44 protein-coding genes are annotated in these 57,671 nt (G+C 34.4%); 26 read left to right on the forward strand and 18 right to left on the reverse strand.

Annotated elements, in window-relative coordinates:
• The 7 genes from ACQY44_RS21095 to ACQY44_RS21125 form a co-directional block, all read right to left on the reverse strand.
• Positions 1–473: COR domain-containing protein (locus tag ACQY44_RS21095; RefSeq protein WP_428232811.1), on the reverse strand; the 473-nt coding region annotated here is incomplete at its 3' end.
• On the reverse strand, positions 458–2,725 hold the full coding sequence (locus ACQY44_RS21100; protein ID WP_428232245.1) for a leucine-rich repeat domain-containing protein: 2,268 nt from the start codon (positions 2,723–2,725) through the stop codon (positions 458–460). The genes ACQY44_RS21095 and ACQY44_RS21100, both read right to left, overlap by 16 nt.
• Before the next feature lie 277 nt (positions 2,726–3,002).
• Positions 3,003–3,557 carry an REP-associated tyrosine transposase gene (locus tag ACQY44_RS21105; RefSeq protein ID WP_428232246.1) on the reverse strand — a complete coding sequence of 185 codons (555 nt, stop codon included), beginning with the start codon at positions 3,555–3,557 and terminating at the stop codon, positions 3,003–3,005.
• Between the two features lie 277 nt (positions 3,558–3,834).
• Entirely contained in the window at positions 3,835–4,446 is a 612-nt protein-coding gene (locus ACQY44_RS21110) for an XAC2610-related protein (RefSeq protein ID WP_428232247.1), read from the reverse strand.
• 493 nt (positions 4,447–4,939) lie between these two features.
• Positions 4,940–6,028 (reverse strand): efflux RND transporter periplasmic adaptor subunit, encoded by a 1,089-nt coding sequence (locus ACQY44_RS21115; RefSeq protein ID WP_428232248.1) that lies wholly within the window; start codon positions 6,026–6,028, stop codon positions 4,940–4,942.
• Positions 6,018–9,302 (reverse strand): efflux RND transporter permease subunit, encoded by a 3,285-nt coding sequence (locus ACQY44_RS21120; RefSeq protein WP_428232249.1) that lies wholly within the window; start codon positions 9,300–9,302, stop codon positions 6,018–6,020. The genes ACQY44_RS21115 and ACQY44_RS21120 overlap by 11 nt, the downstream gene beginning before the upstream one ends.
• Positions 9,303–9,314: 12 nt before the next feature.
• Positions 9,315–10,700: a TolC family protein gene (locus tag ACQY44_RS21125; protein ID WP_428232250.1), complete on the reverse strand. Its 1,386-nt coding sequence runs from the start codon at positions 10,698–10,700 to the stop codon at positions 9,315–9,317.
• A 165-nt stretch (positions 10,701–10,865) separates the two neighbouring features.
• Between ACQY44_RS21125 and ACQY44_RS21130 the strand changes: the two genes are divergently transcribed.
• Together ACQY44_RS21130 and ACQY44_RS21135 are read left to right on the forward strand one after the other, a co-directional pair.
• Positions 10,866–11,909, forward strand: a complete 1,044-nt coding sequence (locus tag ACQY44_RS21130) for a sensor histidine kinase (RefSeq protein WP_428232251.1) — start codon at positions 10,866–10,868, stop codon at positions 11,907–11,909.
• The gene (locus tag ACQY44_RS21135) at positions 11,906–12,604 is read left to right on the forward strand and encodes a LytR/AlgR family response regulator transcription factor (protein ID WP_428232252.1); all 699 of its coding nucleotides are present in this window, start codon (positions 11,906–11,908) and stop codon (positions 12,602–12,604) included. The genes ACQY44_RS21130 and ACQY44_RS21135 overlap by 4 nt, the downstream gene beginning before the upstream one ends.
• A 96-nt stretch (positions 12,605–12,700) precedes the next feature.
• On the opposite strand, the gene ACQY44_RS21140 is transcribed toward ACQY44_RS21135, so the two are convergent.
• The gene (locus tag ACQY44_RS21140; protein ID WP_428232253.1) at positions 12,701–13,420 is read right to left on the reverse strand and encodes a DUF4386 domain-containing protein; all 720 of its coding nucleotides are present in this window, start codon (positions 13,418–13,420) and stop codon (positions 12,701–12,703) included.
• 149 nt (positions 13,421–13,569) lie between these two features.
• On the opposite strand from ACQY44_RS21140, the gene ACQY44_RS21145 reads away from it, so the two are divergent.
• Positions 13,570–14,043, forward strand: coding sequence for a PepSY domain-containing protein (locus ACQY44_RS21145; protein ID WP_428232254.1), 474 nt, complete (start codon positions 13,570–13,572; stop codon positions 14,041–14,043).
• Positions 14,044–14,273: 230 nt separating this feature from the next.
• Here the strand turns inward: ACQY44_RS21145 and ACQY44_RS21150 are convergent, their stop codons facing one another.
• The 6 genes from ACQY44_RS21150 to ACQY44_RS21175 form a co-directional block, all read right to left on the reverse strand.
• On the reverse strand, positions 14,274–15,038 hold the full coding sequence (locus ACQY44_RS21150) for an SDR family oxidoreductase (RefSeq protein WP_428232255.1): 765 nt from the start codon (positions 15,036–15,038) through the stop codon (positions 14,274–14,276).
• Positions 15,039–15,288: 250 nt separating this feature from the next.
• On the reverse strand, positions 15,289–16,014 hold the full coding sequence (locus tag ACQY44_RS21155) for an SDR family oxidoreductase (protein WP_428232256.1): 726 nt from the start codon (positions 16,012–16,014) through the stop codon (positions 15,289–15,291).
• 292 nt (positions 16,015–16,306) lie between these two features.
• Positions 16,307–17,230 (reverse strand): helix-turn-helix domain-containing protein, encoded by a 924-nt coding sequence (locus tag ACQY44_RS21160; RefSeq protein WP_428232257.1) that lies wholly within the window; start codon positions 17,228–17,230, stop codon positions 16,307–16,309.
• Between the two features lie 216 nt (positions 17,231–17,446).
• The gene (locus tag ACQY44_RS21165) at positions 17,447–18,007 is read right to left on the reverse strand and encodes a 2'-5' RNA ligase family protein (RefSeq protein WP_428232258.1); all 561 of its coding nucleotides are present in this window, start codon (positions 18,005–18,007) and stop codon (positions 17,447–17,449) included.
• A gap of 24 nt (positions 18,008–18,031) precedes the next feature.
• Positions 18,032–18,346 carry a hypothetical protein gene (locus tag ACQY44_RS21170; RefSeq protein WP_428232259.1) on the reverse strand — a complete coding sequence of 105 codons (315 nt, stop codon included), beginning with the start codon at positions 18,344–18,346 and terminating at the stop codon, positions 18,032–18,034.
• A 734-nt stretch (positions 18,347–19,080) separates the two neighbouring features.
• A complete protein-coding gene (locus tag ACQY44_RS21175; RefSeq protein ID WP_428232260.1) occupies positions 19,081–20,025 on the reverse strand; it encodes an alpha/beta hydrolase in 945 nt (314 codons plus the stop codon).
• 443 nt (positions 20,026–20,468) lie between these two features.
• On the opposite strand from ACQY44_RS21175, the gene ACQY44_RS21180 reads away from it, so the two are divergent.
• The 8 genes from ACQY44_RS21180 (at position 20,469) to ACQY44_RS21215 (ending at position 30,196) form a co-directional block, all read left to right on the forward strand.
• Positions 20,469–21,941 carry an MFS transporter gene (locus ACQY44_RS21180; protein ID WP_428232261.1) on the forward strand — a complete coding sequence of 491 codons (1,473 nt, stop codon included), beginning with the start codon at positions 20,469–20,471 and terminating at the stop codon, positions 21,939–21,941.
• An 86-nt stretch (positions 21,942–22,027) separates the two neighbouring features.
• Entirely contained in the window at positions 22,028–22,867 is an 840-nt protein-coding gene (kduI, locus tag ACQY44_RS21185) for a 5-dehydro-4-deoxy-D-glucuronate isomerase (RefSeq protein ID WP_428232262.1), read from the forward strand.
• 5 nt (positions 22,868–22,872) lie between these two features.
• Positions 22,873–23,664, forward strand: a complete 792-nt coding sequence (locus ACQY44_RS21190) for a gluconate 5-dehydrogenase (RefSeq protein WP_428232263.1) — start codon at positions 22,873–22,875, stop codon at positions 23,662–23,664.
• A gap of 23 nt (positions 23,665–23,687) precedes the next feature.
• Positions 23,688–25,094 carry a glucuronate isomerase gene (uxaC, locus tag ACQY44_RS21195; protein WP_428232264.1) on the forward strand — a complete coding sequence of 469 codons (1,407 nt, stop codon included), beginning with the start codon at positions 23,688–23,690 and terminating at the stop codon, positions 25,092–25,094.
• An 88-nt stretch (positions 25,095–25,182) separates the two neighbouring features.
• Positions 25,183–26,205 (forward strand): PfkB family carbohydrate kinase, encoded by a 1,023-nt coding sequence (locus tag ACQY44_RS21200; protein WP_428232265.1) that lies wholly within the window; start codon positions 25,183–25,185, stop codon positions 26,203–26,205.
• A gap of 9 nt (positions 26,206–26,214) precedes the next feature.
• Positions 26,215–26,883 carry a bifunctional 4-hydroxy-2-oxoglutarate aldolase/2-dehydro-3-deoxy-phosphogluconate aldolase gene (locus tag ACQY44_RS21205; RefSeq protein WP_428232266.1) on the forward strand — a complete coding sequence of 223 codons (669 nt, stop codon included), beginning with the start codon at positions 26,215–26,217 and terminating at the stop codon, positions 26,881–26,883.
• Positions 26,884–27,107: 224 nt separating this feature from the next.
• A complete protein-coding gene (locus ACQY44_RS21210) occupies positions 27,108–28,571 on the forward strand; it encodes a tagaturonate reductase (RefSeq protein ID WP_428232267.1) in 1,464 nt (487 codons plus the stop codon).
• Between the two features lie 2 nt (positions 28,572–28,573).
• Complete coding sequence (locus tag ACQY44_RS21215; protein ID WP_428232268.1) at positions 28,574–30,196, forward strand: UxaA family hydrolase; 1,623 nt, start codon at positions 28,574–28,576, stop codon at positions 30,194–30,196.
• A 317-nt stretch (positions 30,197–30,513) separates the two neighbouring features.
• Here the strand turns inward: ACQY44_RS21215 and ACQY44_RS21220 are convergent, their stop codons facing one another.
• Positions 30,514–31,542 carry a LacI family DNA-binding transcriptional regulator gene (locus tag ACQY44_RS21220; RefSeq protein WP_428232269.1) on the reverse strand — a complete coding sequence of 343 codons (1,029 nt, stop codon included), beginning with the start codon at positions 31,540–31,542 and terminating at the stop codon, positions 30,514–30,516.
• A gap of 322 nt (positions 31,543–31,864) precedes the next feature.
• Here ACQY44_RS21220 and ACQY44_RS21225 point away from each other — a divergent pair, with 322 nt between their 5' ends.
• The 15 genes from ACQY44_RS21225 (at position 31,865) to ACQY44_RS21295 (ending at position 53,380) form a co-directional block, all read left to right on the forward strand.
• Positions 31,865–33,259, forward strand: coding sequence for a glycoside hydrolase family 28 protein (locus ACQY44_RS21225; protein WP_428232270.1), 1,395 nt, complete (start codon positions 31,865–31,867; stop codon positions 33,257–33,259).
• Positions 33,260–33,294: 35 nt separating this feature from the next.
• Complete coding sequence (locus tag ACQY44_RS21230; RefSeq protein ID WP_428232271.1) at positions 33,295–36,426, forward strand: SusC/RagA family TonB-linked outer membrane protein; 3,132 nt, start codon at positions 33,295–33,297, stop codon at positions 36,424–36,426.
• Positions 36,427–36,437: 11 nt separating this feature from the next.
• Complete coding sequence (locus ACQY44_RS21235) at positions 36,438–38,123, forward strand: RagB/SusD family nutrient uptake outer membrane protein (RefSeq protein ID WP_428232272.1); 1,686 nt, start codon at positions 36,438–36,440, stop codon at positions 38,121–38,123.
• Positions 38,124–38,223: 100 nt separating this feature from the next.
• Entirely contained in the window at positions 38,224–39,156 is a 933-nt protein-coding gene (locus tag ACQY44_RS21240; protein WP_428232273.1) for an alpha/beta hydrolase fold domain-containing protein, read from the forward strand.
• Between the two features lie 11 nt (positions 39,157–39,167).
• Positions 39,168–40,133 (forward strand): DUF4861 family protein, encoded by a 966-nt coding sequence (locus ACQY44_RS21245; RefSeq protein ID WP_428232274.1) that lies wholly within the window; start codon positions 39,168–39,170, stop codon positions 40,131–40,133.
• 223 nt (positions 40,134–40,356) lie between these two features.
• Complete coding sequence (locus ACQY44_RS21250; protein ID WP_428232275.1) at positions 40,357–41,571, forward strand: glycoside hydrolase family 88/105 protein; 1,215 nt, start codon at positions 40,357–40,359, stop codon at positions 41,569–41,571.
• Positions 41,572–41,589: 18 nt separating this feature from the next.
• A complete protein-coding gene (locus tag ACQY44_RS21255) occupies positions 41,590–42,810 on the forward strand; it encodes a glycoside hydrolase family 88/105 protein (protein ID WP_428232276.1) in 1,221 nt (406 codons plus the stop codon).
• Between the two features lie 22 nt (positions 42,811–42,832).
• On the forward strand, positions 42,833–44,059 hold the full coding sequence (locus ACQY44_RS21260) for a glycoside hydrolase family 88/105 protein (protein WP_428232277.1): 1,227 nt from the start codon (positions 42,833–42,835) through the stop codon (positions 44,057–44,059).
• A 321-nt stretch (positions 44,060–44,380) separates the two neighbouring features.
• Positions 44,381–45,979 (forward strand): glycoside hydrolase family 43 protein, encoded by a 1,599-nt coding sequence (locus tag ACQY44_RS21265; protein ID WP_428232278.1) that lies wholly within the window; start codon positions 44,381–44,383, stop codon positions 45,977–45,979.
• A gap of 254 nt (positions 45,980–46,233) precedes the next feature.
• Positions 46,234–48,243, forward strand: a complete 2,010-nt coding sequence (gene pelA / locus ACQY44_RS21270) for a pectate lyase (RefSeq protein ID WP_428232279.1) — start codon at positions 46,234–46,236, stop codon at positions 48,241–48,243.
• 85 nt (positions 48,244–48,328) lie between these two features.
• Positions 48,329–49,672, forward strand: a complete 1,344-nt coding sequence (locus ACQY44_RS21275; protein ID WP_428232280.1) for a glycoside hydrolase family 28 protein — start codon at positions 48,329–48,331, stop codon at positions 49,670–49,672.
• A 176-nt stretch (positions 49,673–49,848) separates the two neighbouring features.
• Positions 49,849–50,592, forward strand: coding sequence for a rhamnogalacturonan acetylesterase (locus ACQY44_RS21280; protein WP_428232281.1), 744 nt, complete (start codon positions 49,849–49,851; stop codon positions 50,590–50,592).
• Positions 50,593–51,328: 736 nt separating this feature from the next.
• Positions 51,329–51,730, forward strand: a complete 402-nt coding sequence (locus ACQY44_RS21285) for a hypothetical protein (RefSeq protein WP_428232282.1) — start codon at positions 51,329–51,331, stop codon at positions 51,728–51,730.
• Between the two features lie 475 nt (positions 51,731–52,205).
• The gene (locus ACQY44_RS21290; RefSeq protein ID WP_428232283.1) at positions 52,206–52,742 is read left to right on the forward strand and encodes a YcxB family protein; all 537 of its coding nucleotides are present in this window, start codon (positions 52,206–52,208) and stop codon (positions 52,740–52,742) included.
• A gap of 188 nt (positions 52,743–52,930) precedes the next feature.
• Positions 52,931–53,380 carry a hypothetical protein gene (locus ACQY44_RS21295; protein ID WP_428232284.1) on the forward strand — a complete coding sequence of 150 codons (450 nt, stop codon included), beginning with the start codon at positions 52,931–52,933 and terminating at the stop codon, positions 53,378–53,380.
• Positions 53,381–53,468: 88 nt separating this feature from the next.
• On the opposite strand, the gene ACQY44_RS21300 is transcribed toward ACQY44_RS21295, so the two are convergent.
• From ACQY44_RS21300 to ACQY44_RS21310, 3 genes are read right to left on the reverse strand one after another with little or no spacing between them, the layout of a single operon-like run.
• The gene (locus tag ACQY44_RS21300; RefSeq protein ID WP_428232285.1) at positions 53,469–54,593 is read right to left on the reverse strand and encodes a glycoside hydrolase family 88/105 protein; all 1,125 of its coding nucleotides are present in this window, start codon (positions 54,591–54,593) and stop codon (positions 53,469–53,471) included.
• Between the two features lie 23 nt (positions 54,594–54,616).
• Positions 54,617–56,578, reverse strand: a complete 1,962-nt coding sequence (locus ACQY44_RS21305; protein ID WP_428232286.1) for a glycosyl hydrolase — start codon at positions 56,576–56,578, stop codon at positions 54,617–54,619.
• The gene (locus ACQY44_RS21310) at positions 56,529–57,416 is read right to left on the reverse strand and encodes a glycosyl hydrolase (protein WP_428232287.1); all 888 of its coding nucleotides are present in this window, start codon (positions 57,414–57,416) and stop codon (positions 56,529–56,531) included. The genes ACQY44_RS21305 and ACQY44_RS21310 overlap by 50 nt, the downstream gene beginning before the upstream one ends.
• Between the last annotated feature and the right edge of the window lie 255 nt (positions 57,417–57,671).

Consider the following 57,671-nt stretch of genomic DNA (forward strand, 5'->3'; position numbering starts at 1 on the left):
TCTCTCCAGAAATGTTTACTATCTGGATTGTTTCCGAAATGACAAATTAATTGGTTCACTATACCAAAAGGAATGAAACTCTCAAACTTTAATATAAAAGTTGGTTTATCCAAACCAAAAGTTAAAATATCATAGTTATTTTTAACTTTTATATCATTTGCCAAAGGTAAAAAACTTGGAATAATGTATTTTTTGTCTTTCTTATTGTGAAATATGACCTTTTGAAGATGAAGTAGTTGTGTTATTTTTATATCGTTGTTTGCAATATTTAAGAAGTTATTTTCACTTATTTCTCCTCGACTCTCTATTAAATCTTTTTTTGTTAAAATCTTTGTGTGAATATATTTTGTAAGCAATGAAGGATTTAACCATGCAACATCTTTTAATTCATCGAAATCTTTATAGTATAAAATTAAGCCTTGACGATGTAATTGATCTAAATCTTCTATTAAAAAATTTAATATATCTTTAATAGTTTCATTACCTCTAGGTTTTCGTTATAGTTTTTTAATATATCTTTAAGCTCAATATACTCTTCAGAAGAATAGTTAAAAATAAAACTTAAAAATTTACCATACCAAATTGGTTGACTAACTTTAAATCTATCTTGTTTCTTTTTTTCTTCAATTTCATAAGCAAGATTTGACTCAAGAAAATCTAAATTAATTTTGTGTATTTTTTTTGAGTCAATTGATTTTTGATTTAAAGCTATAAAAAACTCATTTGATATATTTAATTCTTTAACCCATTCTTTTTTTATAACTCGATGATCTTCATCAGCATGAGTTTGAGCAATTAAAATTATATCATCTTTTAAATTAATGTCATTATAATTATTAAATCTGTTACCATAATGGTATTTTAATTGATTTAACCAGTACTCTTTGGTAAAGTCTCTAGTTAGAATATCTTTTGTTTTATCAGTCCTAATTTGATTTTTATCTGTCTTGACATTCCATAATAGTATGTTGATTGAATCATTTGTCAAAAAAGCCTTATATATACCATGATAATAATCTTGACCTCCGAAATCAAAATAAATTATTTCAGGTAATTTATTTCTAGTTGTTTTGGGGTAATTTTCAATTCTAATAATATGGGTACTATCAGTAATTGAATCTATTTTTCTGTTTTTTTTATTTGCTATTAGATAATTTAACAATGTTGATTTTCCAGCACCATGGTTACCTAATAATAATACTTTAATAGGAAGAATGTAATTTTTATTTTGAGCATTGCGTTTTTTACTTAAATAATTTTCAATCGTAGAAAGATGATTGTCATATTTTGAAAGTTTCCAGTTTTGTTCAGTAACAATAGGATTATTATCAATGATAATTTTTTTAAGTGACATTAAAAGATCTTCCAAATCACTTATTTCTCTTAAATTGTTAGAATGTAAATCTAACATCTCAATAGTTTTTAAATTCTTCAAAAAACTAATATTACTCAAGTTATTATTACTAGCATTTAGTGATTTTAATGTTTCAAAATTTCCTAAATTAATGATTGAATTAATTTTATTATTATTAATATAAATATGCTTAAGCTTTACTACTTTTTTAAGATTATTAACTGTTGTTATTTTATTGTTACTTACATTTAATTCTTCGAGCTCTATTAAATTCCCAATAGCTTTAATTTCTTTTATTCTCCAACTATTTATATTCCTATCATTTTCCCAATCACCACCGATAATTAATTTTTTTAATTTTTTTAATTTTGATATTTGGATTGGTATTTCATAAAGATTATTTCGTATCCCTGAGTTTTTACTAGATATTTTAACCCAATCACTGCCAATGTATTCTGCCCATTCATTACTTAAAATTAGTTCTTCTAGATGTAAACATTTAAATAAATTAGGGATTAAAGTAAGATCTGTAATACCACAAAAACTAAGATCAAGAAAAACTTGCTTATTCTTTAAACATTGTTTTATGCGTGTATTAGCTTTTTCATATATTATTTTGAACCACTCTATAATTGAATAGTCCCCCCTTAAATATATCTCCATTGGTGGATATACAAGAGGGTTGTCAAAAAAATTATAGTTTCGGGTAAATTCTTCATTTTTAATTAAACCATAAATTGGGCTTAAATCGAAAATATAATTGTTAGTAAATATAAATTCATGTAAATGGTTTAGTTTTTTTAAACTAGAAATGTCATTAATTTGATTATTATCAAAGAAAATTCGTTCTAATTCTTTAAGATTTGTCAAGGATAATATATCTACTATAGAATTACTATTAGCTGATAATGTCTTAATTTTTCTAAAGTTTTTGATTACTGAAATATCACTAATTTTATTAAAACTTATATTTAGTATTTTAAGCATTTTAAGCTCGTTTAAAATGGAGATGTTAGATATATCATTTTTGAATAAATGAAGTGTTTCTAAATTTGTTAGTTTTGACAAAGGACTTACATCATTAATGTTATTTTCTCCCAAATTAAGAAACTTTAAATTTGTCAAAGCTTGAAGAGGATTAATATCAGTAATGATATTACTTTCTAAATAAAGAGATTGTAAATGTTTTAAATTCTCCAGAGGTTTTAAATCTGATATTTGCAGATGAGAAAGATTTAAAGCTATAATGTTTCTATCTTTATCAAGACTTACTGATCTGTTTATTTTTAAAAAGTTTTTAGTGAATTCAGTAATATATAATTCAGTTCTAAGATGATCTTGTAATTCTAAAATCTGTATTGTTTTATCCATTTATAGTTTATTTGCATTCACTGAATATCTAAAGAAAACGTATTCAATTAAAAAAATATATATTTATTTTTTATACCATTATTTTCCGATTGATAAATATAGATATTATTTTATGAACACTTTTACGGAAAACCGTAAAGAAAATAATTGCCCCGATCGCGCAGATTTACTCTCAATCGTTAGCGCGGATTTGCAATCCGTGCCCGCAAAGATTGGATACAATGCAAATCAAAAAATTTCGATTGTCGATATGTTTTCCAGAAGGCTATAGTTTTTTTCAAAACAGATCTAACAAAACAACATCTAAATCATTTTCTAAGCCTGAATAATTCCTTGCCGAACTAAAATAATAATCTTCAGCTGAACTAACAGTTTTATCTTTTACAGGATTATTATGGATGTAATCTATTTTTTGCTTAATAAATTTATTACTGTAAATATGTTCTGCATGGTAACCATTTTGCCATACTTTATAAGTCTGATCTTTTTTTAAATGCACACATGCCTTTTGAAAGTATTCAAGCATCCATTCTCTTCTGCTTTCAGGTTCATCTATTATAGTTTGTATTATTTTTTTTGATGTAAATTTTTTAAAATCTCTAATAATATCAGATAATACAAAATCATTCGTTCCTTTGCAAAGCAAATGAATATGGCTGCTCATAATACAATAAGCATAAATTTCTAAACCTTTATTTTCCTGACAATACTTTAAAGCACTTATTAAGATGTTTTTCTGATTTAGTCTTGTAAATATATCTATCCATCCTACAGCAGTTATAGTTATAAAATATGCTTCCTCAGTTGTTGTTGCTTTGTATTTTGTTGACACGTTCTTTTTTCCTACAAAAATAAAAAGTATAGCGGAAATTTTAATCTTTTATTTATGTTTTGAAGAAATTACTTTGTGGGCACGGATTGCAAATCCGCGCTATCGTTGCGGAAATATATCTGTGCGAATGTTTTTTTACAAAGAGAACTAACAAATCTTTGCGGACACAGATTGCAAATCCGCGCTATCATTGCTGAGATAAATCTGTGCGATCGGGAGAGTGTCACTTGTAAACATAATAAAAATCAAAATAAATATAGATTTTGCAGCCAGCTCTTTAAGGAGTTACTAACCTGGATGCTTTATATTTCCATTTTTTTAATGGCTCATTATATTCAAATGTGTTTTCGGATAATTGGTAAGCATTGGCATGAACGTATGTAATTAACCTTTTACTTTTCAGGATGAACTCTGATGGGAAAAATTCCATTTGGGTGGTTAAAAATTTGTCTAATGCAAAATTTTTATTTTTGTCCTGAATGTAAAAATTATAGGTTGGACCTCCATTTCCTCCGGAATCATTTTTTACGGCGAAATCTTCTCTGTTATCAAAATTAAAATCTGCCACTATGATATCTCCAAAATCGTTGTCTATAATTTGAGCATTTTTATTAATTCCGGTTGAATACGATCTTACGGTTTTACAATCCTTAAAAGTTTTTTGAAAAAGGTAACTTGCACCAAAACTAAATTCCTGTTTCTTATTCGTGATTTTGTTGTAGACTATAACTTTTACAGCATTACTATCGATCTCTTCGTTAGCATTTGCTATTTTTCTAAGTTTTATTTCAAAATTAAATTCTTTAGATAAATTTTTGTGTAAACAAGTTTGGCCCAAAACTATTTTTGGGAAAATGATGCAAAGCAATACAATAATACTATTTTTCATTTTAATTCAGATTCTGTTGTATGTAAATAATAAATAACTTGTTCGTGTAGAAAAATTATCTTTCTCAAATGTATTTATTATTTCTTATAAATGATTAAGGATTTTTCTATAAAGTCTGTCGTTTCGGGGAATGCGACTCGAGCGATAGTGTACAGACGAAGTAAATCTTCTCCAGTAACTCCGCAACGAGAATCTAATCTTTGTCGAGCTTCTAGCAGAGACTTTTCTCCCGAAGCTTCGGGATCGAAATGGCAAAAAATGAGTATAAAAACTTTTTGACTTCAGGTTTTTGCGAGATTAAAAAATTCTGCTAATCTCCGCACTATTTTGTGAATCTCTGTGAAACCAAATCTCACAAAAAAAAAGACGATACTTATCAGGTATCGTCCTTAAGGTGAATTTTAATTTACATTCTCCGATCCTTACGGATTCTTGAATGCCGCATTAAGCGTACAGTTTTTGGTAAACTACTAAAATGAAGACTAAACGCAGGTTATTCGTTTATGATATCGCCTTCTTTAGTTTCTTCGCTGGCAATTTTTACCAGTTTATCTTTCAGGTTTAAATCTCCGAAAATTTCAATTTTATCGTCGATTTCTCTTCCTTTTTTTACATTTACTCTTGTTGCTTTGTGGTTGACTACTTTGATTACGAACAAACCTTCGGCAGAACTCACCAGTGCTGATTTAGGAATTACAAACGTGCTGTCTTTTGCGTTAAGCGGTAACAAAACTTCGGCAACCATTCCTGGTAATAAATCACCTTTTGTGTTATGAACGTCCATTTCGACTCTTTCAGAACGTAGTTTTAGGTCTAAAGCTCCTGACATTCTTGTAATTGTCGCTTTGAAGTTTTCGGGTAATGATTTTACATTAAACCCCATTTCGTCGCCTACGTGCAAATATCCTGTGTACAATTCCGGAACAGAAACTGCCAAACGTAATTTGCTTTGTTCCTGAATCGTTAATAAAGGCAAATCAGATCCTTTTCCCGCCGGACCAACAAAGGTTCCTAAATTAACATTTCTGGCGGCAACAACTCCGTCAAAAGGAGCACGGATTTCAAGATACCCTCTCATAATCGACACTTCTTTGTGGGCTGCAACTGCTGCCTGATATTGTGCGTAATCAGAGTTTTTCTTTCCGTTTGCCATTTCTAAATCATTTTTAGAAATAGTACCTTCAACTTTACTGGTTTCATACAAACGGTTGTAGGTGCTTTTGCTAGTTGCATATATGGCTTCCATCGATTTTAGTCTTGATTCGGCTCCGGCCAATTGAGAACTAATTTCCGGTGCTTCAAGAACGATCAATAATTGGCCTTTTTTTACTTTGGTACCAATATCTACTTTTAGCAATTTTACAAAACTACTTACTTTAGCATACAAATCTACTTGTTGAAAACCAGTTAATTCGGCTGGTAAACGCAACTCTGTAGTTAGTTTTTCTTTTTCTAAAGAAATAGTTTCTGTTTTAGGTTCAATTTCGGCAGTAACAGTTTCTTCTTTTTTAGAGTTACAGCTGTTAAGGAAAAATAATGCTGCAAAAAGTACTACGGTCGATATAATATTTTTATTTTTCATTTTTAGGATTTAATGATGATATATAATGGATGCTTTCTTCGTCTTCAGGATCTAAAGAAACAGATTGTGTTGTTGTTTTTTCTTGTGCCCAGGCAAAGATAAGTGGCAGGATTAGCAATACAGCAAAAGTGGAGAATATTAATCCACCAATTACGGCTCTACCTAACGGAGAAACCTGATCGCCACCTTCGCCATGACCAATTGCCATTGGTAACATTCCGGCAATCATGGCAAATGATGTCATGATAATAGGACGAAGACGCAACGCCGCAGCTTCACGAGCCGATTCTAAGGCATTACCATTTCGTTTTCGAAGCTGTTCTGCATTCGTAACCAATAAAACGGCATTCGCAATCGAAACCCCAACCGACATAATAATACCCATGTAGGATTGTAAGTTAAGCGTAGAACCTGTAATTGTAAGCATTAATAATGCTCCTAAAACTACCGCTGGAACCGTTGTTAGAATCACTAACGAAACTTTGAACGACTGGAAATTAGCGGCTAACATTAAGAAGATTACAAATATGGCAACCAATAATCCGACTTGTAAACTGCTTAATGTTTCTACCAATACTTTACTCATACCAATTGGAGTGATGAATAACCCCCGAGGCAATTCTCCCAATGATTTGATTGTTGCATCAACATCTTTTACTGCCGTACCTAAATCGGTCTGGCTAATGTTTGCTGTAACGGTAATGTATGGCATAGCCCCTAAATTGTCGTTTTCACCACTTACAAATCCGGGTGTAATTTTTGCAACATCGCTTAATACCGGACGAAGTGAATTTTTTAATACCGGAATTTCTCCAATATCTGTTTTAGTCTTCATCTGGTTTAGCGGCACCTGAACCTGAACAGCATAAGATAATCCGGCTCTTTCATCTACCCATGTATTTTTCTCGGTATATCTTGATGATGAGGTCGATGCTACTAGCGATCTCGAAATATCATTTAAATCTACTCCTAATTCAGCAGCACGAGTTCTGTCGATATCAATATTCATGGCCGGGTAATGAATAGGCTGACCAATTTGTACGTCTCTGAAATAAGAGATTCTTTTCAGTTTCTCTACAATTTGATTCGCATATAATTCATTTTTCTTTTTGTCTTTTCCGGCAATACGAACTTCGATTGGAGTAGGAGATCCCTGGCTTAAAACTTTATCTGTCAATTCGATAGGCTCAAAAGAAAGTTTTACATCCGGAAGCACTTTTTTAATTCGGTTTCTAAACTCGTCTTTAAAGTTATCCATATCCGTATGATAATCTTTTAAACTCACCTGAAATACTGCTTCATGAGAACCTGCCATGAACAAATAAATTGGGTTAATCGAGAATAGGGAAGGGTGTTGCCCTACATAAACTGAAGAAATTCCGATATGTTCTTTACCGACCATTTTTTGTAATTCTTTCAGAACAATGATCGCTTTTTCTTCGGTACGTTCTAAACGAGTTCCGTCAGGAGCACGCATTCTTAACTGAAACTGACTTGAATTTACTTTTGGAAAAACATCTTTACCAATAAAATTAAGAAGCGTTACAGCCAGCAGCGTAATAACAATTAAATACACTAAAGCAGCTGCTTTTCTATAAGGAAATAAGCGATCCAGCGTTTTCATAAATCGGATTCTGAAACGCTCGAAAGCCCCAATTTTTCCGTCACTGTTAGTATCGTCTTTTTCTACATATCCTTTTTTCTGCGTGATTAGATCTCTTTCAGATTCCGGAGTTATACCGCTATCGTTAAATTCTGCCTCGTCATCTGTAATACCAGGCGCATGATCGTGTTTTTCATGTCCTTTCATCAACCAGTTGGCCATTACGGGCACAAAGGTCTGAGATAGTAAAAACGAAATCACCATTGAGAAACCAATCGCTAAAGCCAATGGCAGGAACAAAGCTCCCGGAATCCCGACCATGGTAAATGCCGGAGCAAATACGGCCAAAATACAAAGTAAGATCAATAATTTAGGCAATGCAATTTCCTGACAGGCGTCCCAGATGGCGAGTGCCTTGGGTTTCCCCATGTCGAGATGCTGGTGAATATTTTCGATCGTTACGGTACTTTCATCCACCAAGATACCAATGGCTAGTGCCAATCCGCTTAGAGACATTAAGTTGATCGTTTGCCCGAATAATTTCAGGAATAAAACTCCGGAAATAATCGAAATAGGAATCGTTAAGATTACAATTAAAGCGGCACGTTTGTCACCAAGGAAAAGTAAAACCATTAATCCGGTTAAAACGGCTCCAATAATTCCTTCAGTAATCAAACTTTTTACAGAGTTGATTACATAAACTGACTGGTCAAATTCGTAAGACAATTTTACGTCTTCCGGTAATGTACTTTGAATTTTAGGCAGTTCCGCTTTTAATTTCTGAACCACATCCCAGGTCGAAGCATCTCCGGCTTTTGCGATACTGATATAAACCGAACGTTTTCCGTTTACCAACGCATAACCTGCCGTAATATCTGCACCATCTTTTACAGTAGCAACATCGCCTAATTTTAAGTTTTGAACGCTTCCTTTAAACAAAGGAATATTCTCAAAATCTTTAACTTCTTTAATCGTATTGTTCGTTGGTGTAATATAGTTTTTATCACCTATTCTTACGTTTCCTGATGGAGCCGTTTGGTTGTTTACACGAATTGCTTCAACAATTTGATCCGGCGTCATATTGTGCGAACGCAATAAATCTGGATCAACGTTAACCTCTATAGTTCTTGGGCTTCCACCAAAAGGCGAAGGCGATAATAAACCGGGAATAGATGTAAACGAAGCACGAACGTAAACGTTGGCTAAATCCTGTAATTCGTTGTTTGATCTAATTTTACTGCTCAAAACCAATTGACCAATTGGCAAAGATGAAGCATCAAAACGAATGATAAACGGAGGTTGTGTTCCCGGAGGAAAAGCCGCCTGAATCCTGTTCGAAAGCGAACTCAATTCGGCCGCAGCCTGCGCCATATTTGTGTTTTCATAATAGGTTAATTTCATAATCATTAACCCCTGAATATTCTTAGTCTCTACCGATTTTACACCATTGGCAAAAGGTAAAATGTTGACATAGTTTTTAGCAAAATAAGCTTCCATCTGGTCTGGAGTATAACCTCCAAAAGGATGTGCAATATAAATTACCGGCAAGTTCATTTTTGGCAGGATATCTACCTTAATATCTTGGATGGCACCAATTCCGAAGAAAAACAGACCCGCAACCAATACTAATATGGAGATGGGTTTGCGGAGTGCAAATCGTATTAAATTCATTAGGATCTATTATTAAAATTCATTTATAAATAAGTCAAAATTGCCAGTAGCAGCTACTTTAAGCAAAAACGACTGCCAAACATTATTGTTGACGATATCACGATCGATTTCGGCACGATTTAACGTATATAACGTTTGTGTTATATCGGTTAAATCAGTTAATCCGTTTTTGTATAAAGTCGATTTTTGCAAATAGGCTTTTTTCGCAGCATCCACCTGAATTGGCGCTTCGGCAAAGTTGTCCAGCGTGATTTTTATTTTATCATCGGCCAATGCCAGTTGCGATTTCAGTTCTCTGTCGGCCTGATTATATTCTTCCTGTAAACCTTGCGAAACATACTTTTGAGCACTTACTTGTTTACTCGCTCTAAACGGAGTGGTCAGGTTCCAGCTAATTCCAATTCCGACCAAGTAATTCGTGCGATCCGGATTTACACCATCCCAATAATTTCTGCTAAAAGAATTTTGATCTGTAACGTAGTCGCTATTAAATCCTGAAGCGCGCGTTTGCAAAACCCCAAAAGCGCTCATCGTTGGATAGTAAAAACGTTTGTACAATTTAACCTGTTGATTGCTGTAATCAATCTTAGTTTTATAGTACTGAAGTAAAGGATGCAAACTGTCTGAAGTTGCAGTTGCTCTAAGAACTTCTTTTGGGATATCGTTTACAAACAAAGTATCTGTAACAAAATCCTGAGGCGCAACACCCATCAGATCAACTAATTTGTTGTTTTGTTCTTTGACGAAATTTTTAGCAAGGTTCAAAGAAATTTTAGCTTTAGAAACTTCGGCTGTAGCCAATGTAGAATCGACTCCGGCCAATAATCCGTTTTTAACTCGGGCAACAGCTGTGTTTTTGAAAACTTCTGCGCGACTTAAATTCTTTTGCTGCGAAATCAATAATCTTTGGCTGGCCAATAAGTTCAGGTAAGCAGCAGAAATTTTGATTTCTTGTTGGAATTCTTCCTGTTTCAGGTCTTTTTCTTTGGCCTGAACATCGATTTTAGCCAAATTGATTTTCTCCTGAATTTTCCCAAAGGTGAAAAAATCCCAGTTCATGTTGACCAAATACAAGGCTCCAAATGCTGAATTCCAGTTCTGGTCTGGCAATGCAGGTCCGGAAGAAGCTGTTCCTAAACCATTAAAACCATACAAAGCACCGTTTTGGCCGTTGATGGTTCCGTAATCCTGTTGTGCCGATAAATTAAGATTGGGCAGATAATCACGCTTGGATTGTTTGAGCGTCTCGCGTGATGCATTCGTGTAATTGCTTTTTGCTTTGATAGAACCGTAGTTTTCTAAACCTGTTTTTATGGCTTCTTTTAAAGACAAGGTTTGTGCATAACTACCACAAGCAAAAATCAAGAAAACTAACAAAGTAATTTTTCTGAAGTACATAAAATTAGTGATATGAAATTGATACAACAAAATTATTTCTCTTGTGCTGATAAATGTCATGTTAAATGATGTACTACGATAATAAATGACCAATTGAATTCGTCATTTTTTGGAAATATAAATTAAATTTTTGTTCGTACTTTGTGGACTATTTAAGTTTTAAAAATGAATAAAAAATTTCATAACATATTGGATAACAAATGGTGGCAGGAAATTGGCGTTGTTATCTTTTCATTTACGATTTATACGTTAAAAAATGACTGGATGTTATTTAGTTCTTTAGCTTCCATTTTAATGGGGGTGTTTTTCTACTTTATTTTGTACATGCACGCTCAATTCAATCGTTTCTTTCTTTTGCCCATCCTATTCAAAACGCAACGTCCTGTAACATATATCTTTTTAACGCTTTTTGGAGTATTTGTCTTCTCTGTAATTTTATACGAAATTACAATGCTGGATATGTTTAGTAATTGTCGCTTGTATCAAAACTCGCATCAAAGAAGCTATGCCTATCAATTGGCCAGTGTTTTAGGAACTTTGGTTTGTATTTTAAGTCCGATAATTGTGTTTAAATTTTATAGGATCTACAGAAAGCAAACGGACGAAACGTTGTTGTTTAATGAAATGCAATTGAACTCTTTAAAAGGGCAATTGAATCCTCATTTTTTGTTTAATACTTTCAATACGCTTTACGGAATAAGTTTAGAATTTCCGGAAAGAACGCCTGATTTGATTATGAAAGTGTCGCAACTAATGCGTTATCAGCTAGAGAGTAACAGTAAAAAATGTGTTTCTCTTGAAGATGAACTGGAGTTTATAAACAGTTACGTACAGCTTGAAAAAGAAAGAGTAGGGTACCGTTGCGAAATTACTTATGATTGCAAAATTGATAACGAAAATGCCTATAAAGTATCGCCAATGCTGTTGATTGCATTTATAGAAAATGCATTTAAACACGGAACTTGTGCGATTGAAAAATGTTATGTAAGAATTATCATTACGGTCGAAAATGGTTTGTTGCATTTGCACGTAGTCAATTCAATTCCGAATAAAAAGACAGATGTAATTTCGACTAAAATTGGTTTGAAAAATACGATAGAGCGGTTGAATTTGATTTATGGTAAAGACTATAAATTAGATATTCAGGACACCAATAAGAATACTTATATTGTAGATTTGAAGTTGCAATTGAAAAAGTTTGTAGAATGAGAGAACCCAAAAAATGTATAATTGTAGATGATGAACCGGCAGCACATTATGTGTTGGCGAATTATATCAAGCAAAATCCGCAATTAGAGTTGGTTTTTCAGGGATATAATGGGATCGAAGCCATGGATTATCTTCGTGAAAATCCAGTTGATTTGATGTTTTTGGATATCAATATGCCTGAGATCTCAGGGATGGAATTGCTAAAGATCATCCCGACACATCCTAAAACCATTTTGACTACAGCTTATTCTGAATATGCACTTGAAAGTTATGATTACGGTGTAATAGATTATCTTCTAAAACCGATCTATTTTCCGAGGTTCTTAAAAGCAATTGATCGTTTTTTTGCTGCCGAAAGTGCAAAAGCAAAAACAGAAGAAGCGGTTATAAATTCTATTAATGTAAAGGTCGATGGTTACTTTATGGATATCGAATTAGATCAGCTTTTATTTGCGCAGAGTTTTGGCAATTATGTGAAATTGCACACCACAAAAAGAACGTATCTGGCCTCGATTACCACCAGTGAATTAGAGAAATGCCTGCCGGAGAAAAACTTCATGCGCATTCATAAATCGTATATCGTGGCGCTGGATAAAATAGAAGGAACAGACAAAGATTTTGTGATTATTAAAAATGAAAAATTACCGGTCGGGATCACCTATAAAAGGGAATTATCCGACCGGATAAAAAAATAAAACCCGAAATAAGATTGCTTACTAATTCAAATTATTTCAAATAAAGCCTACAATGATGTTTCTTGTAGGCTTTTTAGATTCTGGTTGAGTTTTATTTTAAATTATTATTTTTTGTTTCCAGACAGGTAGATTCACACCTTTAAAAATCAGCCACAAACTAAGCGATAATTCTGCAATCAGACAAGGCATTAATAAAACAATACTGGAAAGTTGCGGTACAAGAATTAAAGCGAAACTATTAAACAAATAACAGATTCCGGCGATCGTCATTAAAACGCCGATTGCCTTTGGAAAATAGCCTGATTTAAAAATCATATATCCTTCGAATAAACAAACAAACCCGAAAAAGATCAATCCAATTCCGAAACCGAAATCATGCAGTTTGATCGAAAGATAAGATAAAGTATGGAGTTGATCCGGACTAAAAGATTTTAAATAATCAGCATCTCCCAGAAAAAACAACGCTGCCAAAAGATTTAATTTATTGGCTACCAAAACGGCTGTTTGGATCAAATTGAAGGATAAATTAAGGAAAGCAAGTTTTCTGCTGACAGGTTTTAAAAGGTAATAGAGAATAATCATCACCGGTAAATCACAAATTTGCATAATGAGATCAGCAGTGATCCCAATTTTCCATAGCAATTGAGAATGTATGATGTTATTTGCAGTAGCTGTTGCATCTCCGGAAACAAATAGTTTATTTCGAACAAAAGTCTCTGCAAAGAATCCCATGACAATAATGATGAGATATAATACCCCGGCAATGCGCGCATAATGCTGAGGGGAATTTTCAAAATTCTTAAGGTTAAATTTCATTTTTCCTGACTTTGGTTTACATTAAGACGCCTGATATTGCAGATTGTTACTATTGATTTTAACATTTTTTTACAATTTTATTTTTTCTTTCAAATAAAGTAGTAATTTTAATACGTTAATTCAGGGTTATAAATTTAAAATCAGGGATCATGAAAAATCTTTTCTTTATCATTGCCTTTTTGTACAGTACTTTAATTATAGGGCAAAATGAAATTGAACCTAATAGTGTGGTTACACCGCCTGAAAAGGTTTTGTATACTTTTCAAAAAGAGTATCCTGGTAAAGTACCCGTTTGGGCGATGAAATATGTGGGTGATGACGATGATGAAATTCGCTACGAAGCAAAATTCAAAATGAATCCGACTACAGAAGTATTAGCAGTTTATGATAATTTAGGGGCTCTAAAAGCTTTTGAATCTCAAATTCCACTGGGTAAACTTCCTGCAAGAGCTCAGGCATACTTAAAAAAGAACTATCCCGCCAAAGCGATTAAGGAAATTGCAGTTGTGGTAGATGATAAAAATAAGACAACGTATGAAGTGGGAATACAAAAAGACTCAAAATTTTATGATGTTGTGTTTGACAAGAATGGCGGCTTCGATGTTATCGTCGAAAAAGATTAAACCAGAATACTTACTAATTCAATATATTTCAAAATGACAAACCCGACAAGTTTTTATTAAAACTTGTCGGGTTTTGTTTTTTATAGTGCACCAAACCTAACAGGTTTTAAAACCTTTTAGGTTTAACTTAACGTAAAAAATTGAATTAATTATCACAAATGACAAACCCAACAGGTTTTTAAAACCTGTCGGGTTTAGCTGTACGATCTAATTCAGAATTTATAATTAATTTACAACATCATTCCACCGGAAACTTCGATGCGTTGTGCATTTACCCAGCGTGCCTCTTCGGTACATAAAAAGGCAACAACACCTCCAATATCATCCGGTAAACCAACTCTTCCTAAAGCGGTTACTGAAGCAATTTGTTGGTTCATTTGTTCGTTATCACGAACTACTCCGCCACCAAAATCAGTTTCAATAGCACCCGGAGCCACTACGTTTACCCTAATTTTTCTTGCACCCAATTCTTTTGCCTGATATTTAGTCAGGGTTTCAATAGCCCCTTTCATGGCTGCATAAGCTGCGTAACCGGGAAATGAAAAACGGGCCAATCCTGTAGAAATATTTACAATTCCGCCTCCGTCATTTAAGACATTCAACCCTTTTTGAGTTAAGAAAAATGGCCCTTTAAACTGAATATTAGTCAATTGATCAAATTCGGCTTCAGTTGTTTCGATAAATGAATTGTGAATTCCGATTCCGGCGTTGTTGATCAAAAAGTCGAATTTATCTGTTTGAAAAGTGCTTTTTAGAACGTCTGAAACTTTAGTAAAAAAGCCATCAAAAGTGCCGGACTCTGCAACATTCAATTGAAGTGAAGCGGCTTTTTGCCCGAGGCTTTCAATTTCTTTGACTACTGCATCGGCTTCGTCTTTTTTACTGTTGAAGGTAATGATAACGTCAATTCCTTTTTTTGCAATTGCGATTGCCATATTTTTTCCTAAACCTCTGCTACCACCTGTAACAAGAGCGATTTTTGTGTTTACTGCCATTTTATGATTTGTTTTTGAGTATGTATGTTTAATTATTGCCACAGATTAAAAGATTTAATAGATTTAAAAAAACTGCTAAATCTGCGTAAAAAAAATTAAACACATAGAAACATAGATTTTATAGTTTTAAAAAGAATACAAAAAGAAACACATTTCTTCACATAGCTATGTGTGTTTGTACAAATGAAATGCCTTTTTTAAGTTGTTAAAAGCTATGTTTCTATGTGTTTGAACATTATAGACACGTATATTAATTAGAATGTAATGCGTTAAACGATGCCTTTAATTCAGGAACACTTGCATTTATTCGCGTTGCGCTGGTTCCAAAAGTAAGTTCGTCTTTTCCTTCCTTCAGTTGTTCGAAAATAGATTCGATAAAATCACTTACGCTTGGATGGGCGTCATGCAAACCAACACCTCCTAAATCTGTATTCAATGCCGGTGGAATGATTTCGATTACTTCGATATTTTTTGTTTTTAAGATATGACGAAGTGAAAGTGTAAACGAACGAAAAAATGCTTTTGTAGCAGAATAAACCGGAACTTTTGCAAATGGAGAAAAGGCCAGTCCCGAAGTAACATTCATTACTGTTGTTAGCGAGGGTAACTTGATAAATAATGAAGTTAAATGTAACGGAGCTTCAATATTGGTAGCAAGTTCTGTTTTCATGCTCTCGTAAAAGTCAGCATCCGTAACCGAAACCCATTTCTGAATTCCTGCATTATTTACTAACACATTCAAATCGCTATGATTTTCTGCAATCCATTCGTAAAGTGCTACGCGTTCAGACTCAATTGCCAGGTCGCATACTTTTGTAATAACGGTTGGAAATTTTGCTTTCACTTCATTTAAAACAGATTCACGTCGTCCGCAAATAATTACGGTATTGTTTTCCTGAATCAATCTTTCGGTTAGCCCAAGCCCAATACCGCTTGCGCCACCAGTTATTAGAATTTTGTTGTTGGATAAGTTCATCTTTTTCGATCTTTTAAATTGATTAGACAAAGGTAGGAGTGAAGTAGGATTGGGGAATTGTAAATATCAAACTGATGTTTGCAAAATTCAAATCAGTGTAAAAATTAAATTCTATTTTTTTGAAATTACAAATTACAAATTCAATTCTCATTTATGTCTTCCTGAGCGAAGTCGAAGGATCTTATGCTGACTCAATGCAAAACGTTTTACGGTGCGGGTTCTTCGACTTCGCTCAGGAGGACAAACTTTACGATAACTATTTTTGTAACAATCTTAATTTCAATATAGGTAATTAACTTCTGAAAGCTAATGGCGTATAGGAGGTTTGTTTTTTAAAGAAATTAGAAAAATGTGCCAGTTCTTCAAAACCTAACGAGAAAGCAATTTCAGAGATGTTCCAGTCGGTTTGTTTTAAGAGAATCTTGGCTTCATTGGTTAATCTGCTACTGATTAATTCCGTAGTGGTTTTTCCGGTGTTTTCTTTTAGAACTTTATTCAGGTGATTGACATGAACGGATAAGCGTTCCGCAAAATCTTTGGCTGTTCTAAGTTCCAGTCGTTGATTTGTAGATTCAATAGGAAATTGTCTTTCCAGTAATTCAGCAAATAAAGAAGAAACTCTTGCAGCAGAATTATGTTTAGAATACAAAGCCGTTATAGGTTGTAGTTTTTGTCCAAAATGAATCAGTTCAGCCACATAATTCCGAATCAAATCATATTTATAGATGTAATCAGAATTGATTTCTTTTTGTATTTTGTTGAATATCAATTCTACTTCGACAACTTCTTCATCGGTAAGCTGAAAAATAGGATAGCCGTCAGAACCAAAAATAGGAAGTTCATCCAGATCAATTCCGCTTTTGTTTTTGGATAAAAACTCACTTGTAAATACACAAAATTGACCGGACTGATTCAGATCTTGCGGAAGATAGTTGTAAGGGATTTTTGGCGTAGCAAATAGAAGTCCTTGTTTGTCGATTTCGATTATTTTATCAGCGTATTCGGCACGGTTTTTTCCTTTTATCAAACTGATTTTATAATAAGCGCGTCGGTCATAAGGCATAATTGATTTTCCCTGCAGTCTTTCGAGAAGTTCTTTGATGTCAAATATATTAAAATGACCAATTTCTTTTTTGATGTCGTGGGGTAATAGAGAGCTTGGTTCTACAGAAGAACCATCCGTTATATCTTTGTAAAATGAATCTAATGATTTCATAAGAATGAATTGTAAAATTCAAATATACGAAAAATTAAAGATTGGTTTTTTAATTTCAAGTTTCAAGTTTCAGGTTGCTTTGCTTTGTGATGATGTAACCGCAAAGAACGCAAGGTTTTTTCGCAATGATGGCAAAGAATTATTCACATTTGTGCCATTTTAAATTTGCTAAAGAAACTCTTGTGAACTCTGCGTAAATCTTAGCGATTTTTGTGGTTAAAACAAGCTTCCCTGGACCAATTCGGGTTGAGAATTACTGCCAAAAGGAAAGCTATCAATTACGAAAAACTGTTTTTTGACAGGATCCAGTTCTCTCAAGATGATATTCTGACATAAAAAATCCATATCAATTTTAGTAAAGAGACTATTGGCAATTGTACTATTTTCGGGAGTTAATTTACGGGCAATAGAAATATGCGGATCGCTGCTTTTGGTTAAGTTTGAAAGTTGCAGGGAACCCTGTGTTTTTTTCATAATGGGTTTCAGATTTATTTTAGAATTTTCGTCAGGACCAATAAAAAAGGCACCACTAGAATAAGCACCAAAATGATCTAAATGCACTTTAAAAGGGGTAAATGTATCGCAAACCTTCAAAAGTTTTTGTTTGAATTTATCGATTTGGGATTCTTCAATTTTAAATTCGCAAATCGTAATATGTGCTACGGAGTTCTTGCTGTTAAACCAGCCAATTTGAGAAGCTAAATCTTCCTTCATTGTTTTGATGGCAGCAATTATTTCTTCTGATGGATGAATGACAACTGAATATTTCTTTTCCATTTTAGAACTATTTTTTATCCAAATTTAAAGTTTTCCCTTTAGATACAATCGATGTTCTATTTCTGATTTCAGTAATCCGCTTCCTCCGCCAAAATGCTCAATTACTTCGACGTCAGGCTGATGCTTTAAGCAAAAAGAAGTAAATTCTTTTTCGACATGATCTTCTATTGCTGAGCTTAATAAAACAATATCGATTTTGTTTTCCAGAAAATATTCCTGAGCGAGTTTTTCATCGCTGAAACCTATGGCATTCCAGTTTTCATAGGCATTGACCAGTCGTAATAAAATGGTTAAAATAGATTCGTTTTTTCCGAGTATTAAGAATTCAAATGTTTTCATAATTGTTTTATTTATGAAGTTTTAACCTGAAGGTGCCGTATTAAGCTGCTAAGAAGCTAAAACGTTTAGTTTTTGATTCTTCAGTTTTGATAAAACTTATATTTTATTTACAAATGTATTTATTCTAAAATTAGTTCAACTTAATCTAGAATAAGAAAAAAGTAGTTAAGAATCTTAGTTGTACGTTTTTAAATGTGTTCATCTTTAAATTACACTTTTGACTTAGTCGGTAATAAGAAACAGTCTGTAAAATCTAAGCTTTTAAGGGATTTTTTTTGAACCTCAATAGCAAAGAAGCACAGTGTTTAAGGTAATTTTTAAAAATTTTCTTCCTAAGTTTTTAAGAATTTTACAAACTAAAAAAAATAGAACCTCAGAGGCTTAGCATCTTAGTATTTCTCAAATAAAATACTTTGTTAAAATGAGGAAAGCCGTAATGTTTTGTCTAAAGTAGCTTGTAGTTTTGCGCCGGAGCAATCGGGATAGATGTTTTTTTGCCTCTTAGGCAGCAACATAAATTTGATTGGTTTACTGTTTTTGGAGAAACATTTTTGAGAATTTGACATATTCATTTGATCGTGGGTACCTTTGTATAATTTGAAACGTACAAAAGTCTAATTTTTGCCGGGCTTTTAGATTTGTTTATTTCGATAACAGAATCTAAAAGCCCTTTTTTTATTGGTTTCGCCTTTTGTAGTTTTAGAAATAAATAGCTCTGGATATTATTTTTAATTTCAGTTGCTGTATCCATTAGCCTTAAGCCATTCTTCACAATCTCTTGTCCAGAACTTGCTGGTATCTTTTACCCCTAAACCAAAACCGTGTCCGCCTTTCTCATAAATATGCAACTCCGCCGAAACGCCATTATTTTTAAGTGCTAAATAGTAATTAATACTGTTTTCAGGAAGAACAACGTCATCGTCTGTAGCGTGCACCAAAAAAGTAAGTGGAGTCTGAGCGGTAACTCTTTTCTCGTTCGAAAAGAAATCCAATTCCTTCTGAGAAGGAGTATTGCCCAGTAAATTAGTTTGTGAGCCTTTGTGCGTCACCTCATTTACCATCGTTATTACAGGATAAATCAAAAGTGCAAAATCCGGGCGTGCGCTAATTTTAGAAGTAGTTTCATATACTTTGTCATCATAATGAGTGGCTAATGTCGAAGCCAAATGACCTCCGGCAGAAAATCCCATAATTCCAATCTTGTTGGCATCAATGTTATATTTTGCGGCATTTTGGCGTACGTAACGCAAAGCTTCCTGAGCATCCTGCAAAGGCCCAATAGTTTTGTCTTTCATTATTTTGTCACTTGGCAATCTGTATTTTACCACAAAAGCGGCGATTCCTAAAGTGTTTAGCCATTCAGCCACCTTAGTTCCTTCTTTATCAATAGCTAAATGCTGGTATCCTCCACCGGGGAAAATAAGAACTGCCGCTTGATTGGGTTTGCTGTCCTTTGGCAAAAAAATACTTAAAGTGGGAATCGTAACTAAACTTGTGCTTTGTACTCTTCCATCCTTGATGCTCTCGTTTTCCTTATAGTTCGCCGCTTTAATCTCGCCCGGAATTTTATTCCAAATTGGTAGTATTTGATTTTGAGCATTTATCTGGCTGATGGTTCCTGTAAATAAAGCCAGGAGAATAAATGCTTTTTTCCAATATTGTTTTTTTAATGTTTTCAATTTTATAATGAATTAGTTGAATATTAATTTTTGAGGGACTTTCAAAAATAAGGTTTTTTACTGATTTCTGTGTTGCTCATAAAGTTAAAAGATGGTTTTTGTTTGGGAATTAACATAAGACTAAAAAAAGATCTCAAAGTCTTGATTTCAGTACAATTTTACCCCCTAAAAAGTACAAATTTCGCATGTTGGCATTTAACAAATATATTGTTTAATGTGTAATATTGTACTAGTTTTTTTATTCTATATGTTTATTTATTTGATTAAAATAATTTTTTATACAATTTATTTGGAATATAAAGATTTAAAACTATATTTGTGCAATCGATTACATTATTTTGATTTGTTAGAATTAATACATTGATTTTACGGTCTGTGTGCAGGGTTTTAGGGATCAAAACAGAATTACCAAAAAAATATCAATTTTATAATAAGCCTTTACTATGAATCAACCACCAGATGCAGTTATTATCAGTGAAACCAAAAAATCAACAGGAACTTATCGTTGGAGTATATGTGCATTACTGTTTTTTGCCACCACAATTAATTACTTAGACAGACAAGTACTTTCTTTAACATGGAGCGATTTTATTGCACCCGAATTTCATTGGACAAACAATGATTATGGGAATATTACAGCGCTTTTTTCGATTTTTTATGCCGTTTCATTACTATTTGCAGGAAGATTTGTAGACTGGTTAGATACTAAAAAAGGATTCCTCTGGGCGATCGGAATATGGTCAATAGGAGCTTGTTTGCATGCCTTTTGTGGTATTGCAACGGCAGGAATTATTACAGGAAATTGGTTTGTAGGCTTTGAAGGAGCCAAAGATGCTATTAATCTTGTAAAAGATACCGGACTGGTGATTAATGTAAGTGTTACATTATTCATTTTTGCCCGTTTTGTTCTGGCAGTAGGTGAGGCAGGAAACTTTCCTGCAGCAATTAAAACTACAGCCGAATATTTTCCTAAAAAAGACAGGGCATTTTCGACCAGTATTTTTAATGCGGGTGCAACTGTTGGCGCATTAGCAGCTCCGATATCGATTCCGTTTATTGCGAAATCTTTTGGTTGGGAGATGGCTTTTATTATTATTGGTGCATTAGGTTTTGTCTGGATGGGATTTTGGATTTTTATGTATGACAAACCGGAAAGACATCCAAAAGTGAGTGCTGCTGAATTAGAATACATTCAACAAGATGATGTTGCAGACAGTAAGTTAGTAGGTTATGTACCGGAAACTACTGATAAAGTGTCTTTGCTAGAATGCTTTAAGTACAAACAAACCTGGGCTTTTGCTTTTGGTAAATTTATGACAGATGGTGTGTGGTGGTTCTTTTTGTTCTGGACTCCTGCTTATTTAAGCTCTGTTTACGGAATGGATTCTACTCAGGCTGCTTTACCATTATTTGTACTCTACATGATTACATTGCTTTCTATTATTGGAGGTTGGTTGCCCACTTATTTTGTAGAGAAAAAAGGAATGAACCCTTACGAAGGAAGAATGAGAGCCATGTTGATTTTTGCATTTTTTCCTTTACTGGCCTTAATAGCACAACCTTTAGGATATATAAGTTATTGGATTCCTGTAATTATCATTGGTATTGCAGGTGCCGCGCACCAATCGTGGTCGGCCAATATTTTTACCACAGTTGGGGATATGTTTCCTAAAAAAGCAATTGCAACAATCACAGGTATTGGTGGTTTAGCGGGAGGAGTGGGCTCTACAATCATCAACAAAGGTTCAGGATTACTATTTGACCATGCTAAAGAAACCAATATGTCTTTTATGGGTTTTCATGGGATAGAAGCAGGCTATTTTATCATTTTCTCTATCTGTGCCGTTTGTTACCTAACAGGTTGGTCAGTGATGAAAATGTTGGTTCCTAAATACCGTCCGATAACAGGTTTATAACATTTAGAAAATTTTAATAGTTCAAAAATGTGTTTTTAAAAATAAAAATCTAATTTTGTGCAATCGATTACATTAAATTAAAAATTATGACAAAATATAGTTCAAGATACGCGTCAAGCCCGGAAGCAGTAAAAAAATATGATACTCAGGAATTAAGAAATGAATTCTTGATTGATGATTTGATGCAGGAAAACGAAATCGTATTAACATACTCCCATTATGATAGGTACATTGCTGGTTCAGCGGTACCTGTACAAGGAGATTTAACCTTAGAAAGCATTGATCCGCTTAAAGCGAGCTATTTCTTAGAAAGAAGAGAAATCGGAATCATTAATGTTGGAGGGAATGGTGCTGTTGTTGTTGAAGGAAAAACATATGAATTAGGATTTAAAGATGCTTTGTATATCGGTAGTGGTAACAAAGAAGTAATTTTTAAAAGTGAGGACAGTAAAAATCCTGCTAAATATTATATCAACTCTGCACCCGCTCACACCAGTTATCCAACGGTAAAAGTAAGTTTGGCAGAAGCAAATAAATTAGAATTGGGTACGATGGAAACGGCGAATCACCGTACTGTAAACCAAATGATTATTGGAAGCGTTGTTACGACTTGCCAATTGCAAATGGGAATGACGGAATTAAGACCGGGAAGTGTTTGGAATACCATGCCGGCACACGTACACGATCGTAGAATGGAAGTATACTTCTATCTGGATATTCCGGAAAATCAAGCTGTTTGTCATTTTATGGGACAACCACAAGAAACAAGACATATCTGGATGAACAATCATCAGGCAGTAATTTCTCCACCCTGGTCCATTCACTCAGGTTCAGGAACCAGTAATTATACTTTTATCTGGGGAATGGCAGGAGAGAATTTAGATTACGGTGATATGGATGTTTGCAAAATAACAGAATTAAGATAAGAACCATGACAGACTTATTTGATATAAAAGGAAAAATTGCCCTGATTACAGGAAGTACACACGGACTGGGAATGGCAATGGCAAAAGGATTAGGTCAGGCCGGAGCAACAATTGTGGTAAACGGAAACTCTTCTCAACAAAAAATTGATGATGCTGTGGCAGCGCTTCAAAATGAAGGAATAAAGGCTGTGGGTTATAAATTTAATGTAACCGATGAAAAGGAAGTTATTGCAGCAATTCAGAAAATAGAAAGTGAAGTGGGGCCAATTGCAATTTTGATTAACAATGCCGGAATCATCAAAAGAATTCCTCTAATCGAAATGGAAGTGGCTGATTTTAAAGAAGTAATTGATATCGATCTGGTTTCTCCCTTTATCGTTTCTAAGCATGTTGCTAAAGGAATGATCGAAAGAAGACAGGGGAAAATAATAAACATTTGCTCGATGATGAGCGAATTGGGTCGTAATACTGTTGGTGCTTATGCTGCTGCAAAAGGCGGATTGAAAATGCTGACTAAAAATATGGCAACAGAATGGGCAAAATACAATGTTCAGATCAACGGAATCGGACCTGGTTATTTTGCTACAGAACAAACAAAACCGATACGTGTTGATGGTCATCCTTTTAACGATTTTATCATCAGCCGTACTCCTGCTGCAAAATGGGGAGATCCGGGTGATTTAGCCGGAGCAGCTATATTTTTATCTTCAAAAGCAAGTGATTTTGTTAACGGTCACATTTTGTATGTAGATGGTGGAATCCTGGCTACTATTGGTAAACCATCAAACGAAGCATAATTCTCAATTATATTTAAAAAGACATGAGCGCAAATCAGACATTCATAAACGATAACTTTTTACTTGAAAATAAATTCGCGGAAGAGTTGTATCACAATTACTCCAAAAATCAACCTATAATCGATTACCACAATCATTTGAATCCTCAGTTTATTGCTGAAGACAAAATTTTTGACAACATCACACAGGTTTGGATCAACGGAGATCACTACAAATGGCGTGCAATGCGTACGTTGGGAATCAACGAACAATTTGTAACCGGAAGTGGTTCAGATAAAGATAAGTTCATCAACTGGGCAAAAACGGTTCCGTATACCATGCGTAATCCTTTGTATCACTGGACGCATTTAGAATTAGCCCGTTATTTTGATATTTATGACTTACTGAATGAAAAGACAGCAGAGAAAATCTATATCGAAACCACCGAGAAAATTAATTCTCAGGCATACAGCACACAAAACCTGCTAAAAAAAGTAAACGCTGAATTGGTTTGTACTACAGAAGATCCGATTGATAGTTTAGAGTTTCACCAGAAACTGATAAAAAATCCTATCGGAACTAAAATGAGTACAGCTTTCAGACCTGATAAAGCCATCTTAATTTCTAATGATGGTTATAATGCATATCTGGACACATTAGGGGATGTGTCCGGAGTTGCAATTAATACTTATGCTGATTTATGCAGTGCATTAAAAAACAGAATTGAATTTTTTAATTCAAATGGCTGTAAACTTAGTGATCACGGTTTAGATCAGATTTATTTCGAAGAATTTACAGAAAACGAAGTAAGTGCTATTTTCAAAAAGAAAAGAGAAAACAGAATTATAACGCCTGAAGAAGGATTAAAATTCCAAAGTGCCATCTTATTGTTCTTGTCTGAAACTTATCATCAGTTTGGCTGGGTGCAGCAATTTCACTTAGGAGCATTAAGAAATAACAATGCTCGTATGCACAGGATTTTAGGACCTGATACCGGCTGGGATTCAATTGGAGATTATCCACAGGCTCAGAAATTATCAGGCTTTTTAAACGCTTTAGACAGTAAAGATAAATTGACTAAAACGATTATTTACAACTTAAATCCTGCTGATAACGAAGTGATGGCGACCATGATTGGAAATTTCAATGACGGAAGCGTGAGAGGAAAAGTGCAGTTTGGTTCCGGTTGGTGGTTTTTAGATCAAAAAGACGGAATGACCAAACAATTGAATGCGCTTTCTAACATGGGGTTAATTAGTTGTTTCGTAGGAATGTTAACTGATTCAAGAAGTTTCTTGTCTTTCCCAAGACACGAATATTTCAGACGTATTTTATGTAATCTTTTAGGAGATGAAATCAAACGCGGAGAATTGCCAAACGATATGGAATGGATTGGAAAATTAGTTTCAGACATTTCATACAACAACGCAAAAGAATATTTCAAATTCTAATTAAAAATTAATCACAAAGCCAGCAAAGATTTACGCAAAGTTTTTAAATCTTTTTAATTCTTTTAATCTGTGGCAAAAGAATAGTAATATGAGTAAAGTAGTTGCATTCGGAGAAATTATGTTGCGTCTTTCGACAGAGAGGCATTTGCGTTTTTCGCAGGCAAAAGCATTTGGCGCTTCTTATGGAGGAGGTGAATTTAATGTTTGCGTGTCTTTAGCGAATTATGGTATAGATGCAGAATTTGTAACCAGATTGCCCGAAAATGAAATTGGTGCTTCGGCATTAAAAGAAATGAGAAAAATGAACGTTGAGTCCAAAAACATAGTTTACGGAGGCGAACGTTTAGGAATTTATTTTCTTGAAACAGGTGCAGGAACTAGGGGCAGTAATGTCGTTTACGACCGTGCACACAGTTCTATGGCAACTATTCAAAAAGGAACAATTGACTGGGACAAAGTCCTGGAAGGTGCAACCTGGTTTCATTGGAGCGGCATTACTCCGGCAATTTCCGAAAGTGCTGCCGAGGCTTGTTTAGAAGCCATTCAGGCGGCTCACAGATTAGGAATTGCCATTTCCTGTGATTTAAATTACAGATCAAAATTATGGCAATACGGCAAAACTCCAAGTGAAGTAATGCCTGAAATGTTAAAGTACAGCAATGTTATTTTAGGAGATATTGATACGGCTTATTTTATGTTGGGACTTCCTAAAATGAATCCTAATTATCAGGATGAGAAATCGCTTCCGGTTTTGTATACCAAGTTGTTTGATTTGATTCCACATTTAAAAACCGTAGCTACAACATTACGTTATTCTGTAAGTGCATCGCACCAGAGAATTGGTGGTATTTTGTTTGACGGAAAAGCAATTTATCACGCAGCTGTAAAAGAAGTGACTCCGGTGGTTGACAGAGTAGGTAGTGGAGATGCTTTTATGGGAGGATTGATTTATGGATTGCAGGAATACCAGAATAATAACCAGAAAGCCTTAGATTTTGCAGTAGCCGCTTGTTGTTTAAAACACACCATTGCAGGAGATTATAACCTGGTTACATTAAAAGAAGTTGAAAATATGATAGATGGTGATTCGGCGGGATTAGTATCAAGATAATTAATAGAAATGGCAAGATATTCAAGAATAGAAGTGGCTTTGACAATGAAAGAAAACGGAATGGTTCCGCTCTTTTTTCATTCAGATATCGAAATAAGTAAGAAAATTTTAAAAGCTTGTTACGATGGAGGAGCCCGATTAATGGAATTTACGAGCAGAGGTGATTTTGCTCACGAAGTTTTTGGAGCTTTAAATAAATATGCTTTGGCCGAATTGCCCGGAATGATGTTGGGTGTAGGGTCTGTAACAGATGCCGCTGCAGCTTCATTGTATATGAGTTTAGGCGCAAATTTTATTGTAACTCCGGTTTTTAGGGAAGATATCGCAATTGCCTGTAATCGTCGCAAAGTATTGTGGTCGCCAGGTTGCGGAACACTCACAGAAATTGCAAGAGCAGAAGAATTGGGCTGTGAAATCGTGAAATTATTCCCTGGAGATATTTACGGTCCGGAATTTATAAAAGCGATAAAAGGCCCATGTCCGTGGACCAATATCATGCCAACAGGAGGTGTTTTACCCACCATAGAAAGTTTGACTTCCTGGTTTAGTGCAGGGGCAACCTGCGTAGGCATCGGATCACAATTAATATCAAAAGACATATTGGATAATAAGGATTTTGACGGTTTAAAAACCAAGGTAAGTCATGTTCTTGAGATCATTAAAAATATTAGAAAATAAATAAGGAGTAATCATGCCAATTCCTTATTTAAGATTGCGTTTTTTTTAGATTTTAGAGATTGTAATTGAGCATTACACTTGAAAAATAGCTCTTGTCATTCCTCACAGCAAGTATTATTTTCCTCACACGAGTGTAATGTTTCTTTTACAATGTGAAAAAGTTATCAGAAAAATAAATAAGGTATTTAATGTGATTATTTATAACACTTTGAAGAAATTTTAAAATGAAAAAATTAAATAGAATAAATACAGGATTAGAAAAGTTACATCCAATTAAGGTAGTTCAGTTTGGAGAAGGTAACTTTTTAAGAGCTTTTGTTGATTACGCTTTTCACAAACTAAATAAAGAAGTTGATTTTAATGCCGGTATTGCAATAGTTCAACCTTTGAAAGACGGTATGGTAAGCCTGATTAATGATCAGGACGGTCTTTATACCTTATTTATGAACGGAATTAAAAAGGGTGAAAAGATACAAGATATTGAGTTGATTACTAATATTGTAAAAACTATAAACCCATATACTGAATTTGCAAATTATTTGGCTTTAGCCAAAGAAGAAGAACTTCAGTTTATTGTTTCTAATACTACTGAAGCTGGAATTGAATTCATTGAAAGTGATACTCCTGACATGCAACCGCCAGTGTCATTTCCTGCAAAGTTGACTGTTTTATTATATGAAAGATTTAAACATTTTAATGGAGATGCTTCTAAAGGAGTAACAATCATTCCTTGTGAATTGATTGATTATAACTCAGAGACGCTGAAAAAATATATTTTGCAATATTGCGATACATGGAAGTTAGAAGATGCATTTAAAACCTGGTTATCAGACGCTTGTACATATCACAGTACTTTGGTTGACAGAATTGTTCCTGGATATCCAAGAGCTGAAATTGAAGAATACAATAATAAATTAGATTATGAGGACAATTTAATTGTTGCTGCTGAACCTTTTTTCCTTTGGGCTATTGAAGGTGGAGATGCTTTAAAAACAAAATTGCCTTTTCATAAAACAGATTTGAATGTAAAAATCGTTGATGATATACGTCCCTTTAAAATGATTAAAGTTCGTATTTTAAACGGTGCGCACACAGCAATGGTTCCTTTTTCACTTTTGTATGGTAATAAATTAGTAATGGAAACTGTTGACGGAGATTTTACCGGAAAATTTGTCAATAGCGTTATTAGTGAAATTAGTGAAACTCTTGATATGGACAAAAATGAAATTATGGCCTATTCTGAGGAGGTAATGGACCGATTTAAAAATCCATTTATCAAACATGCGCTTGCTGATATTGCATTAAATTCTGTCTCGAAATTCAAAGTAAGAGTTTTACCTAGTTTATTAGGATATTATAATGCTAACAAAAAATTGCCTGTTAATTTGACTTTTTCATTAGCGAGTTTAATTCGTTTCTACAAAGGAACATGGAATGGTCAAAGTTTACCGGTTAAAGATAATGAGGATATTGTGTCTTTTTTTAATGGACTTTGGAAATCTGATGATTATGAGAAAATAGCCAGACTTACTTTGCAAAATAAAAGTTTCTGGGATGAAGATTTAACTCTTGTACCGGGTTTAACAAAAGCAATTACAGTAGCATTAGAAGAAATTGATGCAAACGGAATAGAAAATGGGTTCACCAATTTTCAAAAACAAATAAATACAACAACTCAGAAAGTTTAGTTATGGCAACGCAAAAAAAATTAATAAAAGTTCATCCTACTGATAACGTAGCAGTAGCTTTGGTAAATCTTTCAGCAGGTGAGGTGATTAACTTTGAAGGTGAAGATGTCACGGTTGAGGCGGATGTAAAAATGAAACATAAAATTGCCATGGTTCCTTTTAATGTAGGAGACAGGATTATTATGTATGGTGTTTTGGTAGGAAAAGCAAGTGCAAGAATTGAAAGAGGAGGATTGCTTTCGACTTCAAATGTAAAGCATGAAAGCGATAAAGTAACCGGAAAAACCGAAACTATTGGCTGGACGGCTCCCAATATTGACAAATGGAAAGACAGAACCTGGCAGGGCTATCACAGAGAAGACGGACAGGTTGGAACTGAGAATGTCTGGTTGTTTTTTCCGCTGGTTTTTTGCGAGAACAGAAATATCGAGATCTTAAAAGACATCTTCGAAAAAGAATTGATGAAACCAAAAGAAAATGATTACCAATTGTTACTGCGTTCTTTGGTAAAAACAGAAACTGGTGGTACTGGTAATGAAGCGGCTTCAAACGATGCTAATTTATTCAATAATATCGAGGTAAAATTCATCACGCACCAGGGTGGTTGTGGTGGTATCCGTCAGGATTCCCATAGTCTGGCTAAATTATTGGCGGGTTATGTAAACAATCCTAACGTGGCCGGGGCAACAGTATTGAGTTTAGGTTGTCAAAACTTACAGATTCAGATTTTTAAAGATGCACTGGATGCGATAAACCCAAACAGTAAAAAGCCTGTTTTGATTTACGACCAGCAACAAATAGGAACTATTGAAACGATGCTTAGCAGTGTCGTAAAAGATACGTTTGAAGCGATTAAAAAAGCAAACGAAATAAAGAGAGAACCAGCTCCATTATCGAAACTAAGAATTGGTTTAGAGTGTGGTGGTTCTGATGGATTCTCCGGAATTTCAGCTAATCCAACTTTAGGGGTGACTTCGGATTTATTGGCTGCTTTAGGCGGAACTACAATTCTTTCTGAATTCCCTGAATTATGTGGAGTAGAGCAGGAATTGGTAAACCGTTGTGTAGAAGATGAAGGCGGAAAACGTTTCCTTGATTTAATGCAATGGTATGAAAAGACAGTTGTAGATGCAGGTTCAGGATTTGATATGAATCCATCACCCGGAAACATTAAAGATGGTTTGATTACAGATGCCATGAAATCTGCAGGTGCCGCTAAAAAAGGAGGAACTTCGCCAATTACAGGGGTATTTGATTACGGTGAATATATTAATACGCCAGGTCTAACGTTACTTTGTACGCCAGGAAACGACGTTGAATGTACAACTGCAATGGTAGGTTCAGGAGCAAATATGGTATTGTTTACAACAGGATTGGGAACTCCAACAGGAAACCCGATTGCACCTGTAGTGAAAATTTCATCCAACACGCAATTAGCGAATAAAATGTCGGATATTATTGATATTGATACTGGTGGAATTATTACCGGAGAAAAGTCGATTGACGAAATGGCTGACGAAATGTTAGAATTTATCATAGATGTGGCAAGTGGTACAATCAAAACCAAAGCTGCAATCTTAAACCAAAACGATTTTATTCCCTGGAAAAGAGGAGTATCGCTATAAGTTTTATCATAATATACCTGTAGAGACGCACGACAGTGCGTCTTTCTTTTGTGAATTATTTAAACCATATAAGTGATATAAGAAATATAAAGCTGTATTACCAAAAGGGTACAAAAAAAAGCATCATATAAGTTTTATATGATGTTTTTTTTTTTTTTTTTGCCAAAAATTTTGCAAATTTTCACCAATTATTGGATTAGAAAAATTAGGATTGACTTAGATATTTTACATTATAAAATTCGTGAAAATTGGTGTAATTCGTGGCTAACTTTTAGGCGGCTGTTCATGCTACGCGTCTCAAGATAGTTCAAAAAAAACTAAAAGTTAGTTCTTGACGATGATTTACGAATGTGTAATTCCGGTGCAAGGACTACCTTTTTTTCGATTTTGATAGTATCGGTTTTGTCTACTTGTTCCAGGAAAACACGTGCTGACATTTTTCCCATTTCAAGCGGAGACTGATCTACAGAAGTAATCGATAATTCCATGAATTTTGTAAAAGGTTCATTACTGAAACCTGCGACACAAAACTCGTTTGGGATGCTTATATTTCTTTCTTTTAGCTCCTGAATGGCTCCTAATGCTGCGAAATCACTCGAAGAAAAGATCGCATCCGGTGGTGTTTCTAGTTGTAGCAGTAAGTCAACTGCTTCTTTTCCGGCATCTACAAAACTTTTAACGGGAATAACGTATTCTTCCTTAAAGATCATGCCGTTATCCAGTAAAGCTTGTTTGTATCCCAAAAACCTGTTCTTGAAAATCTCAAGCGACTGGTCTCCGGATAAATGAGCAATATGCCTGCAGCCTTCATTGATTAAGTGTTGTGTAGTAAGATATCCTCCTTTAAAATCATTGATGGTTACTGAGCTTACGCCATCAATATGTTTGCTTCTGTCAAAAAAGATTAGAGGAACATTTTTTTCTAATACGTTACGGAAAGCACCATCATTTTCGGTGGTAACATCGGTAACTGACATTAAAATACCATCGACTTGTGCATCTATTAAAGTATAGAGGTTTTCATTTTCTCTTTTTGGACTTTCGTGTGTCTGGCAAATAATTACCTGATAGCCATGCGGATGTAATTCTTCTTCGATTCCTCTAATAACAGAGGCAAAAAAGTTACTGTCTATACGAGGAACAATAACACCAATATTATTACTTCGACCACTTTTTAATGCAAGCGCCAATTTGTTCTGCTTGTAGTTCATCGAGGCAGCAGTTTTAATAACTAACTCACGCGTGCTTTCTTTTATCTTGGGATTGTTGTTTAAAGCCCTTGAAACAGTAGCAGCAGTGATATTTAATTTCTCAGCAATATCGTAAATAGTTATTTTTTCGCTCATTAAAAAAGGTTTTTCAGATTAATCCTAGACAAAAATACATTTTTTTTTATAACGTTTAACAAATTGTTATCGATTACCATAATTTATAATTAAAACGTTTTCGGTTCTACAATGATAATAAATTATTAGTTTTTTTACATTAAATGTAATTATATTTCCTAATAAAAATTAAATATATAATTTATTTCTAAATAAATTTGGTGCATTCGATCTTATTTTATATTTTCGTGTAATCGATTACATAAATCATTGTTTTGGCTTTCAAACAATAAATACTACACAAATGATTGTAAATAAGATTATAGCCTTTAAGAAATTTCTAATGACTGGCACACTTTTCCTAATAGTTGTGTCGTGTGTAGCACAAACTTCAAAAGTTGCTGATCCATGGAAAAAGATGAAATCCATCATAAAAAGTATTCCTGAAACTCGTTTTCCTGATAAAACATTTAATATCAATGATTTTGGAGCCGTTGCTGATGGAAAAACATCTAATACACTTGCTTTTGAAAAAGCAATTAAAGCATGTGTTGAAAATGGCGGAGGAAAAGTTTTGGTTCCTGACGGAAAATACCTGACAGGGCCAATACATTTAGAAAGTAATGTGAATCTCCATTTAGAGGATAATGCCGAAATCCTTTTTAGTATCGATCCAAAAGAGTATCCAATTGTTCATACTTCATTTGAAGGAACAGAATTGATGAATTATTCTCCTCTTATTTATGCCAAAAACAAAACCAATGTGGCCATAACCGGAAAAGGAACGCTTAATGGGCAGGCCGACGCTACAAATTGGTGGATTTGGTCCGGAGGTAAAGATTACGGTTGGAAAAAAGGAATTCCATCACAAAATGATCCTCAAAACCGTGAGGTTTTAGTCGATATGGCTGAGAAAAATATTCCGGTTGCTGAAAGAATTTTTGGTGAAGGACGCTTTTTACGCCCCAACTTTATAGAGTTTTTCGAGTGTAATACCGTTTTAGTAAAAGATGTAAAAGTAATCAACTCTCCATTTTGGATTTTACATCCGATCAAAACTAACAATATAATAATCGATGGTGTGACGGTCAACAGTCACGGACCTAATAATGACGGCTGTGATCCTGAATATTCTCAAAACGTACTCATCAAAAACTGCACATTTAATACAGGCGATGATTGCATTGCGATAAAATCAGGACGTGATGCAGATGGAAGAAGAGTAGCAATACCAAGCAAAAATATCATTGTCCAGAATTGTAAAATGATCGATGGTCATGGAGGAGTAGTGATGGGAAGTGAAATATCTGCAGGTATAAATAATGTTTTTGTAGAAAATTGCGTCATGGATAGTCCTAATCTGGATCGTGCTATTCGCATCAAAACCAATTCTAAAAGAGGCGGAATTATAGAAGATATCTATGTTCGAAATCTTGAAGTGGGTACTGTAAAAGAATGTGTTTTACTGGTAACCATGTTTTATAATGTATATGGTTCACAAACCGGAAATTTTATACCTACTGTCAGAAATATCAGCCTTGAAAATGTAACGGTAAAAAATGGAGGAAAATTTGCCATTTGGGCAGAAGGATATGAAGCATCTCCGGTAGAAAATATTACACTCAAAAATGTGGTCGTGCATAAAGTAGGTGCAGCTCATTCTTTAAAAAATGTAAAGAATATCAATTTTATAAAAACGTATGTAAATGAGAAGAAAGTAGCAAACATTAAAAATTAAAAACTATCAATTTTAACCAAACTTTAAACCAAACTATGAACTTTAAACAATTACCAAAGAAAAAAATAAAATACAATCTTGTATTTTTATTTTTCCTGAATTTCCTGTTGAGCAGTACAATTTATGCTCAATCGACTGTGATAGAAGGAAAAATCACAGACGCTGCGGGATTATCGCTACCAGGTGTAAATATCCAGGAAAAAGGAACTAAAAACGGAACTTCTACTGACTTTGAGGGAAGTTTTAAGATGAATGTAACCAATAATAGAGCGATTTTAATAGTGAGTTATTTGGGTTTTCAGACACAAGAAGTTAGCATTGCCGGAAAATCAAGAGTAAATGTTAGTCTTTCTGAGCAGTCCAACTCACTTAATGAAGTAGTTGTTGTTGGATACGGATCTGTAAAGAAAACAGATCTTACCGGTTCTGTAAGTACTATTAGTGCTGCAACGATTACAGAAAGAAACACCACAAGTGCCTTAGAAGCCATTCAGGGAAGTACGCCGGGGGTTCAGATTTCTTCTAGTTCAGGTCGTGTTGGTGATGGATTTAAAGTCGTAATTAGAGGTAATAATTCGCTATTAGCAGATTCCAGCAATCCAAATGTATTGGGGTCAACTCCATTGTACGTGGTGGATGGTGTGCCAATGGACGCCATCGACTTTTTGAATCCACAGGATATTGCCAGAATGGATGTTCTAAAAGATGCTTCTTCTGCTGCAATTTATGGTTCAAGAGGATCTAACGGGGTGATCATTGTGACAACAAAAAGCGGAATAAATGCGAAACCGGGAATCAATGTAAGTTTCGATTCATCTTATGGTACAAAAACTGCTGCAAGATTACCGGAAATGATGTCCGGTGCAGAATGGTGGAAATTTCACCAAACAGCCTATATGAGTGCTACACCTTTGACACAAACTCCTTCTCAATTAGCGGCATTGGCTGGAAATCAAAGTCCGTTATTAGTGTCTCGCGCTAATAGTGGTTATAATTTTGACTGGTACGATGCTGTCCTTAAAACGGGGATGACTCAAAATAATTATTTAAATATTACAGGACGTTCAGAATCCGGACTGAGCTATAACTTAGGTTTTGGTATCCAGAGCGATGAAGGTTTGATCGATAATGACGGAACGGATAAATATTCTTTCAAATTAGGATTAAATCATAAAATAAACGACAAATTTTCTACAGGCGCAAATGTTACAATAGCGCATGTTGATACACAATTAGGAAGTGATTTAGCCATGCAGGATGCCTTTAGATTAAGTCCGCTGATGTCTCCCTGGGCTATTGATGCCGCAGGAAATGAGAAAGTAGGTACTTTATTCTTTCTTCCCGGAAAACTGACTTATCCTGACGGATCCTGGGCAATCAACAAAACGAGTACTGTAAACCCGTTAATGGAAATTGCTAATTCATCCCAGACTGAAAAAACCTGGCAGACAGTAGGAAATGCTTATATGCAATACCAGCCTTTAAAATGGTTAACATTCAAAACAACATTTTCTGCCGGAATTCAAAATACAACCACAAGCACCGCTTATACCGCACAGACAAATGCAGGGGTAACCTTAAATGGTAAAAATTCGGCATCAATTAAAACGTATAACAATTTTAATTATACTTGGGACAATCAGATTGACCTGAAAAAAACGTTTAATGATGTACATGATTTTAGTTTATTATTATTACAAAGTTCTTATTCTAATGTAGATGAGAACTCTTATATGTATTCTAACAACCAACCTTTTGATGTAGGATCAAGTAATATGGGTTCAGGCGTTCAGAGCAGTTATAATATTACTTCAGGATATGCAAAAAATACTTTGAGCTCTTATGCAGTTCGTCTGAACTATACTTTTAAAGATAAATATTTATTGACAGCTTCTAACAGATGGGATGGATCCTCTGTTTTATCAGCAGATAATAAATGGCAAAGTTTTCCATCTGTAGCTTTAGGCTGGAAAATTAGTAAAGAATCATTTTTAGCTAATAATTCTGTAGTTTCAGACTTAAAATTAAGAGCAAGTTTAGGATATACAGGAAACGATAATGTTGCTCCTTATACTTCACAAGCTTTATTAAATCAACAAACTTTTTATGCTAACGGAGCAAATGTAGTTTCCGGATGGCAGTCTGAAAATCTTGCCAACCAGAATTTAACCTGGGAAAAAACAAGAGAGATCAATTTAGGGATTGATTTTGGATTCTTAAGAAACAGAATTACAGGTAGTGTAGATGTATACGACAGATTATCAGATGATTTGATTTACAAACAACAGTTACCATTAGAAACAGGATGGAAAAATACTTTTGCCAATGTTGGTTCAGTTAGTAACAAAGGAATCGAGGTTTTATTAACGACTAAAAATATAAAATCTAAAAATGTAAACTGGGAAACAACTTTCACCTTTACTAAAAACGTAAACAAATTAGAGTCTATCTACAATCAGGATAAAGTAAGTGATATTGGAAATAAACTGATTTTAGGATCAGAAATAAATCCAAATTACAACTACGTATACGACGGTGTTTGGCAGGAAAGTGAAGCAGCTCAGGCAGCAGCTTACGGTATGGCACCAGGTCAGGCGAGACCAAAAGACTTAAACGGAGATGGTAAATTTAATGCTGATGACAGACAAGTAATTGGTAATGCTAATCCGGAATGGCAAGGAAGTTTTTATTCTAAATTAACAGTTGGCCAGTTTGATTTTAATTTCTCTGTGATTACAAGCCAGGGACAAACAGTATTAAGTACTTTTCATCAAAACTTTGCCGATGTAAGTGACAGAGGTCGCCAAAAGATTAAAATGGATTATTTTATTCCAACAAACGGAGCAGGTATTGAAGCAAATGCGAACAATACAAATCCAAGACCGGGACCGGTTGCAACTGGTGCAGGTGCTTATTGGACTTCTTTATTTGGTTACTACAGAGATGCATCTTATGTTAAAATTAAAAATATCTCTTTAGGATACACTTTCAATTCTGAATTGCTTAAAAAATTAAAAATGAGTAATTTAAGACTTTATGTAAATGTTTTAGACCCATTTGTATTTACAAATTTTGACGGATATGATCCGGAATGGGCAGGTTCAAATTTTGGTATTAACCGTCCTGCATCTGTTACAACGCAATTGGGCTTAAGTGTTAAATTTTAATAAGATATAAAATGAAAAAAATAATATTAGTTTTAGGAATAATCATTACTGCTTTTAGCTCCTGTAGTGACTATATCGAAGAAGAGAGTGTTTCGAATGTACCTGCAGATGCTACTTATAAAACGGCATCCGGATTTCAATTATTAGTAAATTCCAACTATGCTTCACTGAAAGGAATTTATGGAGGTAATCCCTGGCTGTTTGAATCCGGTACTGATATGTATGCTGAAGGAAGAACGCCTGAACCAGCCGGTATAAGTCAATATACATTATTAATTCCATCTGCTGCAAATGTCGATGATTTGTATACTTCTTGTTATCAGCAGATTCAGACTGTAAATAAAACAGTGTACTATTCAACCATAACAGAACAAACAGCAAATTTAAATGCCTTAGTGGGAGAAGCACGTTTTTTGAGAGCCAACGCTTATTTTTTATTGGTTCAGACTTATGGTGGAGTTCCAATTGTTCTGGATAACATTACTTCTGCAGTTTTATCTTTTAAAAGAAATACCGCTGAGGAAGTTTACACGCAGATTATAGCAGATTTAGATGCTTCTTTGGCTACTGTAGGAACCGGGGCTTACGCTGCAACAGGAAAAGTAAATAAAAGAGCCGTAAATGATTTATTGGCAAAAGTGTATTTAACAAGAGGATATGAAACTTTTGGTACTCCTGCTGATTTTACAAAAGCAGCTGCTTATGCTGATGCTGCAATCGCGGGTCAGGCACTAAATATTCCTTTTAATCAATTATTCGTTACTACTGCAACGGGCGATAATGATTTAAATGCAGAGACAATATTTTCTGTTCAATATGATAAAAATTCTACAAGTACAGATCCTACAAAATTAGGAAACAATCAGTTTTACTATTTCAGTTCCTATTTGGGAGGTGCAGAAACAGGAGCCCCATTAAGAAGTTACAATTTATGCCCAACCACTTATGCTTTAGGATTATATGAAAAAGGAGATAAAAGATGGGATGCTACCTTTATGACAGAAATTCTGGAAGAAACAGTAACCGTTGACGGAAAAGCGAAGACCAATCTTTATTTTCCGTATTACAGACCTGCAAATGCAAGCGCAGTAAAAGTAAGGCACTTTTATGAGCCAAAATGGTTTACTCCCGCAGATAAAGCAGCCTGGAATACAGCCAATGCAGCAAGAAAATCAGCCACTTTTGTATACCATCCGTGGGGAGAATACGGAGCAGATCATACCCTAATCGACAACCGTGATTGTTATACTATTCCGGTTAAGAAATTTGATGATGCAAATCCAACAACTCCTTCAAGTACAGGACCCGTAAGTACAAGAGATATTATCGTATCAAGATTAGGAGAAACCTATTTAGTAGCCGCAGAAGCTTACCTAAAAGCAGGAAACCCTACAACTGGTTTAGATCGTTTAAATGAAGTGAGAAGAAGAGCAGGTGTAGCAAATGCAACTGCAGGAGAATTTAATATCAATTATATCTTAGACGAAAGAGGAAGAGAGCTAATGGGAGAATACAAACGTTGGTTTGATTTAAAAAGAACAGGCACATTGGTAGACAGAGCTTCGGCTTATAATTATAAAATTAAGGCAGCTAATTTTGTGGGGGTAGATGGTAAACTTAAAATTTTAAGACCTATACCGCAAACGGCGCTAGATTTAAATCAAAATAAAGATTTTCCTCAAAATCCTGGTTATTAGTAATTTTATAATTTTTTGAGGTTTGTTTTTTTGAAGAAGTTAAAAAGGAGTTCGGTCCTGAATCGGACTCCTTTCTTAACGAAATAGCAGTTCGCCGGAAATGAAAAAAATATTATTTGTTTTATTGTTTGTTTCACAAGGTATTATAGCGCAAAGTTATAGTGTTGATACCTCGTATACCGTAAAAAGTACTTATGCGAAACTCATTAAGAAATATCCTTTTATAAAAATTGCCGGGGCAAATAAAGGAATTAATGATAGTAAGATTGAGAATGTAGTGTATTATAAGAATGCAAACAGAACATTGCATTTAGATGCCTTTTTTAATAAAGGTAAAAAAAGAAATCCAGGTATAATCATGATTCATGGTGGCGGATGGAGATCAGGAAGTAAAGATCAAATGCAGATTTTGGCACAGGAAATTACGGCAAAAGGATATTCTTGTTTTGCAATTGAATACAGATTATCGCTCGAGGCAAAATACCCGCAGGGAATTTATGATGTAAAAAATGCGATTAAATTTATAAAAGATAATGCGAAAAAATTCAATATAGATCCAGACAAAATTGCCGTTTTAGGATGCTCTTCAGGAGGTCAAATGGCAGCTTTAATTGGTACAACAAATGAAGATATAGCTTTTGAAGATGCTCATTATAAAAGTAAATCTTCTTCAAGAGTTCAGGCAATTATCGATGTAGATGGAATATTAGCTTTTAAACATCCTGAATCAGCTGAAGGAGAAATGGCCGCTTTTTGGTTAGGAGGAACATATGATGAAAACCCGGAAAACTGGAAACAGGCATCGGCCTTAAATCATACCAGTAAAAATACACCGCCAATATTGTTTATCAACAGCAGTTTTGACCGGTTTCATGCAGGAAGAGACGATATGATTGCAATTTTAAATCAAAATAAAATTTATAATGAAGTAAAAACGATTCAGAATTCACCTCATTCTTTTTGGTTTTTTCAACCTTGGTTCGATGAAACAGTAGTTTATACCACACAATTTTTAGACAGAATATTCAAATAATTTACCATAAAATGAAAACAAAAATCACATTAGCGACCTTATTTTTAGTTGGTATTACAGCAGTTAATGCTCAGCAATATGATATAAAAACAGCAAAGACGTATGCCGAAATATCTGCAAAAACAGATGGAAAATGGGAAGGACGCAAATACAAAGGCGGAACTGTTTTTAAAAATGTTGACCGACTAAAATTAGCTCCTGAACATACAGATCATTCATTTGATATTCGCTACGAAGGTCCCGGCTGGGAAAGTAACCGAATTGGGTATCGTTTGTATTTAGACTGGAGAAATGCGATTGATATTTTTGGAAAGAAAACCTCAGACATTATTTTGCCAAGAGTAGGGCAGGACAACTTTGATTCGTACCACGAAATGAGCGATTGGGGAGCTGATATTCTGAAAGCGGGAAAAGCAATCGGAATTGGGTCTATTGATCGTTATTTAAACAATGAAAAATTACACTTTCGTGAAGTGGACTCTACTATTGCAACTGTTGTAAATACAACAAATGAGTCTGTTGTAAAAGTAAATTATTATGGGTGGAAAACGGCTTCTGATAAAATCAATTTCACATCAGAATTAACCATTAAACCAGATGAACTTTATACGCAACATAAAATTCAGGCTTCAAAGGAAATTAAAGGAATTTGCACCGGAATTGCCAAACAAAAAAATGGTGAATTAATTAAAAAAGTAAGTAAAAATAAAAAATGGGCTTATTTGGCTACTTATGGTGAACAATCATTGGTTCCGGATAAATTAGGAATGGCGATTTTTTATGAAGTGCGTACAATCGAAAATGCTCCGGAAACAGACTTAGATTATCTTTTAGTATTTAAACCAACAACAAAAGCAACTTCTTTTTACCTCTTAGGTGCCTGGGAACAAGAACCAAACGGCATTAAAACAAAAGAAGAATTTGTGAAGTATTTAGATGAAAAATTAGAAATACTGAACAAAAAAGGTAAAATGTAATTGTTGCTTATAATTTATTTTCAACACAGAAACATAGTTTTTTTTAAGAATACAAAATAAGCACGCTTATTCACATAGTTGACTAATGTGTTTTTATGTAAAAATAAAACGACCTTTTTATCAGTTCAAAAAGCTATGTTTCTGTGTTAAAAAAATAAACATTAATTCCTTATCCCGACAGCTACCGGGAGTGGTAAAAAAACTAGTGCTAAAAATATAATATATGTCTAAATCGACTTTTATAAAGATCAATTTTACCAAATGTACAATGCTTTTATTACTTATTCTGGGAAGTAAAGCAATTGCGCAAAGTAATGAAAATGCTGTTCTCGCTGACAATTTGAAATGGTCAGAAAGAACAGCACGTACTATTTTGAATAAGTACCCAAAAGCCTACCAGATCGACGGAACTGAAAAACCAAAATGGGATTATAAAATGGGATTAGTATTGTCAGCTTTCGAAAAATTATACCAGAAGACAAACGACAAAAAGTATTTTGATTACATCAAAGAATATGCTGATGAAATGATTGATGCTGAAGGAAATATCAAAAAGTATGATCTGAAAGAATACAATATCGATTGTGCAAATCCCGGTAAATTGCTTTTTAGTTTATACGATGCAACAAAAGACAAACGCTATCTTAAAGTTATTCAGGAACTGAGAACTCAACTGGAGACTCAGCCCAGAACGGCTAGCGGAGGATTTTGGCACAAACAAATTTATTCCAATCAGATGTGGATCGATGGTTTGTATATGGCAGAACCTTTTTATACGGAATACACCGTTAAATATGAGAATGGAAAAGCTTTGGATGATGTTGCCAAACAATTTGAGTTGGTACAAAATCACCTTGTAGATAAAAAAACAGGTTTAGTATTTCAGGCCTGGGACGAAAGTAAAGAAATTGCGTGGGCAAATCCTGAAACCGGAACTTCGCCAACCATTTGGGGACGAGGAATTGGCTGGTACATGATGGCATTGACAGAAACACTAGAATTTTATCCTAAAGCACATCCAAAATATAAAGTGCTGACAGGATATTTGAATCAAATTGCAAAAAGTGCGGTCGAACATAAAAGCACAGCAGGTTTATGGTACCAGGTAGCTGATAAACCCGATTTGAAAGATAATTATGTAGAATCGTCGTCGTCAGGTATGATTATTTATGCTTTGGCAAAAGGTGCAAACAAAGGATATTTACCGTCTAATTATAAAAAAATTGCCCAAAAATCATTTGACGCCTATATAAAAGAGTTCGTTAAAAAAGATGAAAAAGGAGAGGTAACGATTTCAAATGTATCATCAAATGTAGGTCTAGGCGGAAAACCGTTTCGGGACGGAACGAATGAATATTATATTAAAAGCAAGGCAAAAGATAGTAGTTCACCGGCTTTAGCAGCATTTTTGCTAAGCGCAATCGAACTGAATAAATAAACATTAAGCATTTTAAAGATGATACGTAATAGAAAGAACGTTTATGCTGTTTTAATCCTCTTAATGAGCCTCATTGTATTTTCAGTTAGTACACTGAATGCCCAGGAATCTTCAAACAAAGAAGTGGTTATTTCTGGAACTTTAAAATGGTCAGAACGAATGGCACTTTCTATCCTGAAACGGGATCCAAAATTATGGCAAATCGACAACAACGAAAAACCAAAATGGGATTATAAATTAGGATTGGTCGCCATGTCTTTTGAACAATTATATAAAAAGACGAAAAATCCGCTTTACGAAAATTACGTAAAAGAATACGGCGAAACAGTGATCAATAGTTCAGGTGAAATCATGAACTATAAACTCGAAGATTATAATATCGATTACATAAATGCAGGGAAAATACTCTTTGAGCTGTATCAAACAACAAAAGATAATCGTTATCTGATTGCCATGCAAACGCTGAGAAAACAATTAGCAACGCATCCAAGAACAAATTCAGGCGGGTTTTGGCATAAAAAAATCTATCCGTACCAAATGTGGCTCGACGGATTGTACATGGGAACGCCTTTTTACGCACGTTATACCGTAGAATTTGATAAAGGAAAAGATCTGGATGATGTTGCCAGACAGTTCGAACAAGTACATTTGCACACGATGGATAAAAAGACAGGTTTACTTTTTCATGCTTGGGACGAAAGCAGGCAAATGCCCTGGGCAAATAAAGAAACGGGAACTTCACCCAATTTTTGGTCGCGTTCTATTGGTTGGTACATGATGGCTTTGGTGGATGTCCTGGATTATATGCCTAAGGATCATCCAAAAAGAAAAGAATTAATTCAGTATTTAAGTGAAATTTCAACTGCGGTGGCAAAATTTCAGGATCCTTCAGGATTGTGGTTTCAGGTGACAGATTCCGGAACAAAAGAAGGCAATTATCTCGAAGCATCGGGATCTGAAATGTTTGTTTATGCTTTTGCAAAAGGTGCAAAAAAAGGATATTTACCATCCAATTATAAAAAACTGGCTGAGAAAGGTTTCGACGGTCTTGTTAATAAACTTGTTATTGTTGATCCAGATGGAGAAATTCATATTACACAGGTTTGTGCCAGCGCAGGATTAGGAGGGAGTCCGTATCGTGATGGTTCTTATGAATATTACATTAAAGAAAAAATAAAAATTGATAACTCACATGGGTTAGGGCCATTTATATTGGCAGCACTTGAATTAGATAAATAGTAGAATTTAAATATATTTTAAAATGAAAAATAATAAAAGACAAGGTTATTTTACATCGGTTGCTTTAGTTTGTTTGATGGCTTTTACAAGCTGTAAGGTGACTTCGCAAGAACCTGCAAAGCAAGAAATCGTAATTTCTAAAGACTTAAAGTGGTCTGATAAAATGGCTTTAACTTTAATGAAACGCCATCCTGAAGCCTACATGATCGACGATTCTAAAAAGCCAAAATGGGATTATGTTCACGCTTTGGTTTTACATTCTATCGAAGAATTGCATAAAAAAAATCCGGATCCTCGTTACAAAGCTTACATAAGAGGTTATGTAGATGAGTTGGTACAAGCTGATGGAACCATTAATACCTATGAATTTGATAAATACAATATCGATTTGGTAGTACCGGGACGTTTGCTTTTTGCTATTTATGCAGAAACAAAAGAAGAAAAATATCTAAAAGCAATGCAATTAGTGCGCAAGCAACTTTCAGAGCAACCCCGTACACAAAGTGGCGGATTCTGGCACAAGCAAATTTATCCCAACCAAATGTGGTTAGACGGTTTGTACATGGGAGAACCATTTTATGCCCAATACACAGCTACTTTTGAAGGAGGAAAAAGTTTTGATGATATCGCCAAACAATTCGAATTGATTCAATTGCATGCAACAGATCCAAAAACGGGATTGTTGTACCATGCCTGGGATGAAAGTAAACAAATGCCGTGGGCCAATAAAGAAACAGGTAATTCACCAAATTTCTGGTCAAGAGCTTTGGGCTGGTACGTAATGGCACTTGTTGACGTATTGGATTATATGCCAAAAGAGCATCCAAAACAAAAAGAATTAGTAAAGTATCTAAATAATGCTTCGGCAGCTTTGGCTAAATTTCAGGATGCTAAAACAGGATTATGGTATCAGGTAACTGACAAAGGCGCTGCAGCAGGAAATTATCTTGAAGCATCAGGATCATCGATGTTTGCTTATGCTTTTGCAAAAGGAGCCAACAAAGGATATTTGCCTGCAAAATATAAAAAACTGGCCAATAAAGCTTTCGATGGCCTGACTACGAAACTGATCACAAAAGTTGATGCTGATGGAGGAATTACTCTTACACAAGCTTGTCAGGTTGCCGGTTTAGGCGGAACCCCTTATCGCGACGGTTCATACGAATATTACGTAAACGAAAGAAAAAAAGACAACGATCCTAAAGCGACCGGACCATTTATTTTGGCTGCTTTAGAATTGAACAGATAATTAAATTTAAAGACATAGAAACATAGATATTGTAAATTAACAAAAAAAGGCATTTCATTTGTTTAAATACACATGGCTATGTGAGCGAAACGGGTTTCTTTTTAATACTCTTTTTTAAGATAGAATCTATGTTTCTATGTGTTGATAAATTTACGGCATAGGGATTCAATAAATAATCTGGATATAAAGGTTAATCTATCAGTTTGTCATCCTGAGCGGAGTCGAAGGAAGCCAAGAAATTCCTCGCAGAACAAAAACGGCGACAAACCCGACAGGTTTTAAAACCTGTCGGGTTTAACTAAAAAGTAATCATTACCAAAAATGAAAAACATAAAAGCACTGTTTCTTCTTTTATCACTATTCTCAATACAAGAGAATTTTGCTCAGGTATGGGTACCGGATAATGGAGACGGAACCTATACAAACCCTATTATTCATGCCGATTATTCAGATCCCGATGTGGTTCGTGCAGGAGATGATTTTTACATGACAGCTTCGTCTTTTAATTGTATTCCGGGCTTGCCTATTTTGCATTCTAAAGATCTGGTTAATTGGAAAATAGTAAGTTATGCTTTGCTAAAACAACCGCCGTTTGAAACTTTTAATAAAGTACAGCATGGCAATGGGGTTTGGGCGCCAAGTATTACTTTTCATAATAATGAATTCTATATTTATTACCCCGATCCTGACTTTGGAATTTATATGATAAAAGCCAAAAAAGCAGAAGGCCCGTGGTCAGAACCACTTTTGGTAAAAGAAGGAATCGGACTTATAGATCCAAGTCCGTTATGGGATGATGACGGAAAAGTATATCTCGTTCATGCTTTTGCCGGAAGCCGCGCACAAATAAAAAGTCTGATCGTAGTTTGCAGTATGAATGCAGAAGGAACAGTGGCCAACAACGATGAAGTGATGGTCATTGACGGGCATGAAAGTGAAGGAACTATCGAAGGGCCAAAATTTTACAAACGAAATAATTACTACTATATTTTTGCTCCTGCCGGTGGTGTTGCTACGGGCTGGCAAACTGTTTTAAGATCAAAAAATGTGTACGGTCCTTATGAAAAGAAGAAAGTGCTGGAACAAGGAAAAACAGCTATAAATGGCCCACATCAGGGGGCTTGGGTACAAACACAAACTGGTGAAGATTGGTTTATTCATTTTCAGGACAAAGGGGCTTACGGCAGAATTGTGCATCTTCAGCCTATGAAATGGGAAAAAGACTGGCCGGTGATGGGGCAGGATTTTGATAAAAACGGAATTGGAGAACCGGTAACCACATTTAAAAAACCAGATGTAGGCAAGAAATATCCAATAGAAACCCCGGCAGAATCAGATGAGTTTAATGAACCAAAATTAGGGTTGCAATGGCAATGGCATGCAAATGCTCAAATCAATTGGGGATTCCCGACCAGTTTGGGATACCTGAATTTATTTTGTCAAACGACATTAAAAGACAATCAGAAAATTTTTGATGCTCCAAATTTATTGCTTCAAAAATTCCCTGCCGAAGAATTTACTGCAACTACCCAATTAACTTTTAACACGAGGTTAAACGGAGAATCTACAGGACTTATCATCATGGGCTTAGATTACAGTTATTTGAATTTAAAAAATGAGAACGGAAAATTGTACTTGAATCAGAAAACCGGAACTTTCGATAAGAAAATTTCGGAAACAGAAACAACGCCGGTTTTAATCACAAACAATACCATTTACCTTAGGGTAAAAATTAAAAAAGGAGGTGTTTGCAGTTTCTTTTATAGTTTAGATGATAAAAAATATCAGTCCATTGGTTCTGATTTTGTTGCTAAAGAAGGAAAATGGATAGGTGCAAAAGTCGGTCTTTTTGCCCTGAGCCAGAAAGTAACAAATGATTCGGGAAATGTAGCTGTAGATTGGTTTAGAATGACAAAGTAACAAAAAAGAGGAAAAAGGTGCAAAGGAACAAAGTTTTTCTAAAAAGTAAAAAGAAATGAATTATGGATGATAAACAGTTTAAAAAAAATCTGCATGATCTGCATAATCTGCGAGAAAAAAAAATAGCTCACAGATTGAACGGATTAAACCGATTTTCGCTGATTTATTTCAAGTGAAACACCTTTTTTAGGTTTTGTAAAACTATGTACCTATGTGTTTTAATAAATATGTTCAACGAATATAAAAATATACAAGTGATTCAACTTAAAAAAATAATAGTGTTAGTTTTCTTCAGCATTAGTTTTGGCGTTAATGCTCAGAATACCTATAAAAACTGGTCGGATATTATTCGTAAAAACGATGTAGGCTGGTTTGGTACGGAGGAAGCTAAAAAAATAGCCGAAAACGTATTGTTATATCAAAGAGACATTGGCGGATGGCCAAAGAATATCCAAATGCAGCAAGAATTAACTCCTGCACAAAAAAAGGATTTACTGGCAATCAAAAAAACAACAAAGGAAACCACTACTGATAACGGTGCAACGTGTCAGGAAATGCTTTTTATGTCAAAAATGTACGCTCAGGTTAAAGACGATCGATACAAGGAATCTTTTTTGAAAGGACTTAATTATTTGTTAGAAGCGCAGTATAACAACGGTGGATGGCCTCAGTTTTATCCTTTAAAAAAAGGATATTATACCCATATTACGTACAATGATGATTCGATGGTCAATATCCTGAACATACTGAAACAAGTAAGTGAAGGAAGTGATTTTTATAGTATAAAACCATCAAAGGAAATTGTCGAAAAAGCGAAAAAATCTTTTGATAAAGGAATTGATTGTATCCTAAAAACACAATACAAGCAAAACGGGGTTTTAACAGCCTGGTGTGCGCAGCATGATGAATTTACTTTGGCACCGGCAAACGCAAGAGCTTTTGAGTTGGCATCGCTAAGCGGATACGAATCGGCTAAAATTGTATTGCTTTTAATGTCGATCGAAAAACCTTCTGCAGAAATAATCACGACAATTAAAAGTGCTGATGCCTGGTTCGAAAAAACAAAAATTACAAACCTTGAAGAAAAACGTGTAGTAAATGATGCAGGAAAAGTTATTGATAAGAAAATGATCATTAGCCAAAATGCAGCACCAATCTGGGCGAGATTTATGGACCTGGAGACGAATGAACCTTTCTTTTGTGATCGTGACGGAATAAAGAAAAAATCTATCGATGATATAGGTTCTGAAAGGCGAAATGGTTATTCCTGGTATTCAGATGCACCAAAAGATGTGTTGAAAAAATATCCGTCCTGGGCAATCAAAAACGGAGTTAAAGTTACGTCGACAGAAGTCTCAGATAAAAAGAAAATGAACTACTTTACCGTTGCTTCAGATGGTTCAGGTGACTTTACCAAAATTCAGGATGCTATAAATGCGAGTCCTTCTTTTCCTTATGAAAAAGTGACAGTGTTTGTAAAAAATGGAATTTACAATGAAAAAGTCCGAATTCCGGAATGGAACACGCATTTAGCTTTGGTAGGAGAAAGTAAAGAGCATACCATTATTACTTTTGATGACAATTTCTCTAAAATCAATTTAGGAAGAAACAGTACCTTTTATACACCAACGGTTTTGGTGGAAGGAGATGATTTTTCAGCTTCGAATCTAACGTTTAAAAATGCTTCAGGCGATAACGGTCAGGCCATTGCATTGTCTGTTGTGGCAAATCGCGCAAAGATTTCGAATTGTAATATTCTGGGGAATCAGGATACTTTATACTTGTCTGGAAAAGAAGCCAAACAGTATTTTAAAAATTGTTATATCGAGGGAACAACTGATTTTATTTTTGGAGGCGCAACAGCTTTATTTGAAAATTGCGAGATTCACAGCATCAAAAGTTCCTATATTACAGCGGCTTCTACACCACAAAATATTCCTTTTGGTTTTGTTTTTAAAGATTGTCAACTTACGGCTGAAACGGCTGCAACAGCGGTTTATTTAGGAAGACCCTGGCGTATTTATGCTAAAACGGTTTATATCAATTGCGATATGGGGAAACAGATCAGACCGGAAGGCTGGGAAAACTGGTCAAAACCGGAAGCCGAAAAAAATGCTTTATATGCTGAATATAATTGCAAAGGTGAAGGATTTCAGCCAACAAAAAGAGTGGCGTGGTCACACCAACTTCAAAAAAAAGAAGCAGAGAAATATACCATAGAAAATATCCTAAAAGACTCGATTTCTAATTGGTATTCAAACTAAGCTTTTAAGCTGCTAATTTTTTTGAATTTTTAGATTATTAATCTTAGATACTGAATGATTTAGTATCTTAGAAACTAAAAAAAATATGAAATATTTACTCCTTTTATTGATTTCATGGGCATCTTTTGCGCAGCATAGCGAATTTCCGTCGGCTAAAGTAGATTCAATTGTCAATAGAATTCAGCTGCCGTCAATTCCTTCTTATCAAATAAATGTGCAAAAGTTAGGTGCAAAAGGAGATTCTGTTTTCAACAATAAAGCCGCATTTGACAAAGCAATGGCATTGTGCAAAAAGAACAATGGCGGTACTATAATTGTCCCTAAAGGAATTTATAAAATTAATGGACCAATACATTTTGTGAGCAATGTGAATCTTAAGTTAGAGAAAGGCGCAAAAATCAAATTCAGCGACAGGCCGGAAGATTATTTGCCCATGGTTTTAACCAGTTGGGAAGGCACAATGTTGTACAATTACAGTCCGTTGATTTATGCCTACGAATGCTCTAATATTGCCATAACAGGCGAAGGAACAATTGATGGAGAAGGAGGTAAGGTTTGGAAAAGCTTTAAAGCAAAAGAAGGTGCAGGGAAAAACCTAAGCCGTGGCATGAATCACAATGCCGTTGCATTAAAAGACAGGAAATTTGGAGAAGGATATTTTTTACGTCCCCAGATGATTCAGTTTTTTAATTGCAAAAACATTCTGGTCGAAAATATCCGAATAGAAAATTCACCTTTTTGGTGTCTGCATCTGCTAAAATCGCAAAGTATTACCGTTCGTGGAGTCAGCTACAAATCATTAAATTATAATAATGATGGTATCGATCCTGAATATGCTAAAGATGTTTTAATCGAAAATGTGACGTTTGATAATGGCGATGATAATGTGGCTATTAAGGCGGGAAGAGATCATGAAGGAAGAGCCAATTCAGAAACGCCAAGCGAAAACATCGTGATTAGAAATTGTAATTTCAAAGGACTTCATGGCGTTGTAATAGGGAGTGAAATGTCAGCAGGAGTGCAGAATGTATATGTAGAAAATTGTAAAACGGTTGGTTACTTAAAAAGAGGGATTTATTTAAAAACCAATGCGGACAGAGGTGGTTTTATCAAAAATATATTTGTTCGAAACATCCAACTCGATGAGGTAGAAGATTGTTTATATATCACGGCCAATTACCATGGAGAAGGAAGTGGTTTTCAGTCAGAGATATCGAATATTTCTTTTTCGAATATTACCTGCAATAAAGCTACAGCATCAGGAATTGTAATTCAGGGATTTCCGGACAAAAAGGTACGTAATATCTCTTTAAACAATATCGATATCAAATGGGCTAAAAATGCCATTTCAAGTACAAATGCTGAGAACGTCCTGTTGAATGAAGTTTTTATAGGAGAGAAAGCAACGGTTCCAACGGCAGCGAAATAGTTTTTTTAAAAGGTGCTAAAGTGCTGATTTGCTATGTTACTAAGCTTTTTTACGTTTCAAAGGAGCAAAGAGAAAAAGCTTCATCGCTATCTTGTCATCCTGAGCGAAGTCGAAGGACACGCCAGTAGCTCCACAAAGAATAATACAAATTAACACAATCGAAAAACCGAATAAAAATGAAATATTATCTATTAATTATCTGCTTAATTTCGACAACATGTTTTGCACAAAAAACGATGATCTTTACTATCGGCGATTCTACAATGGCCAATAAAAAAGATCCGGACAAAAATCCTGAACATGGATGGGCACAAGTTTTACAGCCTTTTTTTGCACCAAATTTTATAGTTGAAAATAAAGCTGTAAACGGTCGAAGTACTAAAAGTTTTATCAATGAAAAACGATGGGATTCTATTTATAAAAAACTAAAAAAAGGGGATTATGTTTTTATTGAATTTGGGCATAACGATGAAAAAATAGAAGATTCGACGCGATATACCAATCCGCATACAGCCTATAGATATAATTTGATTCGCTTTGTAAAAGAAAGCAGAGAAAAAGGGGCAACTCCCATATTACTGACTTCTATAGCAAGACGTAATTTTAATGAAAAAGGAGTATTAATACCAACACATGGAGATTATCCTTTAGAAACCAGATTGATAGCACAGGAGTATAAAGTTCCTTTTATTGACTTAGAATACTATACAGAACTATTAGAACAATCTTACGGACCTGAAAAATCAAAGCAATTGCATTTGCATTTTAAAGCTGGTGAAAATGCCTATTACGATAAAGACAAGGCTGATGATACACACCTGTCATTGATAGGAGCAACAGCAGTAGCTCAAATTGTGGTAAATCAGATTAAAGAATCAACAGACCCTTCTTTAGAAAAAATTAAAAAAGGACTTAAGTAAAGATTGTCTTTGATAATCAAATTTTTAGATCAATAACGGAAAGATGTCTTATTCTGATACTTTAAAATTTTTTAAAGGTAAATTAAGTTCATAATCATTAAGACATTTGCATTAATATTAAGAAACTTTGTTAGAAAGTAAATTGTTTTTGGTTATTCTTAGTATTCTATTTTAATATTTTGAAGATTTTTTTTAGAAAGAGAGAATTTAGGTTCTCTCTTTTTTTCTATTTGTATATTTTTGTAAGTACTTATGTTTAAGAACTTACTTCTTAACACCCTTTTTTTAACATCTTTAAAATAGATTCCTCTAAAACGCGCTATTGGTATTCAATAGGGAAAGAATTTATTTCAATGATTTTGACGTTTTTTTTTGATTATAATTATCTTTTAACCTTTTATTTCCCTGGAAAAATTATTAAATTTCTTCTTCTGAATAATTAATACTGGTGGTATATTTTAGTTAAAAAAATAAAAAAATTAACAAAATTTTCTATCTCTTGTTTTTTGTAGTCTGAATTTCAGTAACTTAGCGGATGTAAAAATGCAGTTAGTACCTAATTGTTGTTTTTTATCAGCCTATAGTTTTTAATTTCATCCTCATGATGATTATCTTATAACGATTTTTACTACTACCTGCCTTCATTATTTTTTAAGCATACAATGCCTCTTTTTTTATTGTAATTAAAACTTAAAATAATAACGTATTTCATGACAATAATGGAGTATTCTTAAAAATGTTTAAAAAAAATTTCGTTCATGAATTTAATTTTTCAGAAAATTCATTTTTGTGTAAAAGTGAACAGATAGATTTTGATAGCTCTATATTTGTCGTTTACAACAAGTCTGAACTTTTGGATTTTTTAAGATTGGATAAAAAAGGGGAAAATGTTTTAGTTTGCTTATTCAATAAACAATTATATGATAGTTTATCCTTTTTAGGAGAAGTTAAAAACTCATTTTTATTAGACAACTTCAAAACAAGAATTGAAATTATTAAAGAATTAAGATTGCATTTTAAAAGTAAAGCTGATACTGTACCACAAATATCAGAAATTACAATACCGGCTTCTAATGTTATCTCTACAAAGTTGAAAAATTTTTATAGCATTTGTTTCCTTGATGTAAAGCTTTTTTAATGGAATAAAAGCAGAATATACTAGCAATAGTAAATTCTGCTTTTATTTTTTTATTGATTACTCATCACTTATACTCATCATTAAAATTACTGTGCTTATTTTGCTATAATTTTTTTGGTGTTTTTTTTTTAAAATCACTATAAAATAATTGTAATCAGGTTTTTTGTATTTGAGATGATTCTCCGAAATGACGTAATGCTACTGTCATACGCGATTGAAAAATTTGCGTGTAGTTTTTTTTAATGACTGGCGAATCAGCAATCCTGTTTTGTTTGCAGGTACTCTACTTTTTACAACCTTACTAGAGATAGAATAAGTCTTATTCTGTTATTTTAAAATCCTAATATGGATAAGAGGCTTGGGATATATCCCTAATTTTGATTCATACTTTTTTAATGTTGTGTTATTCTTTTCGAATAAAATAAGCCCTTTTTTAAAGCAGAAAATAATTATACCACAAAGACAATCCATATTTATGAATCATACTACTTTTTCCTTAGAATTTGACCTGAACCTGTCAGAAATAAGAAAGTTAAATAAGATGTACTTTAAATGTATATACAAAGAAAGAGTAACTATTTTTTGCGGAATTGTTTTATTCTTAGCACTGTTTTTTGATTTTTTTAATGATGATATCGATTTCATTAAATGGATCGTGCGCAATCTCATTCTCATTATATTGTTTCTTACTTTTCAATATTCTTTTGTAAACATAATCATTAAGGTTATTTTTCAGTTTGCTAAAAAGCTTGAAAAATATAACAGGTTCAGTAGCAGGTATAAATTCAATTTTAATAATTCCGGCATTTGTGTTCATTCTCCTTTGGGGGAATTCGTCCATGATTGGGCGCAAATCGAAAAAGCAATTTTGACTAAAGATTTTTTCTTTCTTTATGTAAAAGACAGAAACGGATATATTATTTCAATTTCGAATAAAGGCAATAAAGAACGAAAGATGGATGAGTTAATCGCTTTTGTAGAAAGTAATGTAACTCAAATTTCAAAAGTCTGATTTAGAGGAAAAAAACCTTATTCTGATACAATTATAATTTATTGTGCCGATTTGTTTGGGGCTCTTAATTTATCTTTGCACTGTTATTTTAAATGTTTGAATATTAATGTGCTAACTCTTGTTTTAGGGGTGTCCGGAATAAACATACAGGTTAGGTAATTTCTAAATTACTTTTAAAGAAATTAAAAATGGAAAAAGGAAAAATTTTAGTGCGTGACAACAAACGACTTTTTATAAAAATGTTTAAGAGAAAATTCAAAGAGGAATTTGATTTTTTTGAAGAATGTTTTGTCTGTAAAAATGAAAACGAATCTAAAGAGTTTGATCGTTCTATTTTTGTTGTTTATGATAAGGCTGAATTGATAGAATTTTTTAAATTGGATAAAAAAGGAATTAATGTTTTAGTTTGTCTATTCGATAAACAATTATACGATAGTTTGTCTTTTTTAGAAGAAGTTAAAAGTTTTATTTTGTTAGACAGTTCTAAAACAAGAGTTGAAATCATCAAAGAATTAAAATTGCATTTTAATAGCAAATCTGATGTTGTGCCGCAATTGTCAGAACCAAAGTTTCCAACTTCAAATATTCTTTCAACAAAGTTTGACACTTTTTATAAAGCTTTATTCTTTCTGATGTAGAAGGAATTAAACTAGTACGAATAAAAAAATGTAGTATATCTGTCAATTAGATATGCTACATTTTTTTTGTAGTTTACTATAAACAGTTCTATTTCATTTTATAAATTTCGGAACCTGCCAATAAAAAACAACCTAAGCCATAGTCTTCAAAATCAGGGATTTTATCATAGGATAATGGCTGACCATCTTTGGGTTCTTTGCCTGTTGACTGAAGATAACCCAGAAAGCCATTTGTATGTAAACTTTCGGTAGTCAGCGCATTCCAGGCTTTTTGAACGACAGGTAAGTATGTTTCCTTTTTCAAAATGCCACTATTGATTCCGTACGCCATTCCGTATACAAACAAAGCGGTTCCAGAGGCTTCTTTTTCTGCAAAATGGGTAGGATCATGTAAACTTACATTCCAGAAACCATCTGCTCTTTGAATGGGAGCTAAGGCTTTAGCCATCATTTTTAAGTCTTTTACATATTGTGCCCTGTGAGGTGCATTTTCAGGTATAATTGTAAGCACTTTTGCCAGGGCCGCAATCACCCAGCCGTTCCCACGACTCCAGTAACAGTCCTGACCGTTTGGTTCTTTGTAGGGAGGATCAAAATCAGCATCACGCCACCATAAACCATCCTTTGGATTAAAAAGTCCGTGATCTCCGTGAGTATTTCTGGAATACCAATACATTTGGTACATTTTTTCGAAATAGCGATTGTCTTTTTCTAAAACGCCCAGTTTAGCAAAAACAGGCATTCCCATCTGGATTGCATCAATCCAGGACCAATCGTCTGCCTGAGGTGTATTCAAAAGCATATTGATGTTGGCTTTTGTATTTTTTAATTTTTTGGGGTCCGGTTCTAAATTGTATAAATCGATATACGTTTGGGCAGCGCAATAATTGTCAGCATTACGAGTGGTATTGCCGCCATTAAATCCCCATTTATGAAACTCTGACCACGAATAGGCATAATTATAGTAAGCTTCCTTTGGGAAAATTTCGTGTAAAGCCATAAGTCCTTCATAATAAACGCCTCTTGTCCAGATGTTACTGGGACGTTCTTTATTGGTAATGATAGTTTTGCCGGTTTCGGGCCATTTTTGCATGAAATAATCATTGGCAAGTATCATTTGTTGAAGCACCAGTTTTTTATCAAACAGTTGTTGAGCATTTGAGGCGTTAAAGCAGGAAAGGCATATCGCGAAAAATAAAAGTAACTTTCTCATTTTTAGTATTCGGTATTTAAGAATTAGTTTTGTTGTTTTAGGGGAGTAATCGTAACAGGCCCTAACAATCCTGATGGAACAGGATTCCATTTAGTAGCATCAAATTTTTTATAATCTTTATCGACCATATTGATTTCATAAAAGATCTTCCATTCCTGGCCCTTTAGTTCCATATCCCTGATTCTGTTGGCGGAAAGATTCGTCACCTCAATTTTTAAAGTGTTTTTTCCTGATTTTAATTTGTTCATTTTCAATTGATAAGGTACAGACCATGCAGTACCTATATATTCATCATTAAGCCAGACTTTTGCACTTTCACGGACGTCTCCTAAATTTAAATTCCAATGTTCAGTTTTAGAATCCGTAGTGTTAAATTCTAATTTATAAGTAGCTGTTCCCGAGAAAGCTGTTGCGTCAGGACTTAGTTCGGTCCAGGATTCTAAATCTGAAAGGATGGCGCCTGCAGGCAGTTTAGGACCGCCTTTGTCAAACGTGATGTGCCAGTTTCCTTTTAGGACAATGGGATCAGCAGCCGGTTCATAATAATTCCATTTTTTTTGGGAGACCGTATTTTCTGTTTTTAGAAAATAAGATTGCCCCGGTTCTATTTTGAGTTTAACAGAGGTTGTATTGGCATTTTTAATAACGTCCGCATTTCCGTATGCTCTGGTAAGAGGATCGAAAATCACTACTTCTTTATTCCCAATTTGCAGTGGGATAAAAGTATCAATCGTCTGAGGTGTATGATTGACTAAATAATAAATTTTTTCACCATCCATTGCTCTTCGGGTAAATTTTAAACCAGTACTGACAAGAGTTTCCGGATACAGATGGGCTTTTTCTAACGCTTTAAAAATATCCGATGCCGGTTGTATCAATGCTTTATTGGCTGCTAAAAGATTTTGAAGTTGCTGTTCCTGCTTTTTATAATCCTTAAATCCCGGAACTGATTCAGGTAGTCCTTCGAAAATAATGGAAGCACCTGATTTTTGTAATTCAATTAGTTTTTGCAGGGTGGCAAGTGGCATTTTCCGGCATGACGGAACGATCAAAGATTTGAAACTCCCTCCGGGCAATATGATTTTTCCCTTTACAACTTTGGCTTCGGCTATGAAATTATCAGAGATAAAATCAACACCATATCCTTTTTTGATCAGGTTTTTTGTGGTGTTATAAAATGAAGTTTCATACAACCATTCTGATAAAGAATGTATTTTGAATTGAAAGAACAGAGTCCCTTTTTGATATTTATCCCAAGTGTCAAAAATAGGCCAGTAGAGTAAGATTTCATTATCAGATTTTCCCTGTTGCAATAGTGATTGGCAGTTGGCTATATACGAAAACAAAGCGGGAGCATCTTCCCAAATAGTATTATTGGTATTAAAATTTACAGCAGCATAAAATTGCCAGCCCGGCCAGGTTGCCCTGGTGGGAGAATAAGTAGAGCCGTGCAGGAAAACATGATTGACGCCGTTTAACATTAAATCTTCAACTTCTGGTTTGCATTGCGATAAGGCAGTTTTAAAATGTTCCCTAAGCCAGGTAAAAGTCTCGGAAGAAACAAGATTTTTACCTGAGATATGGGCTGCAGATGAGGAGAATTTCAACATAACCGGATCAGCATCTCCTTCTCTGATATCTTCTTTCTCGCGTCTGAAACCCGGAATATCAAATGGCATAGAGCCAAAAGTCTCGCATTCCGGTATATCTGCAGAAGCGTATAAATCGATGAGATTTCCAGGGGAACCATGCGCCTGAAGTTTGGTTTTGAAGTTTTTTGAATGCGCCCATCTGGTCCAGGATTTATCAAATTTATTCAGCAACAAATCGCCTATCGTTTGTCGGTAATCACTTCTGATTCGGTTACCAGTTTCATTGTCTGTTTCATTCAATAAAAGAGGCAATTCTTTTTTTAGATCATACCCTCTAAGCGTTTTAAAATTCCTCAAAAAAGTCAGGCGTAAAATCAGTTCCGTAGACTTCAAAACTATCATTAAAAATAGCACGAATTTTTCCTTCACGTCCTTTAAAAGCAGTATTAAACGGCACGACATAAGCATTCAGAGCATCTTCTGAATAATGATCTAAAGTATATCCTTTTCCGCCGGGAGCTGCTCTTTTGACCTGCTGTCCCGTTTTTCCGCTAAATACGGCATAAATGGTATAAGCTGTTTTAGTGGCCTTCCAGTTTAGTTTATCAGGCTCTGCCGAATTGGGTAATGCAACAGGATTTCCTTCAATTCCTTTATCTTTCGAATTGATTTTATTCTTTTTTAGCTGATCAGTTAAATTCACAAAACTGCCATCGCTTCCGTAGGCGACAACGTACAAAAGTGTGGCAGGAGTTTTTTCTTTAATACTGTCCGGTGTAATATTTCGATTGATGGTTTCATTTTTTTTAAGGGCATATTTTTCAACAATCAATTTAGTTGCAGCATTTGGCAAAGTAACCTGAGAGCCTCCGTAGGGCCATCCTGTTCCTAAAACCATATCAACCTGCATGTTCAGGCTATCGGCTACATGGATGGTATAATCTAACATTTCCATCCACTTTGGCGATAAATAATCGATAAAGTTGTTCTCTTCGCCCTTCACGCCATAGATGGGAGTGATTTCGACACCGCCAATACCTGCTGTATGAAAATCGATCAGGCTTTTTTTGAGGTTGGGTTTGTCGACCGCGCTCCCCATCCACCACCAGCGCGTCCAGGGCTGGTTTATAGTACCTGATTTAGGCCAGGGAGAATTTATTTCCTGTGCAAAAGCACTAAAAGCAAAGCAAATCAACAAAGTAATAAAAAGATTTAATTGGGTTGGTTTCATTCGTTACTTAAAGGTTTTAGCGGTTACTAAAATTCGTATTACAAGCAAATAAAAATGAGATAATGTTATTTTTTATTTGCTTGTAATAAAGTAAAAGTAACGGTAGCATATTAAAATGCTATCCTGTAGCATCCTGTTTTTTTTTATTATTTGTAAAAATGAAATTATTAACAAATTGAAAAACTTGTTTTGTAATTCTTATTTTTTTAGGCAAATAAATATGAAATGATGAAAAATAATTTATTAAAATTTTGT

Origin of the sequence: Flavobacterium sp., assembly GCF_965277525.1 — a bacterium.
Lineage (GTDB): Bacteria > Bacteroidota > Bacteroidia > Flavobacteriales > Flavobacteriaceae > Flavobacterium.

Coding starts and splice junctions, on each gene's coding strand:
- ACQY44_RS21100 (WP_428232245.1), bottom strand. CDS start 2,725: ATGGATAAAACAATACAGATTTTAGAATTACAAGATCATCTTAGAACT.
- ACQY44_RS21110 (WP_428232247.1), bottom strand. CDS start 4,446: ATGAAAAATAGTATTATTGTATTGCTTTGCATCATTTTCCCAAAAATA.
- ACQY44_RS21115 (WP_428232248.1), bottom strand. CDS start 6,028: ATGAAAAATAAAAATATTATATCGACCGTAGTACTTTTTGCAGCATTA.
- ACQY44_RS21120 (WP_428232249.1), bottom strand. CDS start 9,302: ATGAATTTAATACGATTTGCACTCCGCAAACCCATCTCCATATTAGTA.
- ACQY44_RS21125 (WP_428232250.1), bottom strand. CDS start 10,700: ATGTACTTCAGAAAAATTACTTTGTTAGTTTTCTTGATTTTTGCTTGT.
- ACQY44_RS21130 (WP_428232251.1), top strand. CDS start 10,866: ATGAATAAAAAATTTCATAACATATTGGATAACAAATGGTGGCAGGAA.
- ACQY44_RS21135 (WP_428232252.1), top strand. CDS start 11,906: ATGAGAGAACCCAAAAAATGTATAATTGTAGATGATGAACCGGCAGCA.
- ACQY44_RS21140 (WP_428232253.1), bottom strand. CDS start 13,420: ATGAAATTTAACCTTAAGAATTTTGAAAATTCCCCTCAGCATTATGCG.
- ACQY44_RS21145 (WP_428232254.1), top strand. CDS start 13,570: ATGAAAAATCTTTTCTTTATCATTGCCTTTTTGTACAGTACTTTAATT.
- ACQY44_RS21150 (WP_428232255.1), bottom strand. CDS start 15,038: ATGGCAGTAAACACAAAAATCGCTCTTGTTACAGGTGGTAGCAGAGGT.
- ACQY44_RS21155 (WP_428232256.1), bottom strand. CDS start 16,014: ATGAACTTATCCAACAACAAAATTCTAATAACTGGTGGCGCAAGCGGT.
- ACQY44_RS21160 (WP_428232257.1), bottom strand. CDS start 17,230: ATGAAATCATTAGATTCATTTTACAAAGATATAACGGATGGTTCTTCT.
- ACQY44_RS21165 (WP_428232258.1), bottom strand. CDS start 18,007: ATGGAAAAGAAATATTCAGTTGTCATTCATCCATCAGAAGAAATAATT.
- ACQY44_RS21170 (WP_428232259.1), bottom strand. CDS start 18,346: ATGAAAACATTTGAATTCTTAATACTCGGAAAAAACGAATCTATTTTA.
- ACQY44_RS21180 (WP_428232261.1), top strand. CDS start 20,469: ATGAATCAACCACCAGATGCAGTTATTATCAGTGAAACCAAAAAATCA.
- kduI (WP_428232262.1), top strand. CDS start 22,028: ATGACAAAATATAGTTCAAGATACGCGTCAAGCCCGGAAGCAGTAAAA.
- ACQY44_RS21190 (WP_428232263.1), top strand. CDS start 22,873: ATGACAGACTTATTTGATATAAAAGGAAAAATTGCCCTGATTACAGGA.
- uxaC (WP_428232264.1), top strand. CDS start 23,688: ATGAGCGCAAATCAGACATTCATAAACGATAACTTTTTACTTGAAAAT.
- ACQY44_RS21200 (WP_428232265.1), top strand. CDS start 25,183: ATGAGTAAAGTAGTTGCATTCGGAGAAATTATGTTGCGTCTTTCGACA.
- ACQY44_RS21205 (WP_428232266.1), top strand. CDS start 26,215: ATGGCAAGATATTCAAGAATAGAAGTGGCTTTGACAATGAAAGAAAAC.
- ACQY44_RS21210 (WP_428232267.1), top strand. CDS start 27,108: ATGAAAAAATTAAATAGAATAAATACAGGATTAGAAAAGTTACATCCA.
- ACQY44_RS21215 (WP_428232268.1), top strand. CDS start 28,574: ATGGCAACGCAAAAAAAATTAATAAAAGTTCATCCTACTGATAACGTA.
- ACQY44_RS21220 (WP_428232269.1), bottom strand. CDS start 31,542: ATGAGCGAAAAAATAACTATTTACGATATTGCTGAGAAATTAAATATC.
- ACQY44_RS21225 (WP_428232270.1), top strand. CDS start 31,865: ATGACTGGCACACTTTTCCTAATAGTTGTGTCGTGTGTAGCACAAACT.
- ACQY44_RS21230 (WP_428232271.1), top strand. CDS start 33,295: ATGAACTTTAAACAATTACCAAAGAAAAAAATAAAATACAATCTTGTA.
- ACQY44_RS21235 (WP_428232272.1), top strand. CDS start 36,438: ATGAAAAAAATAATATTAGTTTTAGGAATAATCATTACTGCTTTTAGC.
- ACQY44_RS21240 (WP_428232273.1), top strand. CDS start 38,224: ATGAAAAAAATATTATTTGTTTTATTGTTTGTTTCACAAGGTATTATA.
- ACQY44_RS21245 (WP_428232274.1), top strand. CDS start 39,168: ATGAAAACAAAAATCACATTAGCGACCTTATTTTTAGTTGGTATTACA.
- ACQY44_RS21250 (WP_428232275.1), top strand. CDS start 40,357: ATGTCTAAATCGACTTTTATAAAGATCAATTTTACCAAATGTACAATG.
- ACQY44_RS21255 (WP_428232276.1), top strand. CDS start 41,590: ATGATACGTAATAGAAAGAACGTTTATGCTGTTTTAATCCTCTTAATG.
- ACQY44_RS21260 (WP_428232277.1), top strand. CDS start 42,833: ATGAAAAATAATAAAAGACAAGGTTATTTTACATCGGTTGCTTTAGTT.
- ACQY44_RS21265 (WP_428232278.1), top strand. CDS start 44,381: ATGAAAAACATAAAAGCACTGTTTCTTCTTTTATCACTATTCTCAATA.
- ACQY44_RS21275 (WP_428232280.1), top strand. CDS start 48,329: ATGAAATATTTACTCCTTTTATTGATTTCATGGGCATCTTTTGCGCAG.
- ACQY44_RS21280 (WP_428232281.1), top strand. CDS start 49,849: ATGAAATATTATCTATTAATTATCTGCTTAATTTCGACAACATGTTTT.
- ACQY44_RS21285 (WP_428232282.1), top strand. CDS start 51,329: ATGTTTAAAAAAAATTTCGTTCATGAATTTAATTTTTCAGAAAATTCA.
- ACQY44_RS21290 (WP_428232283.1), top strand. CDS start 52,206: ATGAATCATACTACTTTTTCCTTAGAATTTGACCTGAACCTGTCAGAA.
- ACQY44_RS21295 (WP_428232284.1), top strand. CDS start 52,931: ATGGAAAAAGGAAAAATTTTAGTGCGTGACAACAAACGACTTTTTATA.
- ACQY44_RS21300 (WP_428232285.1), bottom strand. CDS start 54,593: ATGAGAAAGTTACTTTTATTTTTCGCGATATGCCTTTCCTGCTTTAAC.
- ACQY44_RS21310 (WP_428232287.1), bottom strand. CDS start 57,416: ATGAAACCAACCCAATTAAATCTTTTTATTACTTTGTTGATTTGCTTT.